Origin of the sequence: Pseudoflavonifractor sp. (genome assembly GCF_050943825.1) — a bacterium.
In the GTDB taxonomy this organism is placed as follows: domain Bacteria; phylum Bacillota; class Clostridia; order Oscillospirales; family Oscillospiraceae; genus Pseudoflavonifractor.
The window spans coordinates 167,945-224,373 of sequence record NZ_JBMNPX010000004.1; the positions used below are offsets into that span (position 1 = coordinate 167,945).

Here is a 56,429-nt window from a genome sequence, read left to right on the forward strand (position 1 = left end):
CCCGTAGGCCTTCAGGCCGCCCTTGATGGCCTCCAGGCAATCCAGGGCGTTGGCCTCAATGGCGGCGGAGCTGAGGCCGTCCCCCACCACCAGGGCCACCCTGGGCTTCTGCCCCAGGGTCTGGCGGATAATGGCCTGGTTGGCCTCGTCAAACCGGCGGCCCTTGTCGGGCCGGGTCAGGTACTCGTCCTTGTCCTTACACAGGGTCTGCACCGGCACAAAGCCCCCCTTCTTCACAAATGCCTCGTCCACCATGGAGAAGCAGGAGTCCTGAGCCGCCGCGTGATCGGCCCGGAAGCGGAGCATGGTGGCGGTCTTGTACCGGGCGCCCGCCCGGCCCAGGCCAATGCGGGCGGGGGTCTTCTGCTTCAGGTCCAGAAATGCCCTCCCGTTTCTGGGGTTGTCCACCAGATACTGCCGCCGCAGGTCGGTCTGGGTGATGTCCGGGATGGCGGCGGCAGGGTCAATATTCCCGGCCGCCGGACGGATCACCCCCTGGGGTTCCATGGGGTGGTAGTCGCTCCCCTTCACCTGGGGAGTGGGGGCCTGTCCGGCCACCTCGGCGATCATGCGCTCAATGAGGGCGCGCAGCTCTTTTTCTTGCATCTTCTTTCCCTCCTTCACGAGAGCAGCACGGAGCCGTCCCCGGCCAGCTCGGTCAGTTTGCCGTCCCGCACAAAGCCCATCTTCTCCAGCCAGTCCTGGAAGGGCTTGATGGCGGTCAGGCCGAAGAGCTCCCGCAGGGCAGCGGTCTCGTGGAAGCCGGTGGTCTGGTAGTTGAGCATTACGTCGTCGCCGTGGGGGATACCCATAAAGTAGTTGCACCCGGCGGCGGTGAGGAGGACGGCCAGGTCCTCGATGTCGTTCTGGTCGGCCTTCATGTGGTTGGTGTAGCAGGCATCGCAGCCCATGGGCACGCCGGTCAGCTTGCCCATAAAGTGGTCTTCCAATCCAGCCCGTATAACTTGCTTGGAATTATACAGATATTCGGGGCCGATGAAGCCCACCACCGTGTTCACCAGGAAGGGCTGGAACCGCTTGGCAAAGCCGTAGCACCGGGCCTCCATCACCACTTGGTCGGCGCCGTGGTGGGCCTCGGAACTGAGCTCAGAGCCCTGGCCGGTCTCAAAGTACATCACGTTGGGGCCGGTGGCGGTACCCTCCCGGAGGGCCAGCTGTCGGGCCTCCTCGATGAGCTTCCCGTCCAGACCGAAGGCCTCGTTGCCCTTCTGGCTGCCGGCGATGGACTGGAAGATGAGGTCGCAGGGAGCTCCCTGCTTCACCGCGTCCATCTGGGTGGTCACGTGGGCCAGGACACAGATCTGGGTGGGGATCTCCCACCGGGTGCGGATTTCATGGAACCGGTCCAGCACCCGCCGCACGCTCTCCACGCTGTCGTCCACCGGGTTGAGACCCAGCACCGCGTCTCCCGCGCCGAAGGTCAGGCCCTCCAGAAGGGAGGCCATGATGCCGTCCGGGTCGTCGGTGGGGTGGTTGGGCTGGAGGCGGCAGGACAGGGTGCCCTTCTCTCCGATGGTGGTGTTGCAGGTGGCGGTGACCCGCAGCTTTCTGGCCGCGTAGATCAGGTCCAGATTGCTCATGATCTTGGTCACAGCGGCGATCATCTCGGCGGTCAGGCCCCGGGAGATGCGGCGGATGTCCGCGCCGGTGTGTTTCTCGTCCAGCAGCCACTCCCGCAGCTCGGACACGGTCCAGTTGCGGATCTCACCGTAAATTTTCTCGTTCACATCGTCCTGGATGATGCGGGTGACCTCGTCCTCCTCGTAGGGCACGGCGGGGTTCTCCCGCAGGTCGGACAGGAGCAGGTTGGCCGTCACCACCTTGGCCGCTACCCGCTCCTCGGCGTTCTCGGCGGCGATGCCCGCAAGCCGGTCACCCGACTTCTCCTCGTTGGCCTTGGCCAGCACGTCCTTCACCGATTGGAATGTATAAACATGGCCGTGCAGGCTGGTTTTCAGTATCATGGTCTGTTTCCCCCTTGTGTTTGCTTTTCACTGCCCTGGGACTGGAAGGCCAGGGTCTTTACCACCACCGGCAGCACCGCGCCGCCGGCCACCGGCGCGCCGATGTCCAAATAGTCCCCGCTGCCGGCGCTGATGCCGTCCAGGCAGAGAATGGCCCCCTCCGCCCCCAGCAGGGGCCAGAGGGTCTGGCCCAGCACCTTGGCCATGTCCCCCTCCACCGCAATGACGGGGAACATGCCCCGCTCTAGCAGCGGCTCCATCCCGGCTTTGATGCCCCGGGCCAGGTCCTGGATTCTGCCATAGGCCGGGTTGGGTTCACCCTGCAGGCTGAGGGCAATCTGGGTCATGCCCCCCTGGTCGGCAAACCAGCCCGCCTTCTCCCGCAGGGCGGCGGCCATCTTGTCACCGCCGCTCTCCTCCTCCGCCGTCAGCCGGAGGACAGGCAGGTTTTTCAGTGGGAAGGACACATTGCGGTAGAAGATGGTGGAGCCGGACACCTGGGTGGAGTGGCTGCCCGCCCCCACCACGGTGGCCCGGATGGTCTCAGTGCCCCGGACGATGCCCGCCCGCTGAAAGGCAGGAGACGCGGCGATGGCCCTGCCCAGCAGGACGCCGATGTCCCCGTAGGCAAAGGCGTCCTCCGGCGGTGACCAGATGCAGTCGGCCACCCCACCGGAGAAGGACACCCCGTCCACCCCATCCGGCGGCGTCCAGGTGGTGTCTCTGGTCATAAGGGCTTCCAGCAGACTGTCCGGCGGTATCAGTCCCGCCGCCTGTTCCAGGGCACGGGTCAGGGCGGACACTACCGGTTCCAGAATGGATTCCTCCGCCCGGTCTCCTACCCTTGGAATGGGTACGCCACTGACGGACATCCCCAGCCGCTCCAGCGCCGGTGAGACGTAGGTGATGCGCCCCCGCTCGGTCTTGATGAGCCGCCCTCCTACGTCCAGACAGCCGGTGGCCGTCAGGGCACCATTTTCGTAGAATGCCAGGTTGGAGGTGCCTCCTCCGATGTCAAAGTGTAATATCTTCTCGTGATGTTCCTTGGAGTATTCGTCCATCCCCGCCCCACGGGCCGCCAGGATGGATTCCAGGTCGGGCCCGGCTGTGGCCACCACAAAGTCTCCGGCGAAGTCGGACAGGGCGGCCAACACCTGCCGGGCGTTCTCCTTCCGGGCGGTCTCGCCGGTGATGATGACCGCGCCGGTGGAGATGTCCGCCTGTCGAAAACCCGACTTGCGGTACTCCTCCGCCACAATGGCCCTCACCCCTTCGGCGTCAATCGCCGTCTCGGAGAGAAGGGGTGTAAAGTGGATGGCGCTGCGGTAGAGTACCTCCTTCTCCCCGATGGCGATGCGGGGCACGGAGAAGGGCCCCGCCCGGTTCTCCAGGGTCAGGCGGGAGATGACCAGCTGGGTGGTGGAGGTGCCGATGTCGATGCCCACGGACAGGAGCTGCTCGGGCGCCATTTACATCAGCTCCTTCAAAATGGCCTTTAAATCCTCCCGGGTGGCGGGCCTGGGGTTGCCCGGGGCGCACACGTCAGCCAGAGCGGCCTGAGCGATGCTGTCCAGGTCGGCCAGCAGGGTCTGTCCCTCCATGCCGCAGTCGGTGAGCTTCTCCGGCATGCCCAGGCTTACCCGCAGCCGCTTGACGCCGCCTATCAGAGCCCGAGGATTCTTGGCCAGGCCACACATCCCTGCGAGCCGGGCGTACTTGTCCGCCGCCCCCTTGTCGGCGCTGTTAAAGGCGATGATATGGGGCAGGAGCATGGCGTTGAGCCGCCCGTGGGGGATGTGGTACCGGCCGCCCAGAGCGTGGGCCAGGGCGTGGCAGATGCCCAGCCCGGCGGCGTTGAAGGAGAGGCCCGCCAGACAGGAGGCCAGCAGCATCTCCCCCTTTGCTCCGCTGTCCCCGGCGTGGGCATGGCTCAGGCTGCGCCAGGCCATGGAGAAGGCCTTCTCCCCCATGGCGTCGCTGAAGGGGGTGGCTTTTTTTGCCACACAGCCCTCGGCGGCGTGGGTGAGCACATCCATGCCTGTGTCCGCCGTCACCGCCGGGGGCACTCCGGCCAGGAGGGACGCGTCCAGCACCGCGCAGTCGGGCAGCAGGGCGCTGTCCACCAGGGGGTACTTCACCCCCGCGTCCGCGTTGGTGAGGACGGCAAAGGAGGTGACCTCCGACCCGGTGCCCGCCGTGGTGGGGATGCACCACAGCTCCGGGGGCGGATTCCCGCCGGCAAAGTGGCGCATGGCCTTGGCGCAGTCCATGGGAGAGCCGCCGCCGAAGGCCAGCACCGTGTCCGGCCCAAAGGCCCGCAGGGCGTGGACCCCCTGGGCCACCAGATGAAGGGACGGGTCGGGCTTCACCTGGTCGAACACGCTGATTTCGCAGCCCTTCAGCCGCGCCTTCACCCCCTCCAGCAGCCCGGATTTATGGGCGAGAAATTCGTCCGTCACAATGAGCACCCGCCGCCCCGCCAGCTCCTCCAGGGCCGCCAGGGCATCCGGCCCGAACCGGATCTCCGGCCTGATCGCAAAAAGCTCCATGTTTTCTGCCTGCCTTTTCCTCAGATGGCGTTAGTATTGCAGAATTCTCAAAAAATATAGCCCCTGCGGAAAATTTTCCGCAGGGGCAAAAAACAGGAGGCCTCCGGATTGCCGGAGACCTCCTGTCGATTTCATATCTTCTGTTCTTACCAGGAGCAGCGCACGATGCACTTGAGGGTCTGGCCGTCCACCGTGGCGGTGACGGTGGTGGTACCCTTGGACACAGCGGTGACGGTGCCGTCGCCGGAGATGGTGGCCACAGAGGAGTCGGAAATGCTCCAGGTGGGGTTGGAGCTGGTGCCGCTCACCTTGAGCTGCCACTTGGCCCCCGCCTCACTGAGCGTAAAGTCGGTGCGGTTGAGGGACAGGGTGGTGGAGGTGCTGCCGCCGGAGCTGGTGGAACCGCCGGAACTGCCGGAGGCGCTGGTGACCGAGTTGTAGACCTTGCAGGTCTGGGTATATCCGCCGGCCATGGTGGCGGTGATGGTGGCGGTACCGGTCTTGCCAGCCGGGCTCACCTTGCCGTTTTCATCCACGGTGACGATGGAGGGGTCGCTGCTCTCCCAGGTGATGGTACCGGTGGAGCCGGCGGGAGAGAAGGTGACCTTCAGGGTCACGGGGTCGGGGTACTTGTTGCTCAGGCTGAACTCCGTCAGGCTGAGGGTAAAGCCGGTGGCAGTCTGCCCGGCGGGAATTTCGCCGGTGTCGCCGCCCTCCGGGTCCTGGGAGCCGCTGGGCTGGGGCGCAGCGGAGTCTGTGGGCTGGGGCTCGGCGCTGTCGCTGGGGCTGGGAGCGGGCGTGTTGCTGGTCACAGGGTTGGGATCCGGATCCACCGCCTGTTCGCCCTTGTGAATAAAGGGCCCGATAATGGTAACCACAATATAGATAGCGGCGGCGATGAGAGCCAGAGAGAGCACCCAGCCCACAATCTGGAGGGGCGTGGGGCCGCCGCCGTAGCCGCCGCCCCGGGTATTGCTCTTGAGACGCTTGCCGCCCCTGTGGCGGGGTTCGTCCTCGTCATAGACCTCATCTTCGTAGTCATTATCGTAGTCGTCCTGATATTTTCCACGGCCATAGACCTCCTGCTCCTCGCAGAAGGGGCAGCGTTTATAGGTAACGGCATAATACTCGCCGCAGTTTTCGCAGCGGATGGTTTCATTTCGTGCGCCGGTGGGCTTTCTGGCGGCCATGTGTATCCCTCCGTCATTTTGGTGTCATATCACCTCTAATCTTACACGCTGCGGCAGGAATCGTCAACGGTCTAACGCAAATTGTACGTTATTTTTTATATTTTATGTCTACTCATAAAAGTAAGGTGCAGGATTGATTATCCACTCTCCATCCGATATAATGTCTGTTGAACCATAAATGAAATGGGAGTTGAGGCCTGATGAAGGGTTCCATGACCGCGGCGGCGGTTCATAAACAGTATGAGGACGGCATCTCTGCCTTCCGGCGTCAGATCGGGGACGCTGCGCTGCGCCAGCGCTTTGCCGCCGAGGCGGACGCCTTTTTCCGCGCCTGCGCGCTGGGCGTCTGGGGACGGGACGGCAATGCCCTCACTCCCCGCCACGTGGAGTACTACAACGCGGTGTATACCAAGGGGAACCCGGTGCCCTCCATCCTGTTCTGGGAGCTGTCCTCCGCGGTGGCGGAGTACCCCGGCTTCCAGGCCCCCGGCTTTTTCGCCCGGATGCGGGCCAGCGACCGGGTTTCAGGCGGAAAGCTGTCCCGCCGCTTCGTGGATCTGATGACTCTGATGTTGCTGCTTTTCGCGGCGGTGGACGACATTGTCAGCGAGGAGGAGGCCGGGTTTGTCAACCACTGTGCCGACACCCTGCTGGCCCTGTGTGACCGGGACGGTCTCAAGGGTGACAAGGCCCCTCTGGATGTCAACGACTTCATCACCCGCCGTCCCGTCGCCCCCAAGCCGGACACCCCGGCTCCCGCCGCTCAGGGCGAGGGTGCGCCCCAGGCTGCCGCCCAGCCCAAGGAGGAGGCAGAGCCCGCCCCCAGCCTGGAGGAGCTGCTGGCGGAACTGGACAGCCTGTGCGGCCTGGAGAAGGTAAAAAAGGACGTTAAGAGCCTGATTAACCTGGTCAAGGTACGCAAAATGCGCCAGGAGCACAACCTGCCCGTGCCCCCCATGAGCCTGCACCTGGTGTTTATGGGCAATCCGGGCACCGGCAAGACCACGGTGGCCCGCCTGCTGGCCAAGATTTACCACGCCATCGGGGTGCTGTCCAAGGGCCAGCTGGTGGAGGTGGACCGGTCCGGTCTGGTGGCCGGATTTGTGGGCCAGACCGCCATCAAGACCAGTGAGGTCATTCAGAAGGCCCTGGGCGGCGTGCTCTTCATCGACGAGGCCTACGCCCTGGCCAACCAGGACTCCCCCAACGACTTCGGCAAGGAGGCCATCGAGGCCCTGCTCAAGGGTATGGAGGACCACCGGGCCGACCTGATTGTCATTGTGGCCGGATACACCGAGCTGATGAGCAATTTCATCAACGCCAACCCCGGCCTGGAGAGCCGCTTCAACAAGTATTTCTACTTTGAGGACTACAACGGCGACGAGCTGATGGAGATTTTCCGCTCCATGTGCAAGAAGAACGGCTACACCCTGGACGAGGAGACGGACCAGTTTGCCGCCGAGGGCTTTAAGCAGCTCTACGAGGAGCGGGACGAGAATTTCGGCAACGCCCGGGACGTGCGCAACGTCTTTGAGCGGGCGGTGGCCCGCCAGGCCGACCGGGTGGCGGCGCTGGAGAACCCCAGCAAGGAGGACCTGATGGCCATCACGGTGTCCGACCTGAAGGAGGATGACGAGCCGGAGGAGACGCCCGGCCAGGCCATCGCCCAGGATGCCGCCCCCCTGCCTACGGAAGACGGCGGGGCGGAAGATCGCACTCCCACCCAAGAATAAGGCCCAGGCGCAGACCGGCCTGAAAGCCTGTGATGGAGGCGTTGGTAACCAGGCTCTCCTTGGCGGCAGCCATTTCCGGGGGCAGTTCGGACAGTATCTTTTCCAGTTCTGCCGTCTCCTCGGGAAACAGGTCCAGGTTCTGCCTCTCCACAAAGAAGCAGTGCAGTTCCTCCAGGGCTGATTCCATACCTTTTCCTCCTCACGTCATATATTGCGTGTTCATAATATCACGCTACAAATAGCGTGTCAAAGGGCGTTGACTATGATTTTCAACCAACGGGTCCGCCAGCTGCGGGAAGAGGCCGGGCTGACGCAGGAGCAGGCTGCAAAGGCGCTGAGCATCAGCAGCCGGAACTACCAGCGGCTGGAGGCGGACGATGCCATTCCCAGCTATAAGAGCATGCTGGCGATTGGCGAGTATTACCGCGTCTCCCTGGACTATCTAGTGGGGCGGACAGAAAAACGTGAAATCAATCTTTGAACAGAAACCGGGACGGGTCTTGCGACCTGTCCCGGTTGTCTTATATTCGCTGATGTTCACCCCATCAGCCCGCTGAGCAGATTGGCCAGGGGGATGTAGCCAATGGGCAGGAAGATGGCGGGCAACATGTTGCCCACCCGGATTTTCTCCTTGGGCAGGCCCAGCATGTTCAGAGCAATACCCACGATGATGGTGCCGCCCACGGCGTTCATCTCGGTAACCACCGCCGGGTCCATCCCCTGACCCACCAGGGCAAAGATAATGGTCAGTCCGCCCTGGTAGAGAAGCAGCGGGATCACGGAGAAAGCCACGCCTACGCCCATAGCCGCAGCAAAGGTGATGGAGGTGACGCCGTCAATAACGCCCTTGGAAATCAGGATGTCGTACTTGCCCAGCATGCCCGCCTGCATGGATCCGTTGATGGCCATGGCCCCCACGCAGAAGAGGACCGAGGCGTTCACAAAGCCCTCCACAAAGCGGCTGTTGCTCTCCCCCCGGATCAGTCTCCGGCGGAGCAGGCCGCCCAGGCCGTCCATCCGCTTCTCGATGTTCAGTGCCTCTCCCAGCAGGGTGCCCACCACCATACAGACAATGACGCAGAGGGTGTCCGCCGTGCCAATCATACCGGAGATGCCGATGCCCAGCACGCACAGGCCCAGGGCACAGGTGAGAATAGATGCGAACCGGTCGCTGATTTTGTTTTTGAACAGCAGTCCCAGAGCGCTGCCCAGCAGGACCAGCGCCACGTTGATGATGGTAGCAAGCATGGATTTTCCCCCGTTCACTTTTGCGCTTTACAGTGATAACTTTTCTATCATACCTCCAGATCCACCATTTGTCAAAGCGTTTCTGTTCTCATGTCCCCCTTGTCCCATGAATAAGCTGTTCAGGAAGGGGGGCGCGAACCTTGAAACTCAACCGCTCGTCCATGCTGTACGGCACGCTGGTCCTTACCCTCACCAGCCTTGTCTCCCAGGTGCTGGGGTTTGTATACCGAATTTTCCTCTCCCGCCTCATCGGAGCGGAGGTGATGGGCCTCTACCAGCTCATCATGCCGGTGTACTCGGTGATTATGTCCCTCACCGCCATCGGGCTGACGGTGGCGGTGTCCAACCTGTCGGCGGAATACCACGCCCTGGGCAATCCCAGGGCCATTGTCCAGCTGCTCCGGAAGGCCCTCACCGCCTTCCTGATTCTCTTCGCCCTGGTGGCGGGGGTGACCGTGCTGCTGTACGATCCCATCTCGGTCTACCTGCTGGGAGATGCCCGCACCCAGCTGGGCCTTCTTCTGCTGCTCCCCTGCATCCTTCTCACCGGCATTGAGAACCTCCACAAGCACTACTTCTACGGCACGGGCAACATCCGTCCCCCCGCCGCCGTGGAGCTGACCGAGCAGTTTATCCGCACCGGTGCGGTGCTGGGCCTGCTGGTGCTGCTGCTGCCCCAGTACCCGGAGCGGGTGGTTGGCATCATTGTGGCGGGCATGTGCTGCTCGGAGCTGTTCTCCTCCATCACCCTGGTTATCCTCTTCCGGCGGCACATGGGCCGTCCCGCCGCCCTGCCCGGCCCCGGTGAAGAGCCCCGCCGCCTCACCCGGCGGATGGGTACCATCGCCCTTCCCATCGCCGCCACCGCCCTGCTGGGCAACCTGATGGGCTCCGCCAACGCCGTTCTCATCCCCCAGCGCTTGGTCCACGCGGGTATGGACGTGTCCGCCGCCATGAGCGCCTTCGGCGTGCTCTGCGGCATGACGGTACCCATGCTCTGCCTGCCCACCGCCTTTATCGGCGCGCTGGGTCTGATGCTGGTGCCCAAGCTGTCCCAGAGCGTGGCACTGGGCCGGATAGACGAGGTCCGCCGCCGGATCCACAAGTCCCTGCTGGCTACCTCGGTGCTCACCATGCCCGCTCTGGCCATTCTGGTGGTTCTGGGGCCTACCATCGGCGTCTTTCTCTTCCGGGAACCCACAGTGGGCGACTATATGGTCCCCCTGTCGGTCGGGGTACTGCTGTCCTGTTATCAGTCCGTCCTCTCCGGAGCCCTCAACGGCATCGGCCGCCAGGCGGCCGCCGCCCGTACCTCCCTCATCTGCGGAGCGGTGCAGCTGGGATGCACCTGGGTATTTATGGGCCTGCCCGGTGTGGGGCTGGGGGGCTATGTGGCCGGGTTTGTGCTCAGCTCCGCTCTGGGCGTCCTCCTCAATTACCTGGAGATTGCCCGCCGCACAGCCCTGAAGCCCCGTCTCTTCCAGTGGTGCACCGCTCCCGTACTGGCCGCCCTGCTCATGGGCCTGGTCATCAATCTGCTCTTCCGTGTCCTGCGGGACGCGGGCATGGGCGGCGCGGCCGCCTGTCTGGCCTGTATCGCGTTCGGCGGTGTGCTCTACCTGGCCGCCCTCTCCGCCCAGGGCGTCCGCCCCTCCCAGCTGTTCCGGCTCAAATAACGTTTTTCTGACAAATTTCCTCTCCCTTGCCCTCCCGGTGCTCTTTGTGCTATGATATCTGTTAGCACGAACATACCGCCGGGAGGCATGTACCATGAACAGCACCATGCAGAAAACACCAAAATCCACTCGCGGCAGACTGCCCAGAGAGCTGCGGCTCCCCGCCATCCTGGCCGCCGTCATTGTGGGCCTTTTGATCATCCGGGCGGTGCTGGCCGTCCTGATGCCGGGTACCCCCAGTACCGCCGAGGCGCTTCCCGAGGATGTGCCGGACGCGCCGGAGTGGGTGGAGCGGCAGCTTCTGCCCATCAACGAGTACTCCCGCCCGGGGGAGAAGCTGACCGCCGTCAATGGTGTGGTGGTCCACTACACCGGCAACCCGGGCACCACCGCCCAGCAGAACCGGAGCTATTTCGCCGGTCTGGCCCAGAGCGGGGAGACCTTTGCCAGCAGCAATTTTGTCATCGGTCTGGAGGGCGAGATTCTGGAGTGTGTCCCGCTGGACGAGGTGGCCTATGCCTCCAGCCAGCGCAATTACGACACCCTGTCCATTGAGGTCTGCCACCCGGACGAGACCGGGGAATTTACCCAGGCCTCCTATGACGCCCTGGTCAAGCTGGTCCAGTGGCTGGTGGACACCTACGATTTGGATCGTGACCAGATTCTCCGCCACTACGACGTGACAGGTAAGGAGTGCCCCCGGTACTATGTCCAGCATCCCGAGGCCTGGGAGGCCTTTCTGGACGATTTGGAGTTTTAAATGCAAGCGGCCTGCCGGAAATTCCCGGCAGGCCGCTGTTTTTCTTTATAGTGATTCTCTTGTCACTGTGGGCAGAGCTCCGCCGCTGGTGAGCAATCCCAGCAGTCCCTCAAACTCCACACCCTCCAGGGGCGGTGTGGCCAGGGCCAGGGTACGGCTGACGCACTGCTGCACAAAGGCCGCCGCATCCGCCGCCGCCTGTCCCAGAGACTCCTCCCGCAGGAGCCCGCCCAGCAGCACCGCCGCGAACAGGTCCCCTGTGCCGGGAAAGCTGCCCTGCTCCCGGCAGGTCAGCGCCAGTTCCATCCGACCAGTGGCATGGTCCAGGCTGGCCGCCCCCACCTGCTCCTCTCCAGCGGATACACCGGTGAGCACCACAGACCGCCGACCCTCCAGCGAGAGCCGCTCCAGCCAGCTGCGGACGGTGTCCCGGTCCGGCCGGGCCTGATACGGCTCCCCCAGCAGCATGGCCGCCTCAGTCAGATTAGGGGTAATCACATCCGCCTGAGCGGCCAGCTCCCCCATTCGTGCGCACAGTGCAGGCGTACAGGTCCGGTATGCCCGGCCGTGGTCCCCCATCACCGGGTCCACCAGCACCAGGGTCTTTTCCCGCCGGAACCGGCAGATGGCAGTCTGGAGCAGGCCAATCTGCCGCTCCGAGCCCAGAAAGCCGCTGTATACCGCGTCAGGCGTCACACCCAGCTCTCCCCAGTGGGCCGCCACCTGTCCCATCTGGTCGGTCAGGTCCAGGAAAACCGCATGCTCTGACGCTGGAAACGCCGTATGGGCTGAGAGATAGGCCGTCAGCATGGGGTTGCACTGGCATCCCATGGCGGCAAGCACCGGGAGTATCACTGTCAGAGAACACCGGCCTACACCGGACATATCGTGGACCGCCGCGACCCTGGGCGCACGTTTCATATGCCTCACATCCTTGGCAGATTCTCGCATTTTCATTGACCACTATTATAATGGCTTTTCCGCCCCGGTTCAATTGACAATTTTGCCGCTCAATGCTAAAATACCTCCAGTTCCTTTGTCTCTTTCCCTGGATGGCAGTTGAGAAATTGAATATGCGGGTATGGCGGAATTGGCAGACGCGCTGGATTTAGGTTCCAGTGGGCAACCGTGTGGGTTCAAATCCCACTACCCGTACCAGCTGGCCGCAAGCGATATATCGCTTGCGGCCAGCTTTTTTATTTCACTGCAAAGGGTGTCGCCCACTCATTTTGATGCTGTCACGTCTATCTGGAGGCGGAATGCCCTGCCGGAAGGACAATCAGCTCTGTGGAGGTCTCATTGAGAGATTCCACCCCCTGGGGACCCACATAGACCAGGTCTTCAATGCGCAGTCCCAGTCGGCCCGGGAAGTATACCCCCGGCTCCACCGACATCACCAGGCCCTCCTCCACCACCGCTCTGCTGTCCTCACGGAAGCGGGGATTCTCATGGCCCTCCAGCCCGATGCTGTGTCCCAGTCCGTGACAGAAGGCCGGCCCGCAACCGCCCGCTGTGATGACCTGCCGGGCCGCTCCGTCCACCTCCGCACATGGGATACCGGGTACGATTGCGACGGTGGCGGCGTTCTTCGCGGATAGAACCAGCTGATAGAGGGCACGCATTTCGTCGTCAGGCTCTCCCACAGCCACTGTGCGGGTCATATCGGCGTAGTACCCTTCCACCACTGCTCCAAAGTCCATGGTGACAAACTCACCGCACCGGATGGGCCGGTCCCCCGCCATGCCGTGGGGCCGGGAACCATTGGGACCGGCCAGCAGCAGGTCGGTATGGGCCGACTCCACATCGGGCTCCTGCCTGCACAGGCGGTAGAGCTCCAGGGCCAGCTCCTTCTCCGTCCGCCCGGGCCGGATGAAATCCAGCAGATTCAGATAGGCCCGCTCGGAGGCGTGCTGGGCCTTTCGGATGAGGGCCACCTCCTCCGGACTTTTATGGCGGCGCTGGCGGAGAATTACCTCCTGAAGGGCCCCGTCCGAGGTCAGCGTACAGCCGGGCAGCCGGGCGCAAAGTGCTTCAAACCCGGACAGCGTCACATAACCGCTCTCCACCCCTGCCGTCCGCACGCCCAGCCGTGCCATCAGGGCGGGGAGCTCCCGTCCCATCTCCTCCGTGGGCAGAATGGTGATATCAGACTCCAGAGCGCCCGCCGCCTCCCGGTAACGTCCGTCTACAAACAGGAATGCGTCGGTGCGAGTCACCACCAATGTGCCCGCCGTGGACTCCAGGCCCAGGTAATAGCGTCGATTCACCCCGGATGTGATGATGGCGGCGTCCAGATGGCCCGGGAGCTCCGCCATGAGGGTGCTGAGACGTTGATTCATATGCTTACACAGCTCCTTTCCAAAAAGCAGAACCGGCGGGGCATCCCTCCCGGGATGTCCCGCCGGCTGGGACCAGCGTCAAATCATACGCAGAATCTGCGCAACCGCGAGGCCGACAAAGGTGCCGATCACGCAGCCCAGGGTACCCATCAGCACGCCGATGGAGACGAAGGACTTGCCGTAAGTGGCTGCCACGATGGGCGCAGAGGAGGGACCGCCGATGTTGGCGATGGAGGCCACGCCGCAGGAGTGGAGGTCCAGGTGGGAGAGTTTGGCCAGAGGCAGCATGAGAACCGCGTGGATGACCAGAATCAGCGCGCCGGCAAGGATATAGAGCCAGGCGTCTGCAATCTGGAGGATATTGATCTCGGTGGCCAGGAGGGTGAGGGTGAGCATCAGCATGACCTCGGAGATGACGTCCACTGCGGGCAGGTCGCCCAGCTTCGTCATGCCCAGAGCCAGGCCCACCACGGAGATAAAGATGTACTCCCAGACGCTGGCGTCGATAAAGCCCAGGTTGGGGGCGATATTGGCCAGCAGGCGGCAGATGTACACAGCCACCAGGCTGATGCCCAGCACCACCAGCACATTCAGGTGGTCAAAGGGCTTCTTTTCCGCTGTATCGCCGTCCAGCTTTTTGGAGATGTCCTCGATGGCGGAGACATCAGCCTTGGCCCACTTGTTGAAGCGGGGCGCCAGACTGCCGATGGCCACCAGAATCAGGATCCAGAAGGAGTAGTTGATGTTGATCATCAGGATGACGTTGGAGAGGATGTCGCCCTCCACACCCAGGGAGCTGCTCACCGCCAGGAAGTTCTGGATGCCGCCCACCCAGGAGGCACACACCGCGCCGAAGGCGTCGGCAGGGTGGTTGAGCGCCCCGCCGAAGATGGCGTAGGACACCACAAAGCCCACGCAGATGGTAAAGGTGGCGGCCAGGAATGTAAAGAGCAGCTTGGGGCCCATTCTGAGGATTTTCTTGATGTTGCAGGTGATGCACATGAGGAACACCATGGCGGGAACCATGTTGTTGACCAGGGCGGTCTTGACCGCCTTAATCTCCTCTGTCATGGTCCACATCCCGAAGGTGTAGAGGAGCATGGTACCCACATAGATGATGAGAATGGGCGGGAAGAATTTATAGAGCTTCAGGGGGAATTTCTTTGCCAGATACAGGACAAGCGCAGTAAACGCGACAATAAATGCAAGGAATCCAATGCCAGTTGTGATCATGTTTGCAACTCCTATCTGTTTCCGCTGCGTCCGGCGCTATCCGCCAAGGCGCGCAAGGAGGTCGGTGAGAACCCGATAGTTCACTTCCACCGATGGGATACGGACGTTTTCGCCCGGACTGTGAGGGCTGTTGATTTCCGGCGCAAAGGAGATGGCGTCCATTTCGCCCAGCTTCTCCATGAGCAGGCCGCATTCCAGACCGCCGTGCAGGGTCATAAAGGTTGGCTCCCTGATTCCCCAGGCCCGATAGCACTCCATCGCCAGCTCACGCACCCTGGAGCGGGGGCGGAAGGTCCAGCCGGGATAGAAGTCATGCTCCTCCACTCCGGCGCCGCACAGCGCTGAAAGGGCCTCGTAGCGCGGGATGAGGAGCTGTCTCAGGTGGGAGGGAAGGCTGCTGCGAACGCTGCTGTGGAATGTTATCTCATGACTGTCGGAGGACACCGCTTCCAGGTTGGCAGAGGTGGCCACATTCCCCAGCGCCTGGTCCATGGCCTGGACGCCGCAGGGGAGCAGCGTCAGCAGATCCACAAGCCTGCTCTGGGTGGCCCTGTCATAGACCTGGTCCACAGGCCTGTCCGGCTCTGCGGACACCCGGACGCCGGGGTCGGCATCCCTGAATTCCGTGCGCAGGAGCTCCTGCCACCAGGCACAACGGCGGGCGAGGGCCTCCCCGTCAGGGCAGGCGGCCAGCGCCTGGGCCTCCCTGGGGATTACGTTCTCCTTGGTGCCGCCGGAAATGCGGCACAGGCGGACCGACTGCCCCAGATCCCGGAGGATGCGGCCCAGCAGCTGGTTGGCGTTTGCCCGCCCCAGATGGATCTCCGCCCCGGAATGGCCGCCCTTGAGCCCGCTGACCGTGATGCGCCAGCCGGGCGCGGCGTCTATGTGCTCCCAGACAATGGGCAGGCGCTGGGTCATCCGCCCGCCTCCGGCGCACCCGGCCACAAAGACGCCCTCCCAGCCGGTATCCAGGTTGATCAGCGTCCTGCTCCGGAACTGGAAGCGGTCCTTTTCCAGCGCCTTGGCCCCCAGCATGCCCACCTCCTCCTGGGTGGTGATGAGGCACTCCAGGGCCGGATGTTTCAGGGCTGTATCCGTAAGAACGGCCAGCATCATGGCCATCCCGATGCCGTTGTCCGCGCCCAGGGTGGTGCCTTCTGCACGGAGGTACTCGCCCTCCAGCCGAAGGCGAATGGGGTCTTTGGTAAAGTCGTGGTCCACGCCGCTGTCCTTCTCACAGACCATGTCCATATGCCCCTGGAGCATCACTGCCGGGGCGGATTCGCAGCCGGGTGAGGCGGGCTTGCGGATCAGGACGTTCAGCGCGGCATCCCGTACGGCCTCCAGGCCGTGGGCACGGGCAAACTCCATCAGCCAGTCGGAGATGCCCTGTTCATTTCCAGAGCCTCGCGGGACCTGGGAGATGGCTTGAAAGTATTGAAGCACCGGATGGTCGAAGGACAGCTGTCCCATAGCATCCACTCCTTTGCGGGGTTGTTTGATTGACGGGGCGGCTCTCTCCGGCTCAGTTGAAGTTGTACGCCGTTACGATGGGTTCCCGCCCTGTGGTCACGTCGTTGAAATACTCGTAGTTGCAGATGCCCAGGAAGGACCCCGAGATGTTGTACACATTCCGGTACCCGTTCCCCTGCAGCTCACACAGCGCATAATAGCTCCGCTGGGAGGTGCGGCAGTGGAGATAGACCGGCCTGTCCCGCGGAATCTCCTCCATCCGCTCCCGCAGCTGGCTCAGAGGGATGTTGATCGCCGTCTTCAGGTGGCCCTGCTGGTACTCCTCCGCCTCCCGCACGTCCACAATGCAGGCGCCCGACTCCACCAGCTCACGCACGCCACCCAGACGGACCTGGCGCACTCTGTTGTAGAGCAGGTTCAGCCCCACAAGGGCGGCCTGGTTCACCACGTCCTTGGCTGTGCCGTATACGGGGGCGTAGCACAGTTCCAGCTCTTTCAGGTCCTCCAGCGTGCCGCCTATGGTAATCATGGCCGCAATCACGTCAATGCGGCGGACCACGTCTCCCCTGCCAATGGCCTGGGCACCCAGGATGCGCCCGGTGGGCACCTCGAAGAGCAGCTTGAAGGCCATATAGTGGCAGTCGGGCATAATGCTCACCTTGTCAAACGGCAGGACCAGCGCCGCGTCATAGGGGATGCCGGCCTTGAGAATGGCCTTCTCATTCATACCCGTCACAGCGGCGTTCTGCTCAAACACCCGGATGCAGGAGGAGCCAATATACCCCTTGTTGTTATGGGTCATGCCGCAGATATGGTCCGCCGCCGCCCGGGCCTGGCGCTGGGCAGGACCGGCGAGGGCCAGACCGCCGTAGCAGCGGCCCAGACGGTTGAAGGATTCCACGGCATCTCCCACGGCATAGATGTCCGGATCGCTGGTCTGATAATTGTGGTTGACCCGGATGCTGCCCCGTCCGCCCAGCTCCAGCCCCGCCTGGGCGGCCAGAGCGCTTTCGGGCGCCACCCCGATGGAGAGGATGACAACGTCCGCAGGCACCTCAAAGGGTACGCCGTCCCGCACGGCGGTAACGGCTTTTGGGGAAATGGCGGTGACCATGCTGGAGAGGTACAGCTGAATTCCCTGCTCCAGGAGCTCCCGGTGGAGGAACTGGGCCATGTCGTAGTCAAAGGGCGCCATGACCTGGTCAAGACCCTCTACAATGCTCACCTGCTTGCCCAGCAGCCTCAGGTTTTCCGCCACCTCCAGCCCCACAAAGCCCGCTCCGGCCACAACAATATTCTCCGCGCCCGTCCTGTCGATGTAGTCCTTTACGGCGCAGATATCCGTGACGTTGCGGATGGTAAAGACATTCTCTCCGCCGCTTCCGGCGATACTCTTGGGAACAATAGGGGAGGCGCCCGGCGCCAGGATGAGCTTGTCATAGTGCTCGGTATATCTGCGTCCGGAGGGAGACTCCTGCACCACAACCGCCTTTTCCTCCCGCTGGATCTCAACCACCGCGCTCTCAGTGCGGACGTCGATGTTGTGCCGTTCCCGGAAGTCCTCCGGTGTCATCATGATCAGGTCTTCGCTGTCTTCCACCGCCCCGCCCAGGTAATAGGGCAGCGCGCAGTTTGAGAAGGAGACGTGCCGACCGCGCTCAAACACGACGATCTCCGCCTGGGCGTCAAGCCGGCGGATACGCGCCGCCGCGGATGCTCCGCCGGCAACGCCTCCCACAATTACAACTTTCATGCTGTTTTCCCCTTTTCCGCTGTGCGTCATTCGTCTTCAAAGGGCTTGGGGTCATTTTCAATATCGGCCTCAGTGACGTTCTTCAGCAGCTCATCCGCGTCAAACACCACGCCGGCGATGATCTTCGCGCCCTCCACAACGGTGCGGTGGCACAGGCAATCCTCGTCAACCCCTTCGCGCTCCTCCATGGCCTGGATATCCCGGCAGTGGAGGCAGGTGATCTTCTCCATAAAACGGCTGTGAAGGGTGCGGATGAGGTAGTTGTTGGGCCAGGGCTCCTGGAAGGGCGCAACGCGGGCAAAGATGACGGAGAGGATCATGCAGCCGGCCTCCATCACGCCGCAGCGCTCTCCCATTCCGCCGCCGCCGCCCATGAAGCCGGACGCGGCGCGGATCACTTCCTCGGACAGGTGCAGGCCGAGGGCATCGGAGCAGGCACGGATGGTGGCCTCAGGGCAGTGAAAGCCCAGCTCCTGGTAGTAGTGGATGGCCAGCTCACCGGTGCGCGCAAGCAGCGCCTCCCGGGCGGCCTCTTTTTTACTGACAGCAGCGGGTGTGTTTTCCATAGTAAAAACCCTCCTGTTTTATCTGTTATACGCTTAATAGAGAACAGCGCTGATATCGCTGACGCGCTCAATGTTTTCCAGATTCATCAGCGTCTCCAGAGACTTCTCCGCCTTTTCTCTGCTGAGTGTCTTGGAGGTCTGGACCAGGAAGCGCTGGCACACCTCGTCGAGAGACAGAGGATTGCGGGGATGTCCCTTGGGGAATTCCATGTGGCGGGTCAGGACACGGCCGTCAGTGCACTTGATGGTGATGGACTTCTCGGCAAAGCTGCCCCGCTGGAAGCGGCGGAAGGACTCCTGCAGGTCCTGCTCGGGAGAGGGGCCGGATTTGACCTTCTTCGCCAGCTCCAGGATCTTGGGATTGTGCATGTTCTCAGTGGTGAACCAGTGGGGGCCCGGGGTGGGGTCGTTGAGCATGGCGGCGATGCAGAAGGGCATGCTGTACTGGGCCTCGATGATCTTGTCGTAGCCCTCGGGCCGAAGGGTCATGCGCATCTGGGTGGGGGGATCGACAATAATCTCCTCCACATTTTCAGCGGTCACGCCGTCCTGGTGGATAAAGGCGTCCATCATGTTCAGAGAGGACTGCACCCACATGTTGCAGGGCCAGTGCTTCAGCAGGGTCTCCAGAATGAGCCAGCGGCTGCCCAGGCCCTCCTGGTACCAGAACTCCTTGTAATCCGTAATCAGGTGATGGCGGCCGAAGGCGTCAGGTCCGTCAAAGGCGCCGGTCATGCCGTCCACCCCGTGCTCGGCCAGCATGGCGCTCAGCACGCCGTCCTGGGCGCAGAAGCCGTGCTGGTAGTGGTAGACGTTGGACATGGTGCGGTGAACCAGGCTGTTGGGCATGGCCATCAGCACGGCGGCGATGGACAACGCCTGCTCGTACTGCTCATAGCTCAGATTCATCAGCTTTGCCGCCGGCGCCGCGGAGGCGAAAATCTGCCAGCTGGTGAGGCCCCAGCCCTTGTTCTGCTTGAAGTCGTCGGGCGGCTGGATGGCCATGGCGATGCGCTGATAGACCTCAAAGCCGGCCACCACGGCTGCCAGCATCTCCTTGCCGGAGCGGCCCCGGGCCTCGGACACGGCGAAGGCGGCGGGCACAATGCCGGCGGAGGGATGGCCTGTCCAGCTGCAATCCTCCCAGTCAATATTGTCCGCAATAATACTGTTTGTAAACACCGCGCCCAGCAGAGAGGTCTTTTTGCCGTCGATCATGCGGGTGGCGTCATCACCCGAACCGTACTTCTTGGAAAAAGCCAGTACGCTCTGGGTAAAGTCCATGTTCTTGCTGGCCAGCGCGGCGCCGATGGTCTGGATGGTCATCTTTTTCGCCATCTCCCGCACCTCAGCGGGGATATCCTCGTATCTCAGGTCAACGGCGAATTTGGACAGTGCAGTGCTGTTGTTCATATCAAAGGACCTCCTGTACTGATTTTTTATGGTTTATGCAATATCCGGCCCCGGGGTGCTGCCCAGCAGGCCAAAGCCGGGGATTTTTTCCCGGAAACCCAGCCTTCTCAGCGCATTCCAGATGGTGGCCTGGTTGCTGGTGATCACCGGAACGCCCAGTTTCTCCTCCAGGGGCTGGATGATGTCCAGGACACAGATGCCTGTGCAACTGATAAACAGCGCGTCACAGCCCTGGGCCCCCTGCCTGACAGCCAGGTCGTACATCTCCTCCGGCCTTACAAAGGGGACAGCGCGGATATCCTCGTGTCCCAGGCCCGTGATGGCGCCGGTCTCAATCCCCTCGGAGGAGAGGAAGCGCTGCTCCATCTCATTGAGGGCGGTGCTGTATGGGGTCACGATGGACAGCCGCTTCAGCCCCAGGGCGGAAAATGCCTCCAGAAGCGCTGTGGTGGTGGTAATGGCGGGAATCCCGCAGGCGGCCTGAATCTGGGCGATCAGCCGCTTGTCATAACCCGGTCCGCCCACCATGGAGCCCGTGGTACAGGCAAAGACCACCAGATCCATGGGGAATCCCCGGTAGCGGGCGGCGCAGGCGGCCACCCGGTCCGACATGGCCTGAAGTCCGTCCAGCGTCACCCTGTCATACTCCACGCTGCTGGTGGAGACGGCTACCCCCTGGGGGATGCGGCTGTGGAAGTCCATCTCCGTGGAGGGCGTTACCCCCGGGCGTATCAGGGCGATGCGCCCATTGTCTCCGTACATGCTCTCCCTCCCTTAGTGCATCAGGTCGGGCAGCCAGGTGGAGATGGGCTCCACAAAGGCCACCAGCAGCATGCAGCCAATCAAAATGATCAGATAGGGCAGGCTGGCCTTTGCCACATAGCCCAGCCCCTTGTTGTTCTCCTTCATGGAAATGAACAGGTTCAGGCCGAAAGGCGGCGTGATGTAGGAGATCTGGGCGGCCATGATGCAGATGATGCCGAAGTGGATGGGGTTGATGCCCAGCATCTCAAGGGACGGGGAGAGGATGGGGCCCAGCACCACCATCAGCGCCACCAGCTCCATAAAGCAGCCGGCCACAAAGAAGAGGACAATGACAATGGCCAGGAACTGCCAGTTGGCCGTCACATTGGCGGAGATCCAGTCGCATACCGCGGCGGGAATCTGCTTGATGGTCACCAGATAGGTCAGGACCTGGGCGGCGGAGACAATGAGGGTGATACCCGCCGAACTGATGAGGCCGTCCTTCAGGTAGAAGAAGAGCTCCTTGAGAGAGGTGGTGCGGTAGATAAAGAGCTCCACAATGACAACGTAGACGATGGAGATGGCCGCCGACTCGGTGGGAGTGGCATAGCCGCCATAGATGGTGCCCAGCACAATGACCGGGTAGATAAGGGCGGGGATGGCCTTGAAGACCGTCTTCAGGCCTTCCTTCAGAGACACCTTCTCATAGGTGCCCCAGTTGTTCTTCCGGCAGATGATATAGGCATAGACCGCCCAGGCCAGAGCCAGCAGAAGGCCCGGAATTACGCCCGCGATGAACATCTTGCCCACCGAGCAGTTCAGCGCCACGCACAGGGCAATCATGGGAGCGCTGGGGGGAATCAGGATGCCGATGGAGCCGCCGGAGGTAACGGTGCCGATGGCAAGGCTCTCAGGGTACTCGTTTTTCACCAGGTTGGGGATCATGATGGAGCCCACCGCCACGATGGTGGCCACGCTGGAGCCGGAGATGGCGGCAAAGAAGGCGCAGGCCGCGATGGTCGCGATGACGCCGCCGCCCTTGAGCCGGCCAAAGATCAGGTTCATCACCCGGGCCAGGTACTCCGAGGTCTTGCCCCGGGAGGCGATGGTACCGGAGATAATGAAGAAGGGGATGGCCAGCAGGGTATAGTTGTTCAGGCCGCTGAACATCTGCTGAATCACAGCCTGAAGGGGCATTGTGGTGTAGGCCATCAGGCCCGCTGCGGACGCGCTCAGGACAACCATGGAGATGGGGATGCCCAGCAGCAGCAAAATGGCAAATGCGGCGACAACAATCATGTTCTTCCCTCCTCAGCGGCCTGTTCTTCCCTCTTGTGCGTCAGCTCCCCCGCCGTCTTTGCCACAAGGCAGAGGTAGCGGATGGCGGAAACAAACATTGCCAGAGGGATGATCAGATAGGGCACATACATGGGAATGGGCAGGGCGGTGGCCGTCGCTCCGCTGGCCATCTGCTTGGTGATCTGAATGAAGCCGTAGTAGGTCACCGCTGCACACACGCCTGCGCAGAAGAGATTGCCCACGATTTCCATCACCGCTGCCACCTTTTTGGGTACCGCCACAAGAACGGCGGTCATTTTCGCATGTCCGTCCGTCTCAACCGCAAGGCTGGCGCCCAGGAAGGTACAGAAGACGAACACATAGCGGCTGAATTCCTCCAGCCAGGCAAAGCCCTTGAAGCCGATGGCACGCTGACACACCTCAACCACCACCGCCAGAATCAAGAACGCCATGGGCACGACCAGCAGAAACCACTCGATTTTCCGGAAAATATCGATTGCCTTTTTCACAGAAGCGCTCCTCTCTATTTTTTATAGTCTGCCTCCGGCAGGCTATAAAAACGTCCGTATGGCGGACTCTGCCGCGCCTTGGACGACGAATCTCAGCGCACGGGCACCATACCCGCATGCGCGTAAAAAGCAGCGTGAAATGCTATTTTTATCAATCGGCAGATGTGCGCATTGAGCGCACATCTGCCGATTGAACATGCCGGCATGTTTAGCCGCCGCGGTACTCCTCAACGCGCTCCAGAACCGCGTTGTACAGGTCGGCGTCCACGTCCGCGGCATATTTGTCATAGACATCCGCGGTGGCGTCAATGAAGGTCTGCTTCTCCTCGTCGGTCAGGTAGGTGATCTCAACGCCGTTCTCCTCCAGGGTGGCCAGGCGCTCCTCCTGATTGGCGTTGAACAGATCCAGGTAGCCGTCGATCCAGGAGTTCACCGCGTCCATGAAGATCTGCTGCTGCTCAGGGGAGAGCTTGTTCCAGCACTCGTTGCTGATGAGCAGCGGGTTGGACTGCACGGTGCAGTTGAGCTCGGTGTGATACTTCTCCACTTCCATGAACTTCATGGTGACCATCATATCCGGATCGTTGTCCTCTCCGTCCACTACGCCCTGCTGGAGCGCGGAGTAGAGCTCGTTGAAGGCCATGGTGGAGGTGGAGCAGCCCATCGCCTCAAAAATATCCACATAAATGGAGCCGGACATAATGCGGATCTTCAGACCTGCGCAGTCATCCACGGTGCGCACGGTATGCTTGCTGTTGTTGAAGCCGCGGATAACGCCGCTGGTAAAGCCCAGGGTGTGGAAGCCCTTCTCCGTGGTCAGGGAGTCAAACTTCTCCAGCAGCTCCTCGTCATTGGCGACGGTGAAGAACTCGGGGAAGTCATTGAAGAGGAAGGGCAGGCAGAGCACATAAAAGTCGGGGATCATGGTGGCAAGCTCGTTGGCGCCCACCATGGCGCACTCCAGTGTTCCGTTGGTCAGGCCGTCCATCATGACAATGGCGTCGCCCAGCTGTCCCTGAGGATACACCTCCACCTTGATTGCGCCTTCGGTTTTCTCGTTGATATACTCTGCAATGTACTGGGCGGACTGATCCAGAGAGGAGTCGGGCGGGCCCACGTGACCGAGCTTGATGGTCAGGGGATTGTCCGCCGTGGGGTAGTCGGTGCTTCCGGAGGAGCCGGGGTTCTGGGTGTCGCCCCCTTCTTTCGCCGGGCTGCAGGCTGCCAGGGTGAGGATCATCGCACATGCTAGGAGAAGCGCAGTCAGTTTTTTCATGTCCGTCTTCCTTTCTTCGTCAGCATATTGTGTTGCACATACCGGAGATTAAAGGTGTCCCTCCATAAGGAAACGGTTGAGCTGATCCGGGTTCAGGTCGTGAAGGCCCAGCTTGTCCACTGTATGGCCCTCAGCATAGTAGTCCTCGCCGTTGATGGCGGAGGCCACGGTGACAAGCGCCCGGGCAATGGGGGCGGGAGATCCGATCATGTCGCCCAGAGAGGAGAGGAAGCTGGCGCCGTTCTGGGCGTCCTCAAAGATGTACCGATCCTGCATGGTGAGCGGGCCCTCCAGGCTCCGGAAGCCGGAGAACTGAGGATACTGCTCCTTGTCGGACAGCTCCTTCATAAAGCCCACCGAGCTGCGCACGGCGTAGCCCAGCTTGGCGGAGATGGCGTCGCGCTCCTCGCCCAGGGCCTCAATGAGCTTGAGGACGGAGGGGGTAAGACCGGTGTCATAGAAGCAGTAGTTCTCGGAGCGCTCCACCGCGCCCGTGTTGAGCAGAGAGCCGCCCAGATGCACGATGATGTTGGAGGCGTTCAGCGTGGTCTCAAAGACGTTGGTGGCCACGTTGCATTTGCTCAGCTGGCTGAGGGCCGCCACATACTTCTCGTTGTCCTTCGCCGGGAAGGCGGCAACTGTCCAGGGCTTTCCGGCGGGCATACCCACAAAGCCGGTGGCCTTGCCCCGGATGCGGCAGGGGAACAGGTTGCCCTCCAGCTCGCCCACCAGCACCTCCTTGCTGCAGTTCATCTCCTGCATGGCATTGCGGAAAATGATGGAGCCGCAGCTGCCGGCAGAGAAGAGAATGACCTGTCCGTCCTGAAGGGCGGGGATGATCTTTCTGCTCAGCGCCTCATGTCTGGTGGAGAGCGCTGCAATGATGATGTACTCCGCACCGCTGACCGCCGCATCGAAATCGCTGGTGATGCAGTGGATCTCAGCAAACCCGTTGGCGGCAAGGCCGGTCATCTCAAAGCCGCCCCGCTCCCGGATGTCCGCAATGTTTCGGGTGCAGACGCCCTCTTCCTCGCACAGCGTGACAGTGTGGCCCTGCAGCGTAAAGGTGGCAGCGGCACAGCAGCCGGTTCCGCCGGCACCGATCACCGTGATGTTCTTCCCCATGTTAAGACAGCCTTCTTTCTAAAAATTTTGAGTTTTCTATGGTAAAGAGGCCGCGGCCTCTAAAACCAGTCCCTACGTCCGCCCGCCCTGCGGCAGGCCTTCTTTCTACGCCCGATGGGACCCATCTGAATGGAAACGGGCTGGATATCCATATCTCAGCAGCCGGGCGTTTGCCCCGTTCTTCCGGTCCCGGGCCTGTATTTCGCCCTGCCGTCACTCGACATTTTTGGGCAGTATTTCCCCGCAGTTTTTGTCTATTAAGCCCGTTATTTTCTACATAATCTATAGCGCTTTGTCTATTTTCAATATAATCAGTCGAAGGCTGCTTGAATTGTAGAAAAGGGCTGAAACGCCTGAAATCCACGGTGCCCGGCCCCAAAAGAGCCGTTTTTTACAATGAAGATGGCAGGATTAGGAATAAACTATGTTTAAAAATTCAGGCACTGCATATAGCGCCCCCTTATAATCTGTACAGACCCGACTCAAGCCGCTTCAGGGCGCGGCATGGACTGCGCCGTCATATCTGAAATGGGAAGCCACGGTGCGGCAGCACCCCGCGCTGTGCAAAAGCCACAAAATTGTTTCAGGACAATTTACAACGGCAGAAATTCCAGCAGCAGCGGCAATGAAGTATTTGAGTTTTTTACGGCCCCGTCGTATAATCATCTTGTCCATTGACGGCGGAACCTGTAGATTGAAAGAGCCCGGAAGTACCTTTCTGTGTGTTGTTAAGGAGCCTGTTATGCAAATTCAAAATCTGCTGGAAAACATGAGCACCGCTGCCTCTCCCTTTCAACCGTTTCTGGAAAATTGGACCTCGGAGTATATGGCATGCAAGACGGAGTGGAATCCTGCCTCGCTGAAAAAGGATGGATTCTTCTACCAGTTCCGCGCCACCAAGGCCTGCGAAATTCCCATACTGCCCGACGCCTGCTTCAACATTTTGATTGAGTGCGAGGGCCCCAACCCGTCCGCGTTTTTATGCGGCATACGCCCGGAAAAGGCCTTCCTCAAGGTCCAACCCGACCGGCTGTACTTCGGCTTCAAGCCGTATAACTGGCTGGGCATCCGAAGCGACCGGGTACAGGCCAACAATCTGGTAAAGACCTCCTGCAGGATGGAGGACGTCTTTCCCTCAGCAGAGCAGCTGGTGGAGCAGATGGTCTCCTCCGGCAGCTTTCATGAGCGGGTGTCCCATATGATCCACTTTGCCGCCGCGGAGATGGTGGATTACAACTATAACCCCAATTTCATCGACTACCTAGCCATGGCGATCTCCGTCTCCCGTGGAAACCTTGAATTTACCAAGCTGAGTTCCTTTACTGGCTACTCCACCCGGTATGTCCGGCAGAGATTTAAAGATCTCTGCGGTGTGTCGCCCAAGCAGTACGGACAGATCATGCGCTTTCAGTGGGCCCTCAAACGCCTTATGGAGGAGGACAACCAGGACATGTCCCACCTTGCCCTGGAGGCGGGGTATTATGATCAGGCCCTTTTCATCCACGCCTTCAAGGACTACACAGCCTACACCCCCATGGAGTGCCTCTCCATGTCCAAACAGCGCGGCAACAAGTCCGACGGACTCAAAGCCTGAAAAAACAGACCTCTCCCCACAGGAACAATTCCTGTGGGGAGAGGTCTGTCCTATTATGGAAAAAGACCGGAAATGCCCGGCATACCGGAAACAGCACCCTGGTGGACTTCTTCCACCTGATCAAGGTGGATGGGACCTGGTACATTATCTCCAAGCGCTTGGCCGCCCTCTGAGCCCGTCTCCTCCAGTCCGTCAGCGGCCCGCCGCATCTTTTTCCGAAAAAACGGCAGGGCCGGACACTGATGTGTCCGGCCCTGCCGTTTCTTTTTTCTCTCAGGCAAAAATCTTCTCCAGCAGCGCCAGAGCATCCTCCTCGGTCATCTTCCGGGGATTGAAGGCCTGGAACAGCTCCTGGGAGATCTCCTTGGCCATCTGGGGGAACAGAGAGCGGTCGATGTTCCACTCCTTGGGCCCCTTCAGGTGCAGGTCCACGTCCCGGAAGGAGATCAGGGCATTCCGGGCCTTGGCGCCAAGCTCCTCGGGCGTCTCGTTTCCGGTCAGCAGCGCACCGAACTGCTTGGCCACCCGGCGGGTCTTCTCCGGCGCGGCAGGGGCGTTGAACTCGATGACATAGGGCAGGGCATAGGCGCAGGCGAAGCCGTGGGGAATGTGGAAGTGGGCGCCGATGACGTGGGCCAGGGAGTGGCCCGCGTGGGTGTGGCCGTAGCGCAGCATCCAGCCGCCCATGAGGCAGGCCGCCGCCATGTTGCTGCGGGCCTCGATATTGCTCCCGTCCGCCACAGCCACGGGCAGCCACCGGGTCACCATCTCCATGACCCGCTTGGAGATCTGGTCGGACAGCAGGGTGGCGGCGGTGCCGGTGTAGGACTCCACGCCGTGGGCCAGGGTGTCAAAGCCGGTGGAGGCGGTGATGTGGGGCGGCATGCCAACCATCAGCTCCGGGTCCACAACGGCGTACTCGGAGGAGGCCAGGGTGGCCAGGATGGGGTACTTCACGCCGTCGTCGCCGGTGATCACCAGGCCATCGGACAGCTCGCTGCCTGTGCCGGAGGTGGTGGGCACCACAACAAGACCGGGGGCAGCCTTCATCTCCTCGCCCTTGGCGAAGCGGATGATGGGGCCCTCGTTATACCGCAGGATGTTCACAGCCTTGCCGGTGTCCATGGCGGAACCGCCGCCCAGGCCGATGACCAGGTCGCAGCTCTGGGCGGTATAGGTCTCCCAGGCAGCGGCCACCACGGCGGTGGAGGGATCGGGCTGCACGCCGTCAAACAGCACCGGCTCCAGACCCGCGTTCTTCAGCACATCCAGCACCTTTCCGGCGATCCCGGCGGCCACAATGCCCTTATCGGTCACCACCAGGGGGCGGCTGCTGTTCTCCAGTTTGACAAGCTCTCCCAGCTCGGACAGCTTTCCAGCGCCAAACACGATTTTTACATTCTGTACAAGCTCAAACTGCATGATAAAACTCCTCCTCGCAAGTATGGCTTATCGCCGGTTATCTATCGCCTTATTTTACCGTCGAAGCCGGGAGAGACGATTGTAAAAATCGGCACTGGAAGGGACCGTATGGAGCGCCCGGTCCGGTCTGCCGGGGACAAAAATCCGCGGGAAGAGGAGCAGCAAACTGCTCCTCTTCCCGCGGCTGATGGTTCAGATATGAATTGTCCTGAGCCGGTTGGCTTACTCCGCCTGAATGGCGCTGACGGCCGCTTTGCCCGCCAGACGGCCGGAGGTGTAGGCCCAGCCCTGGGCCGCGCCGCCGTAGGTGACGTACTCACGCTGCTCGCTGAACAGAACGCCCAGAGAGTCGGTGCCCACGGCGTAGAGGCCGTTGATGGGGGTCTCGTGGTCGGAACCAAGCACCTGCATGTCGGTGTTGACATCCAGGCCACCCACGGTGGAGTAGATGAAGGAGGCACCCACGAAGGCATAGTAGGGGCCCTCGTCGGCAATGGCGGTGGTCAGGAGGGAGGCGTCCTTGCCAAAGTCCTCGTCCACGCCGGTCTCCACGGCCTTGTTGTAGCGGGCCACGTTGTCGGTGAGGACGGCGGGGTCCACATCCAGCATCTGGGCCAGCTCCTCCAGGGTGTCGGCCTTGTAGGCGATGCCCTTTTCAATGCACAGGTCGATGATATCGTACACCTCGGGGATGGGACGGCCCGCGTCGATGCCGCCCTGGCAGGTCAGGTCATCGTTGAAGCTGACGGGCAGACCGTTCTCCTTGACGGACTGGAAGAAATCATCGGACCAGATGGTGTAATACCGGGGGCCGGACTTCCAGGTCTGGAAGGTGCCGCCCTCGTTGGAGAAGCGCTCGCCCTCCATGTTGACCTGGAGGCCGTAGGTGGCGCTGGCCAGGGCGTTGGGGAAGTCGTTGAGGGAGTTGCGGCGGGGCAGCTTGGACCAGAAGCCCAGGTCGTTCTCGTCGCCCACAATCTCCACGGGGTACTCATGCAGGGTGATGGGCGCGCCCTGGAGGTGCACCATGGGAGGCATGCCGATATTATAGGTACCGGCGCCGATGTCCAGCGCGGAGGCAAAGAGCTTGCCGTCGTTCTGGGTCATGCCGTACATGAGCCAGGCGCCCTTGAGGGGATAGTATTCGTTGGAGAGGTACTCCTCCTGGAGCTCGGCATTGTTGGAGAAGCCGCCGGTGGCGGAGATGACGGCCTTGGCATTGATGGTGTACTCGGTGCCGTCATAGCCCACCGCCTTCACACCGGTGACGGTGTTGGTGCTCTCGTCGTAGATGAGCTCGGTGGCCTCAACCTCCAGCATGTACTCGCCGCCCAGAGCGGTGTAGTCCTCGATGATGGAGTCAAACATAGCGCCGGTCTCTTTCTTCCAGTTGCCGTAGCCCTGGCCGGTGTACTGGAACTTGCAGTAGTACACATCCTGGTCGGTGAAGCCGCGCTGGGGACCGCCGTACTCAAAGCCCTCGCCGTCGGGAGAGCCCTCGCCGTAGTCAAAGCCGTGGCTGATGAGCCAGTCGATGGTGTTGCCCGACTCGTCAAAGAACAGGTCCAGCAGGTCCTGCTTGGCGTCGCCCTTGGTGAAGTTGTTCCAGTCGGCCTTCATGACCTCGGCGTCCACATAGTCCTTGCCACCGTGGTAGGTCTCGTCATACACAGGGGCGTTGATGCCCATGGTGTCGGCGGTGACGCAGGAGGTGCCGCCGTACTTGCCGGCCTTGTCGATGGCCAGGACATTCACCTTCTCCGGGTCGTTGCCGCCGGCGGCATACATGGCCTCAGCGGCGCTCATGGCGGCGGCAGTGCCGGATCCGCCCATACCCACCACAAGAATGTCGGTCTCAATGGTCTCCTGCTTGCTGACCTTCTCGGGCACGGAGTAGAAGTTCTGGATGGCGGACTCCTCCGCGCCGCCGGCGGCCAGAGCCTCCTTCAGCGCGGCCTCCACTGCCAGCTTGATGCCGGAGCTGGAGCCGGTGGCGCCGGTGATGGAGTCAATCCGCACGGACTGAGCCTCCAGCATGCGGGGCACCAGCTTCTCCATGGCGGCGGCCACAAAGGGAGCGGTCTCGGCGTTCTCGCCCAGCTCGATGCGCTCAATGGCGGTCTCACTGACGGTCACGCTGACCTCCAGGGGCATCAGTAGGGAGAAGCCGCTGGCCTGGGCGGTGTAGGTGCCGGGCTTCATCTTGACCTCAGCGGTCTGGACGCTCTCGCCGTTTGCCTCGGCGATGGCCTCGGCCACAGCGTTCTTGATGGCCTGAGAGGTCATAGTGGCGCCGCTGACGCCGTCCACATCGGCGCTGTTGGCCTCCACAATCTTGGGGGGCAGTTCGGTGAGCGCCACGCCGCCCAGAGAGGGGGTCTCGGACTCGCCCACAGCCTCAACAGCAGTGATGACGCCGTCGGTAAAGGTGACGGTCACGGTCACCTCGCCGCCGTAGCCCTGGGCGGTCTTGGTGATGGTTACGGTCTCGCCCTGAGCGGGCTGGGAACCAGAGGGACTGCCGGAGGGCTGTGCCTCTGAGGGGGTGCAGGCGGCCACGGTAAGCGCCATGGCACCGGCAAGGAGCAGAGAGCGGTTTCTTCAGCTTCATTTGCGTTTCCTCCTCGCAAAATTCTTCCGTGTCTGATTGACACCGATTTAACATATCAATACGAGAACAAAAACGCAACAGACCGGCACTATCACAAATGATAGTCTTGCTGATAGTATTTTCTGTTCAATCCAGCAGTCCCATTGTCCTCGCCTTCTGGATGGCGGCCATCTTGTTGTTGACCTCCAGCTTCTGATAGGCGTTTTTCACATGGTAGCGGACGGTGGGCACAGAGATGAAGAGGGATGCGGCAATCTCCTCGTGCTTCATCCCCTTGGCCAGCATCTGGAGGATCTCCCGCTCCCGCTCCGACAGGGTCACCGCCAGCGGGAAGAGATCAGACACAGCCTGCTGATAGTGCTCACAGCAGCGGAACACCCGGCCCAGGAATTCCTGGGGCACCCGCTGAGAGTTGCGCAGCTTGCGGAGCATATCCATCAGGCCCAGCGCATTTTCCGCGAAGGGCATGACCACATTGTCCTGGGCGGCCAGCACCAGAGCCCGCTCCAGCTCCTGGCAGCCCGCCTCAATGCCGTACAGCTTCTCCTTGGCAATGGCGGAGCAGATGTCATTGTGGATATACCCCAGCTGGTTGTGGTAGATGTCGAACTTCTTGCGGAACTCCTGGCAGAGCACCTCCAGCCGGATAAAGGCGCCGGTAAGCAGCCCCGCCCGCATGCACACGATATAGGGGAAGGCCATGCCCTGGAACATAAAGTTCCCTGTGCCCATGTCGTTCTCCCGCAGCCAGGCGGGAATCTGCTCCACCTTTCCAAAGCAGCTGCTGATATAGGCCGAGCAGAGCTCCAGCGTGGTGTTGAGTACACTGCTGTTCTCTCCGCTCACCCGCTGGGACAGCTCCTCCAGCAGCCGCTCACCCTCCTGGAATTTGCCGTGGTAAAGTGCCAGCCGGGCCAGGACAAAGGTGGCGCACAGCTCAATGGAGGTCTGACGGTAAAAATGGGACTGATAGATGGCCTTCCTGGCGTTGATCTCCACGTTCTCAAAATCGCCTGTCTCCAGCGCGTACTCAGCCAGTGCCAGAGGCTCGCTGCCAGAGCCGCAGCCTTCCACCGCCTGGGCCAGGATGTGGAAATGCTGGGAGATAAACTCCGCGGTGTCCCGCAGCCGCCCCGGCTCCTTATAGTAGCAGTAGAGCAGATGGGGCGCGCCGTAGGTAAACTCCGTGCGGTTGCTCACCACACAGGAGTACCGGCCGTTGAAGTAGCGCACGGCCAGCTCACCGTGGCGGACGATCTCATGGACGTCGTTGAAGGCCACAAAAATCCAGGTGTTGTGGATCTCCCCCAGGAGGAAGGTGCGGTAATTTTCGCTGATATCCTTTGCGCTGAGGAAATGGGCCTCCAGATTCTGAAGATGCCGCTCCAGCTCGCCCCGGGCGGAGGGCGGATCGCTGAGGGCCTTGACTCTGATATGGCGCAGGGTGGCCAGAGGATAGCGGAAGGCCGTCTCGGGGGCCAGCCCGTCAAATATTTTGTGGACCTGGGGGAACTGGGCAAACTGGATATCCCTGGGCTCCATGCTGTTCAGATCCCGGAGGATCTCCTCCACCTCTCCTGCCCGGTACAGGTAGTCATAGGCCAGCACCCGCTTCCCACGCTCCAGAAACCACTGTCCCATTCTCCGCCAGAGAGGTCCGGGCTCTACCCCCTCCCGGGACGCCCGTTCCTGAAGAAACTTCTGGAACAGATCCACTATTTTGTAGGCGCGCAAAGCCGAATTGAAGGTAATGAAGGCATTGCCCTGGACCAACTCCACCAGCCGCCCGGCAGCCCCGGAGTCCTCAAAGGCATAGGCCACCTGCTCGGGCGTGAAGGCGTCCAGATAGGAGAGCTTCTGGAGAAAGGTCTGGGTCTCTCTGTCGTAGGTGCTGTACAGGTTGCGGTCCAGCAGCTGGTTGATGTCCTCTCCCGCACCGATGGGCAGCCCCTGGCTCATACCCCGAAGAATCAGGTAGATGCCGGAAATCCAGCCCCCTGTCCAGCGGCCCAGCCGCTCCGCCAGGTCTCCCTCCGCCGGGTACTCCATCAGCTCCAGATAGGCCCTGATCTCGGGCACCCGGAACTGGAGCACCTCCTGCCCCACCAGCCAGCACAGCCCCCGCTGCTCCAGGTCGGATACAGGCAGGCAGGGCGTATCCCGGGCCAGCAGGACGATATGCAGGTTCTCCACCCGTTCTCCCACAATGAGGGTGAGCAGGGACGCCGTCTCCTCACAGTCAATGAGCTGGTAGTCGTCTATCACCAGGACCGTGGGCTCCTGGTACTTCTTTTCACAGATCAGGGTCACAATCTTGGCCTGCTGAGGCGGGTTTTCCGGAAAACCCAGCTCCAGCAGCTTTCCCGCCATCTTGGTGTCCCGCTGGGCGATTCTGGAGGTGAGCCGTTCCCAGCAATAGGCCATGGATCCGTTGGAACCCAGCAGAGAGAGCCAGATGAGCTCCAGCCGCTGGGTATGAAAATACTCCCGGACCGCTGTGGTCTTGCCAAAGCCCATGGGTGCGCGGAGAACAGTAAGCGGATAGGCGAGTATCTGGTCCAGATGCCGGTTTATCCGGGCACGGGATAGAATTTTGGTTCCAGGAAGTTTCATCTATACCACCCCTCGTTTTTTGAGACTTCTTGGATGTTTTTGCTCTATTATGTTGGTTTCCGTCGGTTTGATATTCAGAGTATACCATATGGGCACAAAATGCGCATAGACTCGGCTTTCCTTTTTGTCTCTCATGCACAAGTTATTATCAGGACTATCACTTGTGATAGTTCACGATGCTGTCCGTTTGGGGTAGTATAGAGATACAGCAAGGTGTTTCCCCAAAACGTACATCATGCTTGCGACCGGAAAAGCGCTCTGAGGCACAGTGCGCTTTCTCCGGCCTGTGATTAAAATCCATGGCCTGCTTTTCCAGTCGCGGGACCTGTCTCCGCAGTCCGCCGGAAGGGCAAGCGCCATGTCCCTCCCGTCAAACGGTTGTAAAATTCTTGGCGATGATGCGCCAGGTTCCCCCATCCTCAATGAGCTGGAGGTGGTGCTCCAGCCCTGCCTTGCCGGGGGATGGCGCCTCATACACCACTGCGTCGGCAATCCGTCCGGTTACCGACAAAGACAGCAGCTGAGCTTGATGCTTCTCCTCTCCGGCGGGCACTGTCTCCGGAAAGGTGGCGGGCATTCCGGTCATAATCCTGTCGCCCAGGCAGCCGGATACCCTGGCATCTCTGTGAAAGCAGCGCTCCAGCGCACTCATATCGGCCCTGCGGGTGGCATCCATATAGCACCGGACCACCTCGCGGACCCGCTCGACCTCCGCATTTATCATAGGCCATCTCCTCCTTCTTATTTCACGGCTGCCCGTGCACGTCTTCAGACTACCGGAAATCGCCCCGTTCATATTGTAAAAAGTGGAACTCCCCCCTCTTTTCCCGTAGAAAAAGTTATGAGAACAGTCTATATTGGGCTGTCTCAGGTGCAAAAAAGAGGCGTTCCTCTCTGTACGGGCTGTTTTCTCCATGTCTGTGGGCACGGCATTCCGAGAAACACATCATTGAAGGAGGAATCCCCATGCAACGCCCCCAAAAACTGCCCCTGATGACATTTCTGGTGATCATGACCATCGGCATCGGATATGTGCAGCAGATGGCCCCCTCTCCCATTCTCAGCGTCCTGAGTGAGTACTACCAGCTGGCAGGGCAGGACGCCCTGCTCAACCTGTCGGTGTCCATTACCTTTCCCATGAGTATTGTGGCCTGTCTGGCCGGCGGTATTCTGGAGAGCCGTCTTGGCATCCGCAAGCTCTACCTGGGCACCCAGTTCTTCCTCACCGCAGGCGTTCTGCTCAACTTCTGGTCCCCCACCTATCCCCTGTTCCTGCTGGCCCGCGGTATCTACTCCATCGGCTTCGGCCTGGCCATCCCCTTTATCGGCTCTGCCATCATGAACTGGTACACCGGCAGAGCCAGAGACACCATGAACACCCTCAACGGCATGTTCCCCTTTATCGGCACCGTGATCAGCTTCGCCCTCATGCTCCCCCTGTCCAACCTGCTGGGCTCCTGGAAGGTGGCCATGGGTATCTGGGGCGTTGTGCTGCTGGCGCTGATGATCGTGTGGCTGGTGTGCATCCGTGCCGCGGATATCCCCCAGAGCGCCGTGGTGGAGCTGCCGGAGCGGGGCATCTACCGCAACCTCTGGCGGCGGAAGAATATCAAGCTGCTCTGCCTGGTATTCATCATGGACTTTTTCTGCTACTCCTACATGGTGGTGGTTCTCCCCACCCTCATCGCTGAAGGCGGAGGCATGGACCCCTCTGTGGCCAATCTCTGCGCCGCCCTGGCCTTCCCCCTGATCGGCCTGGTAGGCAGCATCCTGGGCGGAGCCGTGATGTCCAAGACCGGACGGCGGAAGCCCATCCTGATCGTGGGTCAGATTCTCAAGTTCGTAGGTGTGACCGTGCTCATCTCCACGGTGAGCTTCAGTGTGCCCCTGGCCCTGGTGGGCACCGCCATCTATGGCATCGGCAACGGCATGTGGATGCCCGTGCTCTACACCATGTGCATGGAGCTCAAGGACATGACCCCCAGCCGTTCCGGCGCGGCCTTTGCCCTCTTTAACGCCACTGCCTTCCTCTCCGGCTTTGTCTCCCCCACCATCGGCGGCTGGCTCACCACCTTCCTCACCGGCATCGCCCCCGTGACTGACGCCGTGGCCGCCCACGCCTTTGGTCTGAAGTGGAGCCTGTTCCTGTTCGGCTTTGTCAATCTGGTCTCGTTTATCATCGGCTTTTTCCTGGATGAAACCCGCCCCGGCGGCGCGGATTCCTGATGAGCGCCGCATAAACGGACTTAGGACTATAAGGAGGATGTATCATGAGCACCACGTCTGTCATTTCGGACAAATACATCGCGCCTCTCCAGCCGGACCTGTCCCGGCAGCTGCGGTACAATGAACGCCTCCTGACCTGGAATCCTTACTCCAAAAAGAACCTGGCTCTCTGCTATCAATTCCAGACCAGTGAGGACGGCGCCCCTGTCCGGCTGATTCCCGACGCATGCATTGACTTTCTCTTCCGCTGCACCCCCGGCTCCCCCGCCGCTGTGGTCAGCGGACTCCAGACCGCGCCCCGTGAGCTGGTGCTGGAGCCCAACGCCGTCTACTTCGGCTTCAAGCCCTTCAGCCCCAAGGGGATGCGCCCTCTGCGCACTGATTGGCAGGATCTGGTGGACCAGTCCATCTCTCTGTGGGAGGACTGCCCTGACGCCGGGTGGGTGACGGAAATGCTCTCAGCCAGTTCCACCTTTGACGAGCGCGTGGGCATTGTGGCCGAGTTTGCCCGGCGGCAGCTGGCCGACCCGGAGTATACCCCCGACTTTGTAGAGTACTCCGAGCTTCAGCTCTGTCAGGCCAGGGGCAATATCCGCATGGACTCCATCAGCGATTACACCGGCTATACCGGCCGCTACTGCCGTGAGAAGTTCAAAGAGTCCCACGGCATCTCCATCAAGAACTACTCCTCCATCATGCGCTTCCAGAACGCGGTGCGTATGCTGGCCCGGAGCGGCGGTGAGGTCGGCAGCCTCTCAGATATCGCGTTTGACAACGGGTACTTTGACCAGTCCCACCTGAACCGGGAGTTTCGCCGCTTCTCCGGTGCTACCCCCCTGCGCTACCAGCGCGAGGTGCTTCAGCTTACATAGCTTTGGACTTTGTTCCCTACGCATTACATATGCTTTCCAGCGCGGCTTTTCTCTCCAGCCGCATTCCTTTCCCGACGGGCGCCACACCGCCCGTCGGCTCACACTCCAATGCCGTCCCGGCCGCTTCGGCCGGGACGGCATTTTGCATAAACGACTATCTATTTTTTATCCGTTTATGTTCCGTTTTGTACAATAGACCTTCAAAATTCGGTGTTACACTTGGCTTATCAAACATAAGGAGGTCCTTTTCATGGACAATCAGGAACTGGTATCCCAGCTTGTATCCAACGCCCGCAAGGCCCTGGTGGAGTTTGAGAAGTACAATCAGGAGCAGGTAGATGCCTGCGTCAAGGCCGTGCTGGTGGCCTTCGGCGAGCACGCCGAGGAGCTGGCCCGAGAGACCGTAGAGGAGACCCGCCTGGGTGATCTGACCTCCAAAATCGGAAAGAACTCCGGCTCTCCCGACGGCATCTGGTATTCCCTGAAGGACAAGAAGTCCGTTGGCATCATCGGCTACGACGAGGAGCAGCATCTGGCCTACGTGGCCAAGCCCAAGGGCATCCTGTGCTCCGTGGCCCCCTGCACCAATCCCAACGTCACCGCCGTCTTCAACGCCGCCTACGCCCTCAAGGGCCGCAACGTGCTCATCGTGGCTCCCCACCCCCGCGCCAAGAAGACCACCCTGCACACCGTCCAGATTATGAACGAGGCCCTGGCCAAGCTGGGCGCCCCTGAGAACCTGCTCCAGTGCATTGAGGAGCCCTCCATCGAGTGCACCCAGCTGCTGATGCAGAACTCCGATGTTATCATCGCCACCGGCGGCGCTGGCATGGTCCGCTCCGCCTACTCCTCCGGCCACCCCGCCTTCGGCGTTGGCCCCGGCAACGTGCAGACCATCATCGACAAGGGCTTCAACTACAAGGAAGCCGCCGAGCAGATCGTGGCCGGCCGCAGCTACGACAACGGCCTCATCTGCGCGGGCAACCAGTCCGCCATCTACCCTGCCTGCGACGAGGCCGAGTTCCTCGCCGCTATGAAGGATGCCGGCGCCTACTATGTCTCTGACCCCGACACGGTCCAGAAGTTCCGCACCGCCCTCTTCCCCGACGGACGGCACATCAACTCCAAGCTGGTTGGCCAGTACCCCAAGGACATCGCCGAGGCCGCCGGTGTGGAGATCCCCGAGTGGACCCGCATCATCCTCCTGAAGGTAGACAAGGCCAACGCCGGTGCCAAGGACGCCCTGTGCGCTGAGAAGATGTGCCCCGTGACCATCGCCATCGCGGTGGACTCCTTCGAGGAGGGCCTGGAAGTGGCCAAGGCCAACCTGCTCTATGAGGGCGCAGGCCACTCCGCCGTGGTCCACACCTACGACCAGAAGAAGGCCGAGCTGGCCGGCGTGGTGCTGCCCGTGTCCCGCCTGCTGGTCAACCAGCCCGGCATCTTCGCCGCCAACCCTGCTCTGGCCAACGGCTTCAACCCCACCTCTACCCTGGGCTGCGGCTCCTGGGGCAACAACTCCATCTCCGAGAACCTGACCTACGAGCACCTCATCAACATCTCCCGCATTGGATGGATGAAGGAGCCGGATCAGATTCCCACCCACGACCAGATCTGGGCCGACTAACCCCTGTCCCCGCCGGCGGGGGCGGAAGCTCCCGCCGCACTATATTTGGAGGTGTCATATTATGGCAGCAGTCAAAGCTGATCTCGTAATCAAGAACGGTAAAATCGCCACCGTGGACAAGAACTTCACCTATGTGGAGGCTGTGGCCACCAAGGGCGGCTGGATCATCGACCGGGGCACCAACGCCGAGATGGAGGCCTATATCGGCCCCGACACCAAGGTCATCGACGCCGGCGGCAAGCTGGTTCTGCCCGGCGCCAACGACTCCCACATGCACGCCGTCCACACCGGCTACACCCTGTCCCCCACCTTCCTGGACTTCTCCGGCCCCGAGTACGACTGCATGGACAAGATCCTCTCCAAGCTGAAGAAGGCCTGTGACGAGGCCGCCCCCGGCCAGTGGGTATTCGGCTGCGGCTTCGTGGACAGCAACATCAAGGAGCTGGCCGCCGAGAACCGCATCATGAACCGCTGGGACCTGGACCCTGTGTCCCCCAACGTACCTGTGGCCATGACCGACTTCTCCCTCCACTCCATGGTGTGCAACTCCAAGGCTCTGGAGGTTGCGGGCATTGACAAGAACTACCCCGAGATCCCCGCCAGCGTGGGTATGATCGACCGGGACGAGAACGGCGAGCCTGTGGGCCGCTTCCACGAGTGGGGCGCCCAGAACCTGCTGTGCGAGAAGTGCCCCATCCTCACCGACGCTGAGCTGGAGGACGCCATCCGCCGGGTGCAGCACGCCCTCAACGAGCAGGGCATCACCTCCCACACCGACATCCTGGGCGAGGGCGGCGAGCACGTGTTCCGCGGCACCTGGGGCACCCGTCCCATCCACATCTACGAGAAGATGGCCGAGCGCGGTGAGCTGACCGCCCGCGTGTCCATCAACTACTTCTCCGCCATCGGCGGCGAGGAGAGCTACGACTCCATCATCCGCGGTACTGAGCGGGTTCCCGCCAGCATCCCCGAGTTCAAGGACAGAAACTGGGTCAAGGGCGACGCCATCAAGTTCTTTGTGGACCTGGGCGGCCCCACCTGGCAGCGCAAGGGCATCCGCCCCGAGGGCTCCTTCGTCACCGCCTGGGGCCTGGACGAGGACACCCTCATCAAGGAGGTCCAGCGCACCATCATCGAGCTGCACCGCATGGGCTGGCAGATCTGCATCCACTCCTGCGGCGGCGGTTCCATGGACGCCTGCATCGAGGGTCTGGCCAAGGCCAACCAGCTCTACCCCGGCAAGGACCTGCGTCACTTCCTCATCCACTGCGACGACACCACCAAGGAGTGCGCCGCCAAGATGGTGAAGAACGGCATCCTGGCCGCCATCCAGCCCACTGCCGCCAACATCGTCTTCGGCTGGAACACCCCCGTCCTCACCGACAAGGAGGAGATCTTCGACTATCAGGCCTACACCGACCTGGGCGCCTGCCTCACCGGCGGCTCCGACTCCACCTGCTTCTCCATGAACTGGCGCCAGGGCATGCAGTTCTGCATGACCCGTACTACCGCAGACGGCTACTGCGCCCGTCCCGACCTGGCTATGAAGCGTGAGGATGCCATCCGCATGTACACCATCAACGGCGCCTATCAGGAGCATATGGAGCACGTCCGCGGCTCCATCGAGGTCAACAAGGTGGCCGACTTCCAGATTCTCGACACCGACATCATGACCTGCCCTGTCACCGAGATCGGCGCGTCCAAGGTCGTCATGACCATCTGTGACGGCAAAGTGGTCTACGAGGCCTGATTTCTCTGCCTTTCCCACGGGCGGGCGGCGGCTCTCATCTCTCCTGCCGCCCGCCCCCTCTCCTCTTTCCGCCCCTGCGGGCATTTCTCACAGAATGGAGACTGCACCATGATTTTTACGAGTTTTGAAAGTCTTGTGGCTCATGCCAAGGCCCACGTCAGAGCCCGCCGTGTGGTAGTGGCCGCCGCCCAGGATGAGCACACCCTGGAGGCCGTCATGAAGGTCCGGGCCGAGGGCATTGTGGTCCCGGTCCTGGTGGGCGACAAGGCAAAAATCCAGGAGATCCTGGCCAAAATGGGCGAGAGCGTCCCCGAGGAGGACCTGTACGACGCCCCCGAGTTCGCCGAAGCCGCCGCCCTGTCCGTCCGCCTGGTACGGGAGGGCAAGGCCCACTTCATCATGAAGGGCAAGCTGGACACCTCCGACATCCTCCGGGCCGTGGTCAATAAAGAGCACGGCCTGGGCCAGGGCCGCACCATGAGTCACATGGCCATCAACCAGATTCCCGCCTATCACAAGCTGCTGATCACCACCGACGGCGGCATGCTCCTTGCCCCCACTCTGGAGCAGAAGAAGGACGTTATCCTCAACGCCGTGGAGGCCCTCCGGGCCCTGGGCTACGAAGAGCCAAAGGTGGGTGTGCTGGCCGCCGCCGAGAAGGTCAACCCCAAGTCCGTGGACTCCACCGACGCCGCCGCCCTCAAGGAGATGTGGCAGGCCGGTCAGCTGCCCGGCTGCATCGTGGAGGGCCCCATCTCCTTCGACCTGGCTATGGTAAAGGAGCGGGCCATCACCAAGGGGTATGAGAGCCCCTGCGCCGGCGACTGCGACATCCTGGTGGTGCCCAACATCACCGCCGGAAACATCCTGGGCAAGTCCCTGGTGGAGATGACGGGCGCCAAGATGGCCGGCCTTGTGGTGGGCGCCAAATGCCCCATCGTGGTCACCAGCCGCGGCTCCTCCTCCGAGGAGAAGTACAACGCCCTGTGCCTGGCCGCGTCCATGACCCACGACTGAGATAGGAGGCCTAAATGGAACGAATTCTTGTCATCAACCCCGGCTCCACCTCCACCAAGATTGCGGTCTATGAGGACGAGACCCCCCTCTTCGTCAAGACCATCAACCACAGCAAGGAGGAGCTGGCCCCCTTCAAGGAGCCTTTTGACCAGTACGAGTACCGCCGGGACCTGGTGCTGCGCACCATGGAGGAGAACGGCGTGACCAGGGACACTCTCACCGCCGTGGTCTCCCGCGGCGGCCTGCTGCCCCCGGTCCGCTCCGGCGCCTACGAGATCAACGACGACATGATCTGGCAGCTCCACTACCGCCCGGAGAACGAGCACGCCTCCAACCTGGGCGCCCCCATCGCCAAGTCCATTGCCGACGAGCTGGGCCTCAAGTCCTATGTCTACGACCCCGTCACGGTGGATGAGATGACCCCCATCGCCAAGGTGGCCGGCCTGCCCGAGATGCGGCGCAAGAGCCTGGGCCATCCCCTGAACATGCGGGCCATCGCCCATAAGTACGCCAAGGATAACCACACCGAGTATGAGAAGCTCACCCTGATTGTGGCCCATCTGGGCGGCGGGATTACCATCTCCCTGCACCAGAACGGCAGAATGATCGACCTCATCTCCGATGAGGAAGGGCCCTTCTCCCCCGAGCGGACCGGCGGACTTCCCACCTTCCAGACGCTGAAGCTGGCGGCGGAGTCGGGCAAGAGCTTTAAGGAGCTGTACAACTACGTCAAGAAGCAGGGCGGCCTGATGGGCCACCTGGGCACCAACGACGGCCGTGAGGTGGAGCGGCGGATCGCCGAGGGCGACGAGCATGCCGCCCTGGTCTATGAGGCCATGGCCCACAACATCTCCAAGCACATCGGCGCGCTGGCCACTGTGGTCCACGGCGAGGTGGACGCCATTCTGGTCACCGGCGGCGTGGCCCACTCCAAGATGATCACCGACTGGATTACCCAGCGTGTGTCCTTCATCGCCCCCGTCCATGTCTACGCCGGCGAGAATGAGATGGAGTCCCTGGCCACCGGCGTGCTCCGGGTTCTGCGGGGTCAGGAGCAGGCCCGCACCTTTACGAAGGTGGAAGATCTGTGATGGAGACAAAAGCGGTTTCCGGCGCTATGCGGTGGCTCTATGCCGCGGTAGGCCTGGTGGTGCTCCTCTTCGCCGGGTTTGTCTACGGCTGGAGCGTGTTTGCCGCCCCCATCGGGGCGGATTTCCCCCAGTGGAGCGCGGCAGAGCTGTCCCTCACCTTCACCATCTGCATGGCCTTCTTCTGCCTGGGCGGCTTCGCCGCAGGCAACCTGTCCAAGCGTATCCCCGTGCGCGCCAATGTCCTTTTCTCCGCGGCGCTGTTCCTGGTGGGCTTTTTCCTGGTCTCCCGGGCCAACTCCCTGCCCATGCTCTATGTGAGCTACGGCGTACTGTGCGGCACGGCCTCCGGCTTTGCCTACAACTCGGTGATGAGCACCATGACCAAGTGGTTCCCCAACAACCAGGGGCTCATCTCCGGCGTGCTGCTGATGGGCTTCGGCTCCAGCAGCATGGTGCTGGGCGCCCTCTTTGACGCCATGACCCCCGCTGAGACGGGCGCCTGGCGACAGACCTTCCTGATTATGGGCGTTGTGATGGCTGTGGTCATCGGCGTAGGGTCCCTGTTCTTCCGGCTGCCTCCCCCTGCCGCCCCCACTCAGGGCGCCCAGAGCGCGGGAGGACCGGATATCCCCCCCGCCCGCATGGTCCGCACCCCCAGCTTCTGGTGCTTCTTCCTGTGGGCTGTCCTCATCAGCGGCATCGGTCTGGCTGTCATCTCCCAGGCCAAGCCCTTTGCATCCCAGGTGGGCCCCGGCGTGGACGCGGGGGTCATCACCCTGGTGGTGGGCTTCATCTCCATCTGCAACGGCCTGGGCCGTGTCCTCTTCGGCGGGCTGTTTGACAAGCTGGGCTGGAAGCTGACCATGACCGCCGTCAATGTGGTAAGCCTGGCGGGCGTACTGATCCTCATGGCTGCTCTGTTCACCCACAGCTTCCCGCTGGTGGTGGCCGGCTTTATCGTCACCGGCCTGGGCTATGGCGGCGCGCCCACCATGGGTTCGGCCGTGATCAGCAGCTTCTTCGGCCAGAAAAACTACCCCGTCAACTTCTCCATCAGCAATATGAACCTGCTGGTGGCGTCCTTCGCCGGCACTGCCGCCGGCGCCCTGTACGACGCCAGCCAGAGCTATGTCAGTACCCTGGTGGCCCTGGCCGTGTGCTCAGTCGTGGCTTTTGCCGTCATGCTGTGCATCCGGCGGCCCAAATAATCGTGTACACTCCGCCTGTTCCGGCGGCATATAAAATTTTATCAAGGAGGAAATCATCATGGAAGTGTTCCAGACCCCCGAAATGGCATTCAAGCCCAAGCGCATCATTGATTTCCACACCCACCTGGGCGACATCTTCCACGGCAATCAGAACATCTCCTTCAAGCGCCCCGGTTTCGTGGCCGATCCCCCCGGCTTCACCGGCTTTGATCCCTTCAAGGATCTGGAGGAGTCGGGCTACACCCGTCCCCTGATTGTCCCCGATGTGGAGGCCCAGAACAAGCTGATTGACGCCGGACAGGTCCGTATCTGGCAGCGGGCCAACATCTTCACCACCCAGGCCATTATGGACGCCGCCGGCATCGACTATATGTGCTCCCTGCCCATCATGCCCAACACCTCCTTCGAGGAGGCTCTGGCCGCCTCCAAGCTGGACCCCCGCTTCATCCCCTTCACCTGCCCCGACTTCGACCTGCCCGAGGATGAAATGATGGCCAAGCTGAAGCAGGACATCGCCAACGGCGCCAAGGGTCTGAAGATTCACCCCATCATCCAGAACATCTCCATCACCGACAAGCGCTGCGAGAAGCCCATCGAGCTCTTCGGTGACCTGGGCATGCCCATCACCTACCACTGCGGCGTCAACGACTACTACAAGGCCGACTCTCCCTACCACGACCTGACCAACCTGGAGCTGGGCGACCTGAAGTACACCCTGGAGATTCTGCGCAAGTACCCCGACTACGTCTGGGTGCCCGCTCACGGCGGCGGCTCCTGCGGCGGCGAGCTGGAGGCCCTGGCCGAATTGGTTGGCAAGCTGGGCTGCAAGAACGTGTACATCGAGTCCAGCCACCGCGGCGTGGACGGCATGCACCAGATGCTGGAGCTCTTTGGTGAGGACCGCATCATGTTCGCCACCGACTGGCCCTTCGACACCTGCACCTGGAGCGTCAAGTACGCTGCCGACGCCTTCAAGGACGACCCCATTGTGGCGGATAAGTTCTTCTACCGCAACGCCGCCCGCATTATCGGCCTGACGCTGTAAGTCCTTCCGCATTCCGCTTTCAGAGAGGGCATTGATTTTATAAGGAGGTAGCTCCATGAACGAAAAAAGTACTTCCAGCAAGTGGATGATGTTTCTGATTCTGCTGATTTCCGCCATTACCGTGTCCCTGTCCCAGCTGAAGATCTCCCCCGTCATGGGCGAGGTTGCCGCCATGCTGAACGTTGACGGCACCCAGGCCGCCCTGCTGATGAGCCTGTTCACCGTGGCCGGCATCATCCTCTCCATCCCCGGCGCCGCCGTGATGGCCAAGACCGGCAACAAGAACATGCTCCTCATCCTGATGGGCACCCTGGTCATCGGCAACGTGCTGGGCGCTGTGAGCAACAGCTTTGCCGTAGTCATGGTCTCCCGCATCATCGAGGGCATCTCCTACGCGCTGATCATCACCGTGGGCGTTGACCTCATCAACAACTGGTTCTCCGGCGCCACCGTGGGTACCGCCACCGGCATCTTCAACACCTTTGCCGCTGCGGCCAACTTCATCGGCATGAACGCCAGCGTGGCCATCTACAAGGCCACCAACAACCTCAAGCTCCTGTGGTGGATCATCGCCGCTCTGGCCGCTGTCTGCTTCGTGCTGGTGTTCCTGTTCGTCAAGGTGCCTGAGCGCAGCGCCGCCGAGGGCGGAGGCCTGGGCGAGAAGGTCTCCCTGGGCGAGGCTGCTGCCAATCCCGCCCTGCTGGTCACCTGCCTGTCCATGCTGTGCCTGGCCTTTGTGCTGTTCGGCTTCATCACCTGCAACCCCTCCCTCTTTGCCGCCTACGGCATTGACCAGTCCACCTCCGCTTTCTACTCCAGCCTGAACGGCCTCATCGGCATCCCCACCTGCATCATCTCCGGTATTGTCATCGGCAAGACCGGCAAGCCCTATCTCTTCGCCATCGTGGGCGCCATCCTCTGCGCCATTATCTGCTTCACCATGCCCCACCTAGGCGGCTCCAATGCAGCCTGCATCATCTACGCTCTGGCCACCGGCATTGTCCCCGGCGGCATGATCATGACCTCCATGTTCATCTTCACGCCCCAGCTGGCCAAGCGTCCCCAGCTCATCGGTCTGAGCATGGGCCTGCTCAACACCCTGTACTACATCGGCGTGTTTGCCTCCACTCCCGTGCTCACCGCTCTGGCCGGCGAGAACACCAGCCCCGCCAACTGGACTGCCCCCTCCCTGCTGATGGTGGGCTGCTGCGTCGTGGTCCTGGTCTGCTCCGTGCTGGCCATGGGCATGTCCAAGAAGCAGAAGGCCGCCGCCTGAGCTTTGATTCAGCGTTTCCAATTCCATCCCTTATGTGAATGATTTCAGCTCCAGCGGAACAGGGAGGCTACGGCCTCCCTGTTCCGCTATCCAAATACAGATGAAAGGATGACTGACATGCTGGAACAGAAGGTACATCTCCTCTTTGGCCCCGGCAAGCTGGCTGAGCTGGGTCCCCTGGTGGCCGGAAAGGGCTGCAAAAAGGCGCTGGTGGTCTGCGATCCGGGCATCGTGGCCGCCGGTATTACAGACAAGGTCTGCCGCGTGCTCTCAGCGTCCGGGGTGGACAGCGTAGTGTACGACAAGGTCAACCCCGAGCCCTCCCACACCGTTCCCGATGAGGGCATCGGCTTCTTCAACGCCCAGGGCTGCGACGTGGTCATCGGCGTGGGCGGCGGCAGCAGCATGGACTGCGCCAAGTCCATCAACCTGCTACGGTACAACGAGGGCCCCATCCTCCGCTTTGCCGGGCCCAACGTACCCATGAACCTCTCCCCCGGACTCTTCCTGGTGGCCACCACCGCGGGCACGGGCAGCGAGGTATCCGACGGACTGGTGATGAGCAGCGACGACCACATGAAGCACGGCTGTCTGGCCGTGAACGCCATGGCGGAGTACGCCATTGTGGACCCGGAGCTGATGGTGACCATGCCCCCCGTTCTCACCGCCGCCACCGGCCTGGACGCCTTCTCCCACGCCTGTGAGGGCTACACCACCAACATCGCCACTCCCGCCACCGATCACCTGGTGGAGGCGGTGATGCGTACGGTGGCAGAGTGGCTCCCGGCGGCGGTGGCAGACGGCAAAAATGTGGAGGCCCGCACCCACATGGCCATTGCCTCCACGCTGGGCGGCTGGATGCTGGTCCAGGCCCACACCAATGCCGGGCACTCCGTGGCCCACCTTATCGGCTCCTATTTCGGCATCCCCCACGGCGAGGCCTGCGCCTACGCCACCCCCTGGATTCTGGAGTTCAACGCCCCCGCCCTGCCGGAAAAGGTCCGCTGGGTTGGACTGCTGCTGGGCGCCTCCTTCTCCGGACAGGAGACACCAGAGGAGATCGGAGCCAAAACCCGGGACGCCTTCCTCAACTTCCGGGATGAAGTGCTCCAGCTCCCGCCTGCCTCCCGCTATGCCCCGGACAGATCCCTTTTCCCGGCTGTGGCCCAGGGAATTGTGGAGGAGATGTTCCAGATGTTCCAGCCCCGCCCCATGACCACAGCAGATGCCCTGGACATTCTGGAAAAAATATTCGCCTGAACCATAGTGCGTGGGTCCGGCCCTTCAGCAGGGCCGGACCCACATTTTTCTCCCTGCGGTCCGCGCTCTATCTTTTGTCAGGTTTTTTCCCTACCGCTGCAGTCCACACGCCTCTGGTATGAAGTTCCGCCTGTACAAAGCCCGCCTGCTCCAGTGCCGCCCGCAGCTGGGTCGGGGTATAGATGGTCATGCCGGAACAGTACCTGCTCCACTTTTCTCCCTTGGCCGGGTCGCTCATTTCCGTCACCAGCAGCACATGGCCGCCAGGCCGGAGAATCCGCCTTATCTCTCCAAGTCCACCGGTCAAATCCGGCCAGAAGTAGACGGTCTCCACCGCAGTCGCCACATCGTAACTCTCATTCTCAAAGGGGAGCGCCATCACATCTCCATGTTCCACCCGGCAGCGTCCGCCCAGATAGCGGACGTTGACCTGACGGCTGACCTCCACGCTCTGGGGAGCGTAATCCACGCCGTCTACCCGGCTGTGGGGACAGCGCTTGAGCAGCCGGGCAATATTTCCCCCGCCGCCGCAGCCTACATCCAGAATCCTGCCGCCCTCCGGCCAGCAAATCCGGTCAAAGGCCCAATTTGCCACCGCGCCATGGCCGCAGTTCATGCCCTTCAGCACCAGTCGGCCAAACCGGCCCGCAGGCTTTTTGCAGTTCTCCATAAAACGTTCCAGCATAACAGTCTCCTTTCTTTTAGTTAGCCTTAGCTAACCATATTGTACACTATTTTCTCTACGGCTGCAATACCTGTCTCCGGCGGCTCTGTGTCCCTCCCGGTCCGCTCCGCATAGAATGGACTGCGGCCCTGCCCCCACGGCGGACAGGACCTGCCGGAAAGGAGGCGCATCCCATGAACAATCTCCTTCAGAAGCGGCTTGCCAGTCTCTTGTGTGTAAAAAGCATTGTAACCCTGGTCATGGCAGCTGTATTTGCCTTCTCCGTCCTCACCGACCGTATCTCGGGAAAGGACTTTCTGACCGTGTTTTCCGTCATCATCGCCTTTTACTTCGGTACCCAGAGCGAGCGGCTCAACGGTATGCTGGGCAAGGAACAGGATGGCTGAGCGCCCCAGTCGCTTCGGATAAGACAGAAAGCGGGTCCGCCCTGTGGCGGACCCGCTTTCCTGTGTGTGTAAGAAAAGAGAGGGAGGAGGGAAAACTTCTGTCATCTGCTGACACTAAGAGAATACCATGTTTCACGGCCGAATTATTGACTATTTTTTAAAGAACTTGTGAACAATTTGAAAACAAGCAGGACAGAACCGCTCAAAATCGGTTAAGCGGTACCGATCCGTCGTCCTCGCCCTTTTCAATGGCCCTCACCACGGCGTAATACCCATAGCTGTCGTTGACCTTGATATAAAACCGGTCACCCACCCGCTTGCCCAGCAGGGCGGAGCCCACCGGGGACTCCTTGCTGATGCGGCCGTGAAGCGCGTCCTGCCGCATGGTGGTCACCACCTGATAGGTCTCAGTCTCGTCGTCCTCCTCCAGGTAGACGGTCACCTTGTCGTAAAGTCCCACTGTGTCAGGCGCGGCCTGATCAGAGATCACCACGGCGGTGCGGATCATGTTCTCCAGAAACCGGATACGGCTCTCATTGCGGTTTTTCTCCTGCTTGGCCGCCTTGTACTCAAAGTTCTCACTCAGGTCACCGAAGCCTCTGGCCTCCTTCACCGCCTCCAGCAGCTGGGGCCGCAGGGTAATCCGCCGGTAATCCAATTCCTCCCGCATGAGCTGGAGGTCCTTCGGTGTCAGTTCGTTGTGCATTTTGCCGCTTCCTTTTCTGTTTTTTACGCCTACAGGGCGTATTTTCTTCGTGCCTCACATTATAGCACACCCCTTGTCCGGGGTCAAAGCAGCTTTTCCGTCAAAAAAAGAGCTCCTCGCAGTGAGGAGCTCTTTTCTCTCTTATACCAGCTGGGCGTCGCAGAAGGCGCAGCAGTCCACGCCGCCGTTCTTCTTCACCAGAGGGGGGAGGTAGTGGTCGGTCTGGGTGATGCAGTTGGGGTTGTGGCACACCGGCTGGGTGCCGATCTCCACCACGCCGGGGTTCATACGGGGCTGGTTGGCCAGCTCAATGAGGAGGGACATGCGGGCAAACATGCCGTACCGGGCCTGCTCGAAGTAGACCGCCCGGGGGTCGTCATCCACGTCGATGGCGATCTCGTCCACACGGGGCAGGGGATGCATCACCAGCAGATCCTTCCGGGCCCGCTCCAGCTTGCTGCGGGTGAGGACGTAGATGCCCTTGTTGCGCTCGTACTCCAGGGGGTCCACAAAGCGCTCCCGCTGGATACGGGTCATGTAGAGCACATCCAGCTGGGGCATAACGGTCTCCAGACCGGTGACCTCCACGAACCACATGCCGTTCTCCCGCATGAAGGCCCGCATATACTCAGGCACTGCCAGCTCACGGGGGGAGATGAGGTAGAACTTGATGTCCTTGAACTTGGCCATGGCCTTGATCAGGGAGTGGACGGTGCGGCCGTTCTTCAGGTCGCCGCACAGGCCCACGGACAGGCCGTCCACGCTGCCGTGGAGCCGGGTGATGGTGGTCAGGTCCGCCATGGTCTGGGTGGGATGCATATGCCCGCCGTCGCCGGCGTTGATCACCGGAACATCGGAGTACAGAGAAGCCGCCTTGGCCGCGCCCTCGCGGGGATTACGCATCACTACCACGTCGGCGTAGCCGGAGACCATCTTGATGGTGTCCTTCAGCGTCTCGCCCTTGGCAGTAGAGGTGGACTTGGGATCGGCAAAGCCGAACACCGAGCCTCCCACCCGGAGCATAGCCGTCTGGAAAGAGAAATTGGTCCGGGTGGAGGGCTCATAAAAGAGGCTCGCCATCACCTTTCCCTTACAGGCGTCCATATAATCGGCGGGGTGGTCGATAATGTCGCTGCACCGCTTATACAGTGCGTCCCACTCCTCCCGAGGCAAATCACCAAAATCAATCAGATGCCGCATGCCCATCTTCCCCCATTTTATTTTTTCGGATTATAATATCATATTTTCATCCTTTGGGCAAGGAGTGTCTTCACTAATTTCTGTCTTTTTTCTCTCCTTTGTCTGTCGAACTCCACTGACCATCGGGACGGCCCATTTTTTGTCAGAAAATGCCCGCATGTTTTGTGCCATTTCTCCCAATGCTAAAGGCAATTCAGTCTTTCGGAGGCGGCGCTATGGCGGAGTGGTTCTGGTATTTTGTTCTGTACAGCTTTATAGGATTTGTGCTGGAGGTGCTCTTTGCCCGGGCCACAGTCAATCCCAAGCGGGATCGGAAGTGTCACCTCTTTCTCCCCCTCTGCCCGGTGTACGGCCTGGGTGCGGTGCTCATCCTGCTGCTGCCCCCGGCCGTTCTGTCCAATCCCCTGCTGCTGTTTTTCTGCGGCGCACTGGCAGCCACCGCCGCCGAGTATGTCATGGCAGTTGTCTACCATTACGCCGCCAGGGTGGATTTCTGGGATTACAGCCATCTGCCCCTTCATCTGGGCGGCCGGGTGTGCCTGCTCTTCTCCGGTCTGTGGGGTCTGCTGGCCCTGGGGCTTATGAGCCTGATCCAGCCCTGGGCGTCCGTGCTTATCCCCGCCATTCCCGGCTGGGTCACCCTCCCTGCCGCCGTGCTGCTGGCCGCTGACGCCGCCCTCACCTTCTATGTACTCCGGCGGACCCGCACCACCGACGCCCTCCGGTGGTACCTCCGCCTGGGTGGAGGACGAAAACGGGAGGAGCAGGCCTCGTGACACAAAAACAGCCGGGCGCTTTTGCGCCCGGCTGTTTCGCTTGCAGCAGATATTCAGCTGTTCTCAGGGACTGCGGTGATGGAGTCCACCATCTGTTTGGCCTCATCCAGGGTAAAGCTGCCGCTGATGGAGCCCTCCATATTGCCGCTCTTCCAGGCCACAGTGCGCCATTCGCCGTTGGTCATGATGTAATAGGTGACATCGTTGTGGACATACTCGGTCACCGGCTCGTCATCCTTCATATAGACCGTGGTGCGGCCGTCGTCACCTTTCTCAAGCAGGCTGAGGTGGAGCATGAGGTATTCCTCGTCCCGTACATAGACGGTATCAAACTCCACGCTGCTGAACAGCTCAACTGCTTCGGATTCCTCCGGCACAAAGCCCTCCGGCACCCAGGACGGAGCCAGACCGGCGTCCAGGCCGTAATCCTCCAGCGCGTCGGCCATGCTGTCGTAGTACTGATACTCCGGCTCGATGACCTGGCCGCTGCTCTCCTCTTCGGGGCGCTCCGGCGACCAGCGTGGGATGGAGTCCACCATCCGCTTGGTCTCCGCCAGGGTCAGGTCACCGCTGATATAGCCTGAGACATGCCCCGCCTGCCAGGCGGCCACATGTCCGCTGCCGCAGGTGTAGAGCCTGAATTCCACGCCGTTGTGAACGTAGCACACCGGTTCGCCCGTAATCCCTTCAAAGACAGGCGCTGTGATTGCACCGGCATCATCCCACCACTCCAGATGGACGGTCAGGGACTGCTCCGTATCGCTGTTGTCATAGACGGTGTGAACTGTAGTGACTCTGCTGTCATAGCCGCTGTTCCCAGCGCTGATATCGCACTTCTCAAAGCCGGCGGGCCGCCAGGTGGGGGCCATGCGGGCATCCAGGTTGTGGGGCGTCAGCATGGACTGGATGCTGTTGCCCAGGGGCACGTAGTCCTGGCTGGGAGCCAGATACACCCGCTCGCCCTCCGGCCGTGTGACGGATCGGACCAGTGCTTTGGCCGTCTCTTCGTCCAGATCGCCCCACAGCTCAGCCGTGAAGTCCTCACGATTCCACAGGACGCTGACCGTGCCGTCTCCCTGATCCATAATATAATAAGAGGTGCCGTCACAGACATACTGTTCCGTGTCCCGCTCACCTGCCGCGGCAAAAGAGACGGACGCGCTTTCCAGGTCATAGCGGACAATCTCCATGGAGTAGCCCTTGCCTGTGCTGTCCTCCCAGTCCGCCGTAATCAGGGTGGACTGCATCTCCTGGGACACCTGCGCCCGCTCGGTCAGAGTGCCGAAGCCCTCCGCCTCGCCCGGCATCCAGTTGGGAGCCAGGGGTGCGGTAATGCTGTTGGCATCCAGCGCGGCCTGAAGGCTGGTATAGGTTCCGGTCACCGCCGCATCGCTCACCGCGGTGTTACCTGCGCCGGGGAACCAGAACTCCTCCCGGCCCCATTTGGCGAAGAAGCCCAGCACGTCAATACCAGCGGCTTGACAGACCAGCAGACAGCTGGCCGCCGTCACAGCCGCTACAGCGGCGATACGGGCAGCAAGCCGGCGTCTCCGGGGGCTGCGCACTGTGGGGAGCACCTTTAATTCGGGCTGCTCCTGCCCGGCGTCACTGTTTCCCCGGATCAGATCCTTGTGCTTCTCACGGAAGGTTTTCAGTGCCTCCTCCGCGTCAAACTCGGATGCCTCCGGCTCCAGGTCCTCCATGGCAGCCAGGCAGCGATCCACAATTGCAGGGTCAAATTCTTCCTCCTCCATCTGATCCAGATAGTCGGAGAGAGCCTCAGTCTGTTCGTCCAGCTCCATGTCATTCCACCGATGTTCAGGCATCCTTGTTCACCTCCTCCTTATCGTCCGTAAAAACGGACGATAAAAGCGCCATATGGCGCTTTCCGCGCCCCTTTCATTAGAAATATCGCATCACGGCGGCATTTCGTTACAAGGCGTCAGAATTTTTTTATTTTTTTCCATCAGTTCCCTGCACCGTCCCCTGGCCCGGAAGAGCCTGGTACGGGAATTGAGCTCCGAGATACCCAGTTTCCGGGCAATCTCCTCGTGGCTCAGCTCATCCTCGTAGTAGAGAAGCAGAATCTCCCTCTCCCGGGGCGTCAGGCCCTCGGGCAGGCAGTCCGTCAGAGCGTCCTCCTCATGCTGGGGTGCGGCCAGGTCAAAGTCCTGCTCCAACGGCACTTCCATCCGGTTCCGGGCCGCCCGCACCTCGGTGAGGATCAGGTGCTGGAGGGTCTTCCACAGCCAGCCCGCCGGGTTGGGATGGTCCACTACCTCCGCCTGCTTGCGCAGCAGCAATACAAAAGCGTCCTCCACCAGCTCCTCGGCGATCTCCATCCGCCGCAGCTGGGCGTAGGCGTACCGCACCATTTTGGGCGCGTTGAGCCGGTAGAGGTCGGTAAACCACTGGTCCATATTCTGTTGCACCGGTCAGCACGCCCCCTTCCTGCAAAACGCTTATTTTCACAGTTATGTTAATGATAGCAAATTTCCCAACAGGATGCAAGTCATGGCGTTTTTTGCTGGTATTGGGTAACAAAAAGGGCAGGCCAGCTATCCGGCAGGCCTGCCCTTTTTCTGTTCTCTTTTACCGGCAGTGCGGTTATTCCAGCACAGCGCCGCGGGCCGCGCTGGTCACCAGCTTGGCGTACCGGGCCAGGTAGCCGGTCTTGACCTTGGGCTCGGGACACACCCACTTGGCTTTCCGGGCGGCCAGTGTGGCCTCGTCCACCAGCAGGTCGATCTTGCAGTTGGTGATGTCGATGGCAATCATGTCGCCCTCCTCCACGAAGGCGATGGGGCCACCCTGAGCAGCCTCGGGGCAGACATGGCCGATGGAGGCGCCCCGGGTGGCGCCGGAGAAGCGACCGTCGGTGATGAGGGCCACCTCCTTGTCCAGACCCATACCGGCGATGGCGCTGGTGGGGTTGAGCATCTCCCGCATGCCCGGGCCGCCCTTGGGGCCCTCATACCGGATAACCACCACGTCGCCGGAGACAATCTTGCCCTGGTAGATGGCCTGGATGGCGTCCTCCTCGCTGTCAAAGACACGGGCGGGACCGGTGTGGACCATCATCTCCTCGGCCACGGCGGACTGCTTGACCACGCAGCCCTCGGGAGCCAGGCTGCCCTTGAGGACGGCGATGCCGCCGTAAGGGGAGTAGGGGTTGTCGATGGGCCGGATGAGCTCAGGGTCCAGGTTCTCCACGCCCTCCAGGTTTTCCGCCACCGTCCTGCCGGTGACCGTCATGACGGAGGTGTCCAGCAGATCTTTCTTGGTCAGCTCCTTCATGACGGCGTACACGCCGCCCGCCCGGTCCAGGTCCTCGATGTAGGTGTCGCCCGCAGGGGCCAGGTGGCACAGATTGGGGGTCTTGCGGGAGATCTGGTTGGCGTACTCCAGGTCCAGCTCAATGCCGCACTCGTGGGCAATGGCGGGCAGGTGGAGCATGGAGTTGGTGGAGCAGCCCAGGGCCATGTCCAGGGTCTCGGCGTTGTGGAAGGCGGCCTCGGTCATGATGTCCCGGGGACGGATGTCCTGCTTCACCAGCTCCATGATCTGCATGCCGGTGTGCTTGGCCAGCCGCAGACGGGCGGACATGACGGCGGGAATGGTGCCGTTGCCCCGCAGGGCCATGCCGATGCCCTCGGTGAGGCAGTTCATGGAGTTGGCGGTGTACATGCCGGAGCAGGAGCCGCAGGTGGGGCAGGCGTTGTTCTCATAGTCCTCCACGCCGGCCTCGTCCAGCTTGCCAGCCTTGTAGGCGCCCACGGCCTCAAACATATGGCTCAGGCAGGAGCGGCGGCCGTCCTGGAGCCGTCCGGCCAGCATGGGGCCGCCGGAGCAGAAGATGGTGGGGATGTTCAGACGGGCGGCGGCCATCAGCAGGCCGGGTACGTTCTTGTCGCAGTTGGGCACCATGACCAGACCGTCGAACTGGTGAGCCAGAGCCATGGCCTCGGTGGAGTCGGCGATGAGGTCACGGGTCACCAGGGAGTACTTCATGCCGATGTGGCCCATGGCAATGCCGTCACACACGGCGATGGCCGGGAACACGATGGGGGTACCACCCGCCATGCGCACGCCCGCCTTCACTGCCTCTACAATCTTGTCCAGGTTCATGTGGCCGGGGACGATCTCGTTCTGGGAGGAGACGATGCCGATGAGGGGGCGGTCCAGCTCCTCCTTGGTGTATCCCAGCGCGTAGAACAGGGAGCGGTTGGGGGCGCGCTCCACGCCTTTGGTCACGTTATCGCTTCTCATGGCAAGGTCCTCCTTATCAAATCCGTCATCGTTGTATGATGACGCTTGCATTGTATGACTACATATTATATGATAGAGAAAACAATGTCAAGTGGAAGGAGCTCTTAAGATGGAAAAACAGAGCCTGACCCAGCAGACCGCCCGGCGGCTGTACGGGAGAATTGTAGCCGAGGGCGGTCTGGCCCCCGGGGACAAGCTGCCCAACGAGCTGGACCTGTCCCAGGAGCTGGGGGTGAGCCGTACCACCCTGCGGGAGGCGGTGCGGATGCTGGTGGCCCAGGGGGTGCTGGAGGTCCGCCGGGGCAAGGGCACCTTTGTGTCCGACCGGGTAGAGGACATCGACGACTTTGGCTTCACCGGCCTGAGCCGGGTGAAGGGCCAGCTGCGGGACCTGTTTGAGCTGCGCAGCATCTTTGAGCCCCAGGCGGCCCGGCTGGCCTGCCGCCGGGCCACGGCGGAGGAGCGGGCGGATATTCTCGCCAAGGGCAGAGCCGTGGAGGACTGCATCCGCTCCGGGGCCGACCGCACCCAGGCTGACGCCGCCTTTCACGCCGCCATTGTCCGGGCCACCCACAACGAGTTCATGGTGCGCCTCCTCCCTCTCATCCAGCGGGCGGTGGCCACGGCGGTAGAGACCGGAGACGATGCCCAGCGGCTGGCGGAGGACACCCTGCGGGACCACGCGCTGCTGCTGGAGTTTTTCGCCCGTGGGGACGAGGAGGGCGCACTCCACGCCATGGCCATCCACATGCGCCACGCTGTGGACGAGATGGGCCTGAGCGAGGAGGAAATGCCCTGAACCCCTTGGGGCCCAGGGACTCTACCGCTGGTCGATTGACAAATGAGGGGCCGCTGGCTAGGATGGGACCAAAGGAGGGACCCATATGAACGACATTAACAAGGAGCGGTTCGGCGGCTTTCTGGTCCAGCTGCGCCGGGAGAACAATCTGACCCAGAAGGAGCTGGCCGAGCGCCTTTTCGTATCGGACAAGGCGGTGAGCAAGTGGGAGCGGGGCCTGAGCCTTCCCGACGTGGGGCTGCTGCTGCCCATGGCGGACTGCCTGGGCGTGACGGTCACCGAGCTGCTCCGCGGGGAGCGCACGGCGGCGGCTCAGCTGCCGGTGGAGGAGGTGGAGGCTCTGGTGAAGTCCACCCTCCACCTGACGGAGGAGGAGCGTCAGGCTCAGAAAACACGTCACAGGAAGTGGCGGCTGGCCTATCTCCTGTGTGCCCTGGTGGGCGCGGCGGAGTGCGCCGTTCTGCTGGCCACGGGCTTTTCGGTGGAAGAGATGGGCTCCAACGCCCTGCTGGTGGAGGGGCTGTGCCTCCTCTTCGGAGCCTGGCTCTGCTTCCGGGTGAAGGAGCGTCTGCCCGCCTACTACGACCAGAACAACATCTGCTTTTACAGTGACGGCGTGTTCCGCATCAACCTGGCCGGGGTGCGCTTCAGCAACAGCAACTGGCCCTACATCCTCCGAGCCATGCGGGTCTGGCTGCTGGGGCTCATGGTCCTCTTCCCCCTGCTCTGGGGCGTGGTCCACTCCCTTTGGCCCGGCCATACCCTTACCCTGGAGATGCCCCTAACGCTGATTTCCCTCTTTGGCATGCTGATTGCCGCCATTGTGGCGGGCAAGCGTCACGAATAAATTAAGGTATGAAAAAGCGGGCCGCGGCAATGCCGCGGCCCGCTCGTTTTGCCTTTTTAGTTGGAAGCGGTGTCCAGATCCTTGTCGCCACCCCGCGTCGCCGCAAGCTCCATATCCTTCGCCTCCGCCCAAGGGCAAAGGCTCACTCATTTCGCTGCGGCTCCTTTCCCCACAAAACCCGCTTCGCTGGGCTTTTGCGGGGGCCCCGGAGTCCGGTTTTAGTTGGAGGCAGTATCCAGATCCTTGTCGCCGCCCCAGATCATGTTCTTGCGGAG

General features: G+C 61.5%; 49 protein-coding genes and 1 tRNA gene (2 of these 50 running past the window's edge). 20 read left to right on the top strand and 30 right to left on the bottom strand.

All coding sequences use genetic code 11. The annotated features are described in order from the left end of the window. From eutC to ACOX7T_RS06090, 5 genes are all read right to left on the bottom strand, one after another. A protein-coding gene (gene eutC, locus ACOX7T_RS06070; protein ID WP_433440868.1) for an ethanolamine ammonia-lyase subunit EutC crosses the window boundary here: on the bottom strand, window positions 1-606 show its 5' portion. It extends 306 nt beyond the left edge of the window; 606 of the gene's 912 nt are visible here — the first part of the coding sequence; the start codon lies at window positions 604-606; the stop codon falls past the left edge of the window. A gap of 14 nt (window positions 607-620) precedes the next feature. Continuing rightward, the gene (locus tag ACOX7T_RS06075) at window positions 621-1,985 is read right to left on the bottom strand and encodes an ethanolamine ammonia-lyase subunit EutB (protein WP_433440870.1); all 1,365 of its coding nucleotides are present in this window, start codon (window positions 1,983-1,985) and stop codon (window positions 621-623) included. After that, window positions 1,982-3,454, bottom strand: a complete 1,473-nt coding sequence (locus ACOX7T_RS06080) for an ethanolamine ammonia-lyase reactivating factor EutA (RefSeq protein WP_433440872.1) — start codon at window positions 3,452-3,454, stop codon at window positions 1,982-1,984. Before ACOX7T_RS06080 ends, ACOX7T_RS06075 begins: the two co-directional genes overlap by 4 nt. Then, a complete protein-coding gene (locus ACOX7T_RS06085; RefSeq protein ID WP_433440874.1) occupies window positions 3,455-4,534 on the bottom strand; it encodes a 1-propanol dehydrogenase PduQ in 1,080 nt (359 codons plus the stop codon). Window positions 4,535-4,680: 146 nt separating this feature from the next. After that, complete coding sequence (locus ACOX7T_RS06090; protein ID WP_433440876.1) at window positions 4,681-5,724, bottom strand: Ig-like domain-containing protein; 1,044 nt, start codon at window positions 5,722-5,724, stop codon at window positions 4,681-4,683. A 200-nt stretch (window positions 5,725-5,924) separates the two neighbouring features. Between ACOX7T_RS06090 and ACOX7T_RS06095 the strand changes: the two genes are divergently transcribed. Then, window positions 5,925-7,457: an AAA family ATPase gene (locus ACOX7T_RS06095; RefSeq protein WP_433440878.1), complete on the top strand. Its 1,533-nt coding sequence runs from the start codon at window positions 5,925-5,927 to the stop codon at window positions 7,455-7,457. Here ACOX7T_RS06095 and ACOX7T_RS06100 read toward each other — a convergent pair. Beyond that, entirely contained in the window at window positions 7,411-7,644 is a 234-nt protein-coding gene (locus tag ACOX7T_RS06100; protein ID WP_148319296.1) for a hypothetical protein, read from the bottom strand. The genes ACOX7T_RS06095 and ACOX7T_RS06100 overlap by 47 nt on opposite strands. Window positions 7,645-7,719: 75 nt before the next feature. Between ACOX7T_RS06100 and ACOX7T_RS06105 the strand changes: the two genes are divergently transcribed. Beyond that, a complete protein-coding gene (locus ACOX7T_RS06105; RefSeq protein WP_433440880.1) occupies window positions 7,720-7,938 on the top strand; it encodes a helix-turn-helix domain-containing protein in 219 nt (72 codons plus the stop codon). A gap of 56 nt (window positions 7,939-7,994) precedes the next feature. Here ACOX7T_RS06105 and ACOX7T_RS06110 read toward each other — a convergent pair whose 3' ends face one another. Beyond that, on the bottom strand, window positions 7,995-8,705 hold the full coding sequence (locus ACOX7T_RS06110) for a DUF554 domain-containing protein (RefSeq protein WP_433440882.1): 711 nt from the start codon (window positions 8,703-8,705) through the stop codon (window positions 7,995-7,997). Between the two features lie 140 nt (window positions 8,706-8,845). On the opposite strand from ACOX7T_RS06110, the gene ACOX7T_RS06115 reads away from it, so the two are divergent. Both ACOX7T_RS06115 and ACOX7T_RS06120 read left to right on the top strand, forming a co-directional pair. Then, on the top strand, window positions 8,846-10,381 hold the full coding sequence (locus ACOX7T_RS06115; RefSeq protein WP_433440884.1) for a putative polysaccharide biosynthesis protein: 1,536 nt from the start codon (window positions 8,846-8,848) through the stop codon (window positions 10,379-10,381). Window positions 10,382-10,475: 94 nt separating this feature from the next. Beyond that, window positions 10,476-11,141: a peptidoglycan recognition protein family protein gene (locus tag ACOX7T_RS06120; RefSeq protein WP_294551070.1), complete on the top strand. Its 666-nt coding sequence runs from the start codon at window positions 10,476-10,478 to the stop codon at window positions 11,139-11,141. A gap of 45 nt (window positions 11,142-11,186) precedes the next feature. Here ACOX7T_RS06120 and ACOX7T_RS06125 read toward each other — a convergent pair whose 3' ends face one another. Next, window positions 11,187-12,062, bottom strand: coding sequence for a pyridoxamine kinase (locus tag ACOX7T_RS06125; protein ID WP_294551069.1), 876 nt, complete (start codon window positions 12,060-12,062; stop codon window positions 11,187-11,189). Window positions 12,063-12,216: 154 nt separating this feature from the next. On the opposite strand from ACOX7T_RS06125, the gene ACOX7T_RS06130 reads away from it, so the two are divergent. Beyond that, window positions 12,217-12,299 (top strand) — tRNA-Leu (locus tag ACOX7T_RS06130). Between the two features lie 86 nt (window positions 12,300-12,385). On the opposite strand, the gene ACOX7T_RS06135 is transcribed toward ACOX7T_RS06130, so the two are convergent. From ACOX7T_RS06135 to ACOX7T_RS06185, 11 genes are all read right to left on the bottom strand, one after another. Beyond that, window positions 12,386-13,480: a M24 family metallopeptidase gene (locus tag ACOX7T_RS06135; protein WP_433440887.1), complete on the bottom strand. Its 1,095-nt coding sequence runs from the start codon at window positions 13,478-13,480 to the stop codon at window positions 12,386-12,388. 78 nt (window positions 13,481-13,558) lie between these two features. After that, the gene (locus ACOX7T_RS06140) at window positions 13,559-14,713 is read right to left on the bottom strand and encodes a DUF819 domain-containing protein (protein ID WP_433440889.1); all 1,155 of its coding nucleotides are present in this window, start codon (window positions 14,711-14,713) and stop codon (window positions 13,559-13,561) included. A gap of 36 nt (window positions 14,714-14,749) precedes the next feature. Then, the gene (locus ACOX7T_RS06145) at window positions 14,750-16,189 is read right to left on the bottom strand and encodes an aminoacyl-histidine dipeptidase (protein ID WP_433440891.1); all 1,440 of its coding nucleotides are present in this window, start codon (window positions 16,187-16,189) and stop codon (window positions 14,750-14,752) included. Window positions 16,190-16,241: 52 nt separating this feature from the next. After that, on the bottom strand, window positions 16,242-17,942 hold the full coding sequence (locus tag ACOX7T_RS06150) for an FAD-dependent oxidoreductase (RefSeq protein WP_433440893.1): 1,701 nt from the start codon (window positions 17,940-17,942) through the stop codon (window positions 16,242-16,244). 26 nt (window positions 17,943-17,968) lie between these two features. Next, window positions 17,969-18,508 (bottom strand): C-GCAxxG-C-C family (seleno)protein, encoded by a 540-nt coding sequence (locus tag ACOX7T_RS06155; RefSeq protein WP_433440895.1) that lies wholly within the window; start codon window positions 18,506-18,508, stop codon window positions 17,969-17,971. A gap of 33 nt (window positions 18,509-18,541) precedes the next feature. Continuing rightward, window positions 18,542-19,921, bottom strand: coding sequence for an MmgE/PrpD family protein (locus ACOX7T_RS06160; protein ID WP_433440897.1), 1,380 nt, complete (start codon window positions 19,919-19,921; stop codon window positions 18,542-18,544). Between the two features lie 33 nt (window positions 19,922-19,954). Then, the gene (locus ACOX7T_RS06165) at window positions 19,955-20,683 is read right to left on the bottom strand and encodes a maleate cis-trans isomerase family protein (protein WP_433440899.1); all 729 of its coding nucleotides are present in this window, start codon (window positions 20,681-20,683) and stop codon (window positions 19,955-19,957) included. A 12-nt stretch (window positions 20,684-20,695) separates the two neighbouring features. Beyond that, window positions 20,696-21,964, bottom strand: a complete 1,269-nt coding sequence (locus ACOX7T_RS06170) for a TRAP transporter large permease (protein WP_433440901.1) — start codon at window positions 21,962-21,964, stop codon at window positions 20,696-20,698. Next, entirely contained in the window at window positions 21,961-22,473 is a 513-nt protein-coding gene (locus tag ACOX7T_RS06175; protein WP_433440903.1) for a TRAP transporter small permease, read from the bottom strand. Before ACOX7T_RS06175 ends, ACOX7T_RS06170 begins: the two co-directional genes overlap by 4 nt. A 208-nt stretch (window positions 22,474-22,681) precedes the next feature. After that, window positions 22,682-23,749: a TRAP transporter substrate-binding protein DctP gene (gene dctP / locus ACOX7T_RS06180; RefSeq protein WP_433440905.1), complete on the bottom strand. Its 1,068-nt coding sequence runs from the start codon at window positions 23,747-23,749 to the stop codon at window positions 22,682-22,684. Window positions 23,750-23,797: 48 nt separating this feature from the next. After that, entirely contained in the window at window positions 23,798-24,874 is a 1,077-nt protein-coding gene (locus ACOX7T_RS06185) for an NAD/NADP octopine/nopaline dehydrogenase family protein (RefSeq protein ID WP_433440907.1), read from the bottom strand. 826 nt (window positions 24,875-25,700) lie between these two features. Here ACOX7T_RS06185 and ACOX7T_RS06190 point away from each other — a divergent pair. After that, window positions 25,701-26,468 carry a helix-turn-helix domain-containing protein gene (locus tag ACOX7T_RS06190; protein WP_433440909.1) on the top strand — a complete coding sequence of 256 codons (768 nt, stop codon included), beginning with the start codon at window positions 25,701-25,703 and terminating at the stop codon, window positions 26,466-26,468. Window positions 26,469-26,741: 273 nt separating this feature from the next. Here ACOX7T_RS06190 and ACOX7T_RS06195 read toward each other — a convergent pair whose 3' ends face one another. From ACOX7T_RS06195 to ACOX7T_RS06210, 4 genes are all read right to left on the bottom strand, one after another. Beyond that, window positions 26,742-27,890, bottom strand: coding sequence for an iron-containing alcohol dehydrogenase (locus ACOX7T_RS06195; RefSeq protein ID WP_433440911.1), 1,149 nt, complete (start codon window positions 27,888-27,890; stop codon window positions 26,742-26,744). A 222-nt stretch (window positions 27,891-28,112) separates the two neighbouring features. Then, window positions 28,113-30,461 carry an FMN-binding protein gene (locus ACOX7T_RS06200; RefSeq protein WP_433440913.1) on the bottom strand — a complete coding sequence of 783 codons (2,349 nt, stop codon included), beginning with the start codon at window positions 30,459-30,461 and terminating at the stop codon, window positions 28,113-28,115. Window positions 30,462-30,627: 166 nt separating this feature from the next. Further along, window positions 30,628-33,114 carry a LuxR C-terminal-related transcriptional regulator gene (locus ACOX7T_RS06205; protein ID WP_433440915.1) on the bottom strand — a complete coding sequence of 829 codons (2,487 nt, stop codon included), beginning with the start codon at window positions 33,112-33,114 and terminating at the stop codon, window positions 30,628-30,630. 370 nt (window positions 33,115-33,484) lie between these two features. Next, window positions 33,485-33,838: a nuclear transport factor 2 family protein gene (locus ACOX7T_RS06210; RefSeq protein WP_433440917.1), complete on the bottom strand. Its 354-nt coding sequence runs from the start codon at window positions 33,836-33,838 to the stop codon at window positions 33,485-33,487. A gap of 242 nt (window positions 33,839-34,080) precedes the next feature. Between ACOX7T_RS06210 and ACOX7T_RS06215 the strand changes: the two genes are divergently transcribed. The 10 genes from ACOX7T_RS06215 (at window position 34,081) to ACOX7T_RS06260 (ending at window position 46,486) form a co-directional block, all read left to right on the top strand. Beyond that, the gene (locus tag ACOX7T_RS06215) at window positions 34,081-35,340 is read left to right on the top strand and encodes an MFS transporter (RefSeq protein WP_433440919.1); all 1,260 of its coding nucleotides are present in this window, start codon (window positions 34,081-34,083) and stop codon (window positions 35,338-35,340) included. 44 nt (window positions 35,341-35,384) lie between these two features. Next, window positions 35,385-36,212: a helix-turn-helix domain-containing protein gene (locus ACOX7T_RS06220; protein WP_433440921.1), complete on the top strand. Its 828-nt coding sequence runs from the start codon at window positions 35,385-35,387 to the stop codon at window positions 36,210-36,212. Window positions 36,213-36,462: 250 nt separating this feature from the next. Next, window positions 36,463-37,839 (top strand): aldehyde dehydrogenase family protein, encoded by a 1,377-nt coding sequence (locus tag ACOX7T_RS06225; protein WP_433440923.1) that lies wholly within the window; start codon window positions 36,463-36,465, stop codon window positions 37,837-37,839. A 61-nt stretch (window positions 37,840-37,900) separates the two neighbouring features. Beyond that, on the top strand, window positions 37,901-39,589 hold the full coding sequence (locus ACOX7T_RS06230) for an amidohydrolase (RefSeq protein ID WP_433440925.1): 1,689 nt from the start codon (window positions 37,901-37,903) through the stop codon (window positions 39,587-39,589). Window positions 39,590-39,697: 108 nt separating this feature from the next. Continuing rightward, window positions 39,698-40,606: a bifunctional enoyl-CoA hydratase/phosphate acetyltransferase gene (locus tag ACOX7T_RS06235; protein WP_433440927.1), complete on the top strand. Its 909-nt coding sequence runs from the start codon at window positions 39,698-39,700 to the stop codon at window positions 40,604-40,606. 14 nt (window positions 40,607-40,620) lie between these two features. Then, on the top strand, window positions 40,621-41,697 hold the full coding sequence (buk, locus tag ACOX7T_RS06240; protein WP_433440929.1) for a butyrate kinase: 1,077 nt from the start codon (window positions 40,621-40,623) through the stop codon (window positions 41,695-41,697). Continuing rightward, the gene (locus tag ACOX7T_RS06245) at window positions 41,697-42,905 is read left to right on the top strand and encodes an OFA family MFS transporter (RefSeq protein ID WP_433441014.1); all 1,209 of its coding nucleotides are present in this window, start codon (window positions 41,697-41,699) and stop codon (window positions 42,903-42,905) included. The genes buk and ACOX7T_RS06245 overlap by 1 nt, the downstream gene beginning before the upstream one ends. A gap of 58 nt (window positions 42,906-42,963) precedes the next feature. Beyond that, the gene (locus ACOX7T_RS06250) at window positions 42,964-43,950 is read left to right on the top strand and encodes an amidohydrolase family protein (protein WP_433440931.1); all 987 of its coding nucleotides are present in this window, start codon (window positions 42,964-42,966) and stop codon (window positions 43,948-43,950) included. Window positions 43,951-44,005: 55 nt separating this feature from the next. Then, entirely contained in the window at window positions 44,006-45,226 is a 1,221-nt protein-coding gene (locus ACOX7T_RS06255; RefSeq protein ID WP_294551033.1) for an MFS transporter, read from the top strand. Between the two features lie 117 nt (window positions 45,227-45,343). Continuing rightward, window positions 45,344-46,486: an iron-containing alcohol dehydrogenase gene (locus ACOX7T_RS06260; RefSeq protein WP_433440933.1), complete on the top strand. Its 1,143-nt coding sequence runs from the start codon at window positions 45,344-45,346 to the stop codon at window positions 46,484-46,486. A gap of 67 nt (window positions 46,487-46,553) precedes the next feature. On the opposite strand, the gene ACOX7T_RS06265 is transcribed toward ACOX7T_RS06260, so the two are convergent. Next, window positions 46,554-47,171: a class I SAM-dependent methyltransferase gene (locus ACOX7T_RS06265; RefSeq protein WP_433440935.1), complete on the bottom strand. Its 618-nt coding sequence runs from the start codon at window positions 47,169-47,171 to the stop codon at window positions 46,554-46,556. 173 nt (window positions 47,172-47,344) lie between these two features. Between ACOX7T_RS06265 and ACOX7T_RS06270 the strand changes: the two genes are divergently transcribed. Then, window positions 47,345-47,557 carry a hypothetical protein gene (locus ACOX7T_RS06270; RefSeq protein ID WP_433440937.1) on the top strand — a complete coding sequence of 71 codons (213 nt, stop codon included), beginning with the start codon at window positions 47,345-47,347 and terminating at the stop codon, window positions 47,555-47,557. Between the two features lie 202 nt (window positions 47,558-47,759). Here the strand turns inward: ACOX7T_RS06270 and ACOX7T_RS06275 are convergent, their stop codons facing one another. Further along, complete coding sequence (locus ACOX7T_RS06275) at window positions 47,760-48,263, bottom strand: GreA/GreB family elongation factor (RefSeq protein ID WP_433440939.1); 504 nt, start codon at window positions 48,261-48,263, stop codon at window positions 47,760-47,762. A gap of 141 nt (window positions 48,264-48,404) precedes the next feature. Continuing rightward, the gene (gene pyrB, locus ACOX7T_RS06280; protein WP_433440941.1) at window positions 48,405-49,463 is read right to left on the bottom strand and encodes an aspartate carbamoyltransferase; all 1,059 of its coding nucleotides are present in this window, start codon (window positions 49,461-49,463) and stop codon (window positions 48,405-48,407) included. A gap of 215 nt (window positions 49,464-49,678) precedes the next feature. Here pyrB and ACOX7T_RS06285 point away from each other — a divergent pair, with 215 nt between their 5' ends. After that, window positions 49,679-50,239, top strand: coding sequence for a putative ABC transporter permease (locus tag ACOX7T_RS06285; protein ID WP_433440943.1), 561 nt, complete (start codon window positions 49,679-49,681; stop codon window positions 50,237-50,239). 53 nt (window positions 50,240-50,292) lie between these two features. On the opposite strand, the gene ACOX7T_RS06290 is transcribed toward ACOX7T_RS06285, so the two are convergent. From ACOX7T_RS06290 to ilvD, 3 genes are all read right to left on the bottom strand, one after another. Continuing rightward, a complete protein-coding gene (locus ACOX7T_RS06290; RefSeq protein ID WP_433440945.1) occupies window positions 50,293-52,065 on the bottom strand; it encodes a DUF4367 domain-containing protein in 1,773 nt (590 codons plus the stop codon). 90 nt (window positions 52,066-52,155) lie between these two features. Then, window positions 52,156-52,671 (bottom strand): RNA polymerase sigma factor, encoded by a 516-nt coding sequence (locus ACOX7T_RS06295; RefSeq protein ID WP_433440947.1) that lies wholly within the window; start codon window positions 52,669-52,671, stop codon window positions 52,156-52,158. Between the two features lie 175 nt (window positions 52,672-52,846). Continuing rightward, complete coding sequence (gene ilvD, locus ACOX7T_RS06300) at window positions 52,847-54,508, bottom strand: dihydroxy-acid dehydratase (protein WP_433440949.1); 1,662 nt, start codon at window positions 54,506-54,508, stop codon at window positions 52,847-52,849. Between the two features lie 109 nt (window positions 54,509-54,617). Here ilvD and ACOX7T_RS06305 point away from each other — a divergent pair, with 109 nt between their 5' ends. Continuing rightward, on the top strand, window positions 54,618-55,307 hold the full coding sequence (locus ACOX7T_RS06305; RefSeq protein WP_433440951.1) for a FadR/GntR family transcriptional regulator: 690 nt from the start codon (window positions 54,618-54,620) through the stop codon (window positions 55,305-55,307). Window positions 55,308-55,392: 85 nt separating this feature from the next. Beyond that, window positions 55,393-56,154, top strand: a complete 762-nt coding sequence (locus ACOX7T_RS06310) for a helix-turn-helix domain-containing protein (RefSeq protein WP_433440953.1) — start codon at window positions 55,393-55,395, stop codon at window positions 56,152-56,154. Between the two features lie 218 nt (window positions 56,155-56,372). On the opposite strand, the gene ilvC is transcribed toward ACOX7T_RS06310, so the two are convergent. Next, window positions 56,373-56,429 carry the 3' portion of a ketol-acid reductoisomerase gene (ilvC, locus tag ACOX7T_RS06315; RefSeq protein ID WP_433440955.1) on the bottom strand. It continues 963 nt past the right edge of the window, so 57 of the gene's 1,020 nt are visible here — the last part of the coding sequence; its start codon lies beyond the right edge, outside the window; its stop codon occupies window positions 56,373-56,375.

What these genes read in the sequence shown, in the direction of transcription:
- ACOX7T_RS06075 (WP_433440870.1), bottom strand. Translation starts at nt 1,985, where the DNA reads ATGATACTGAAAACCAGCCTGCACGGCCATGTTTATACATTCCAATCG.
- ACOX7T_RS06080 (WP_433440872.1), bottom strand. Translation starts at nt 3,454, where the DNA reads ATGGCGCCCGAGCAGCTCCTGTCCGTGGGCATCGACATCGGCACCTCC.
- ACOX7T_RS06085 (WP_433440874.1), bottom strand. Translation starts at nt 4,534, where the DNA reads ATGGAGCTTTTTGCGATCAGGCCGGAGATCCGGTTCGGGCCGGATGCC.
- ACOX7T_RS06090 (WP_433440876.1), bottom strand. Translation starts at nt 5,724, where the DNA reads ATGGCCGCCAGAAAGCCCACCGGCGCACGAAATGAAACCATCCGCTGC.
- ACOX7T_RS06095 (WP_433440878.1), top strand. Translation starts at nt 5,925, where the DNA reads ATGAAGGGTTCCATGACCGCGGCGGCGGTTCATAAACAGTATGAGGAC.
- ACOX7T_RS06100 (WP_148319296.1), bottom strand. Translation starts at nt 7,644, where the DNA reads ATGGAATCAGCCCTGGAGGAACTGCACTGCTTCTTTGTGGAGAGGCAG.
- ACOX7T_RS06105 (WP_433440880.1), top strand. Translation starts at nt 7,720, where the DNA reads ATGATTTTCAACCAACGGGTCCGCCAGCTGCGGGAAGAGGCCGGGCTG.
- ACOX7T_RS06110 (WP_433440882.1), bottom strand. Translation starts at nt 8,705, where the DNA reads ATGCTTGCTACCATCATCAACGTGGCGCTGGTCCTGCTGGGCAGCGCT.
- ACOX7T_RS06120 (WP_294551070.1), top strand. Translation starts at nt 10,476, where the DNA reads ATGAACAGCACCATGCAGAAAACACCAAAATCCACTCGCGGCAGACTG.
- ACOX7T_RS06125 (WP_294551069.1), bottom strand. Translation starts at nt 12,062, where the DNA reads ATGAAACGTGCGCCCAGGGTCGCGGCGGTCCACGATATGTCCGGTGTA.
- ACOX7T_RS06135 (WP_433440887.1), bottom strand. Translation starts at nt 13,480, where the DNA reads ATGAATCAACGTCTCAGCACCCTCATGGCGGAGCTCCCGGGCCATCTG.
- ACOX7T_RS06140 (WP_433440889.1), bottom strand. Translation starts at nt 14,713, where the DNA reads ATGATCACAACTGGCATTGGATTCCTTGCATTTATTGTCGCGTTTACT.
- ACOX7T_RS06145 (WP_433440891.1), bottom strand. Translation starts at nt 16,189, where the DNA reads ATGGGACAGCTGTCCTTCGACCATCCGGTGCTTCAATACTTTCAAGCC.
- ACOX7T_RS06150 (WP_433440893.1), bottom strand. Translation starts at nt 17,942, where the DNA reads ATGAAAGTTGTAATTGTGGGAGGCGTTGCCGGCGGAGCATCCGCGGCG.
- ACOX7T_RS06155 (WP_433440895.1), bottom strand. Translation starts at nt 18,508, where the DNA reads ATGGAAAACACACCCGCTGCTGTCAGTAAAAAAGAGGCCGCCCGGGAG.
- ACOX7T_RS06160 (WP_433440897.1), bottom strand. Translation starts at nt 19,921, where the DNA reads ATGAACAACAGCACTGCACTGTCCAAATTCGCCGTTGACCTGAGATAC.
- ACOX7T_RS06165 (WP_433440899.1), bottom strand. Translation starts at nt 20,683, where the DNA reads ATGTACGGAGACAATGGGCGCATCGCCCTGATACGCCCGGGGGTAACG.
- ACOX7T_RS06170 (WP_433440901.1), bottom strand. Translation starts at nt 21,964, where the DNA reads ATGATTGTTGTCGCCGCATTTGCCATTTTGCTGCTGCTGGGCATCCCC.
- dctP (WP_433440905.1), bottom strand. Translation starts at nt 23,749, where the DNA reads ATGAAAAAACTGACTGCGCTTCTCCTAGCATGTGCGATGATCCTCACC.
- ACOX7T_RS06185 (WP_433440907.1), bottom strand. Translation starts at nt 24,874, where the DNA reads ATGGGGAAGAACATCACGGTGATCGGTGCCGGCGGAACCGGCTGCTGT.
- ACOX7T_RS06190 (WP_433440909.1), top strand. Translation starts at nt 25,701, where the DNA reads ATGGCATGCAAGACGGAGTGGAATCCTGCCTCGCTGAAAAAGGATGGA.
- ACOX7T_RS06195 (WP_433440911.1), bottom strand. Translation starts at nt 27,890, where the DNA reads ATGCAGTTTGAGCTTGTACAGAATGTAAAAATCGTGTTTGGCGCTGGA.
- ACOX7T_RS06200 (WP_433440913.1), bottom strand. Translation starts at nt 30,461, where the DNA reads ATGGCGCTTACCGTGGCCGCCTGCACCCCCTCAGAGGCACAGCCCTCC.
- ACOX7T_RS06205 (WP_433440915.1), bottom strand. Translation starts at nt 33,114, where the DNA reads ATGAAACTTCCTGGAACCAAAATTCTATCCCGTGCCCGGATAAACCGG.
- ACOX7T_RS06210 (WP_433440917.1), bottom strand. Translation starts at nt 33,838, where the DNA reads ATGATAAATGCGGAGGTCGAGCGGGTCCGCGAGGTGGTCCGGTGCTAT.
- ACOX7T_RS06215 (WP_433440919.1), top strand. Translation starts at nt 34,081, where the DNA reads ATGCAACGCCCCCAAAAACTGCCCCTGATGACATTTCTGGTGATCATG.
- ACOX7T_RS06220 (WP_433440921.1), top strand. Translation starts at nt 35,385, where the DNA reads ATGAGCACCACGTCTGTCATTTCGGACAAATACATCGCGCCTCTCCAG.
- ACOX7T_RS06225 (WP_433440923.1), top strand. Translation starts at nt 36,463, where the DNA reads ATGGACAATCAGGAACTGGTATCCCAGCTTGTATCCAACGCCCGCAAG.
- ACOX7T_RS06230 (WP_433440925.1), top strand. Translation starts at nt 37,901, where the DNA reads ATGGCAGCAGTCAAAGCTGATCTCGTAATCAAGAACGGTAAAATCGCC.
- ACOX7T_RS06235 (WP_433440927.1), top strand. Translation starts at nt 39,698, where the DNA reads ATGATTTTTACGAGTTTTGAAAGTCTTGTGGCTCATGCCAAGGCCCAC.
- buk (WP_433440929.1), top strand. Translation starts at nt 40,621, where the DNA reads ATGGAACGAATTCTTGTCATCAACCCCGGCTCCACCTCCACCAAGATT.
- ACOX7T_RS06245 (WP_433441014.1), top strand. Translation starts at nt 41,697, where the DNA reads ATGGAGACAAAAGCGGTTTCCGGCGCTATGCGGTGGCTCTATGCCGCG.
- ACOX7T_RS06250 (WP_433440931.1), top strand. Translation starts at nt 42,964, where the DNA reads ATGGAAGTGTTCCAGACCCCCGAAATGGCATTCAAGCCCAAGCGCATC.
- ACOX7T_RS06255 (WP_294551033.1), top strand. Translation starts at nt 44,006, where the DNA reads ATGAACGAAAAAAGTACTTCCAGCAAGTGGATGATGTTTCTGATTCTG.
- ACOX7T_RS06260 (WP_433440933.1), top strand. Translation starts at nt 45,344, where the DNA reads ATGCTGGAACAGAAGGTACATCTCCTCTTTGGCCCCGGCAAGCTGGCT.
- ACOX7T_RS06265 (WP_433440935.1), bottom strand. Translation starts at nt 47,171, where the DNA reads ATGCTGGAACGTTTTATGGAGAACTGCAAAAAGCCTGCGGGCCGGTTT.
- ACOX7T_RS06270 (WP_433440937.1), top strand. Translation starts at nt 47,345, where the DNA reads ATGAACAATCTCCTTCAGAAGCGGCTTGCCAGTCTCTTGTGTGTAAAA.
- ACOX7T_RS06275 (WP_433440939.1), bottom strand. Translation starts at nt 48,263, where the DNA reads ATGCACAACGAACTGACACCGAAGGACCTCCAGCTCATGCGGGAGGAA.
- pyrB (WP_433440941.1), bottom strand. Translation starts at nt 49,463, where the DNA reads ATGCGGCATCTGATTGATTTTGGTGATTTGCCTCGGGAGGAGTGGGAC.
- ACOX7T_RS06285 (WP_433440943.1), top strand. Translation starts at nt 49,679, where the DNA reads ATGGCGGAGTGGTTCTGGTATTTTGTTCTGTACAGCTTTATAGGATTT.
- ACOX7T_RS06290 (WP_433440945.1), bottom strand. Translation starts at nt 52,065, where the DNA reads ATGCCTGAACATCGGTGGAATGACATGGAGCTGGACGAACAGACTGAG.
- ilvD (WP_433440949.1), bottom strand. Translation starts at nt 54,508, where the DNA reads ATGAGAAGCGATAACGTGACCAAAGGCGTGGAGCGCGCCCCCAACCGC.
- ACOX7T_RS06305 (WP_433440951.1), top strand. Translation starts at nt 54,618, where the DNA reads ATGGAAAAACAGAGCCTGACCCAGCAGACCGCCCGGCGGCTGTACGGG.
- ACOX7T_RS06310 (WP_433440953.1), top strand. Translation starts at nt 55,393, where the DNA reads ATGAACGACATTAACAAGGAGCGGTTCGGCGGCTTTCTGGTCCAGCTG.